Origin of the sequence: Streptococcus oralis, from assembly GCF_001579175.1 — a bacterium.
In the GTDB taxonomy this organism is placed as follows: domain Bacteria; phylum Bacillota; class Bacilli; order Lactobacillales; family Streptococcaceae; genus Streptococcus; species Streptococcus oralis_O.
Genome location: NZ_KQ970759.1, coordinates 802,336 through 860,006 on the forward strand (window position 1 = coordinate 802,336; position 57,671 = coordinate 860,006).

General features: G+C 39.6%; 51 protein-coding genes, 2 tRNA genes, 1 pseudogene and 1 riboswitch (1 of these 55 running past the window's edge). Of the genes and pseudogenes, 8 read left to right on the forward strand and 46 right to left on the reverse strand.

The window, feature by feature from the left end; all coding sequences use genetic code 11:
• Positions 1–185: 185 nt before the first annotated feature.
• The 27 genes and pseudogenes from SORDD24_RS04015 to SORDD24_RS04145 form a co-directional block, all read right to left on the reverse strand.
• Positions 186–2,617: pseudogene (locus tag SORDD24_RS04015) on the reverse strand (ATP-dependent Clp protease ATP-binding subunit).
• 1 nt (position 2,618) lies between these two features.
• Positions 2,619–3,077, reverse strand: coding sequence for a CtsR family transcriptional regulator (locus SORDD24_RS04020; protein ID WP_061407682.1), 459 nt, complete (start codon positions 3,075–3,077; stop codon positions 2,619–2,621).
• Between the two features lie 171 nt (positions 3,078–3,248).
• Positions 3,249–3,752 (reverse strand): Spy0128 family protein, encoded by a 504-nt coding sequence (locus SORDD24_RS04025; RefSeq protein WP_330997361.1) that lies wholly within the window; start codon positions 3,750–3,752, stop codon positions 3,249–3,251.
• A 26-nt stretch (positions 3,753–3,778) separates the two neighbouring features.
• Positions 3,779–4,507 carry an ABC transporter ATP-binding protein gene (locus SORDD24_RS04030; protein WP_061407688.1) on the reverse strand — a complete coding sequence of 243 codons (729 nt, stop codon included), beginning with the start codon at positions 4,505–4,507 and terminating at the stop codon, positions 3,779–3,781.
• On the reverse strand, positions 4,507–5,514 hold the full coding sequence (locus SORDD24_RS04035; protein WP_061407691.1) for an ABC transporter substrate-binding protein: 1,008 nt from the start codon (positions 5,512–5,514) through the stop codon (positions 4,507–4,509). Before SORDD24_RS04035 ends, SORDD24_RS04030 begins: the two co-directional genes overlap by 1 nt.
• Positions 5,515–5,552: 38 nt before the next feature.
• The gene (locus SORDD24_RS04040) at positions 5,553–6,311 is read right to left on the reverse strand and encodes an ABC transporter permease (protein ID WP_196757266.1); all 759 of its coding nucleotides are present in this window, start codon (positions 6,309–6,311) and stop codon (positions 5,553–5,555) included.
• Positions 6,274–6,564, reverse strand: coding sequence for a thiamine-binding protein (locus tag SORDD24_RS04045; protein ID WP_000647675.1), 291 nt, complete (start codon positions 6,562–6,564; stop codon positions 6,274–6,276). The genes SORDD24_RS04040 and SORDD24_RS04045 overlap by 38 nt, the downstream gene beginning before the upstream one ends.
• A 70-nt stretch (positions 6,565–6,634) precedes the next feature.
• Positions 6,635–6,737: riboswitch (TPP riboswitch) on the reverse strand.
• 103 nt (positions 6,738–6,840) lie between these two features.
• Entirely contained in the window at positions 6,841–9,474 is a 2,634-nt protein-coding gene (polA, locus tag SORDD24_RS04050; protein WP_061407694.1) for a DNA polymerase I, read from the reverse strand.
• A gap of 128 nt (positions 9,475–9,602) precedes the next feature.
• Positions 9,603–11,912, reverse strand: coding sequence for an SIALI-17 repeat-containing surface protein (locus SORDD24_RS04055; protein ID WP_061407697.1), 2,310 nt, complete (start codon positions 11,910–11,912; stop codon positions 9,603–9,605).
• A 115-nt stretch (positions 11,913–12,027) separates the two neighbouring features.
• Complete coding sequence (locus SORDD24_RS04060) at positions 12,028–13,149, reverse strand: CHAP domain-containing protein (protein ID WP_061407700.1); 1,122 nt, start codon at positions 13,147–13,149, stop codon at positions 12,028–12,030.
• Positions 13,150–13,238: 89 nt separating this feature from the next.
• Positions 13,239–13,511, reverse strand: a complete 273-nt coding sequence (locus SORDD24_RS04065; protein WP_001278164.1) for a Veg family protein — start codon at positions 13,509–13,511, stop codon at positions 13,239–13,241.
• Between the two features lies 1 nt (position 13,512).
• Positions 13,513–14,865, reverse strand: a complete 1,353-nt coding sequence (gene dnaB / locus SORDD24_RS04070) for a replicative DNA helicase (RefSeq protein ID WP_061407705.1) — start codon at positions 14,863–14,865, stop codon at positions 13,513–13,515.
• Between the two features lie 43 nt (positions 14,866–14,908).
• The gene (rplI, locus tag SORDD24_RS04075) at positions 14,909–15,361 is read right to left on the reverse strand and encodes a 50S ribosomal protein L9 (protein ID WP_000864211.1); all 453 of its coding nucleotides are present in this window, start codon (positions 15,359–15,361) and stop codon (positions 14,909–14,911) included.
• On the reverse strand, positions 15,358–17,331 hold the full coding sequence (locus SORDD24_RS04080; RefSeq protein ID WP_061407708.1) for a DHH family phosphoesterase: 1,974 nt from the start codon (positions 17,329–17,331) through the stop codon (positions 15,358–15,360). Before SORDD24_RS04080 ends, rplI begins: the two co-directional genes overlap by 4 nt.
• Before the next feature lie 175 nt (positions 17,332–17,506).
• A complete protein-coding gene (locus tag SORDD24_RS04085; protein ID WP_255261433.1) occupies positions 17,507–18,487 on the reverse strand; it encodes a nitronate monooxygenase in 981 nt (326 codons plus the stop codon).
• A gap of 64 nt (positions 18,488–18,551) precedes the next feature.
• Entirely contained in the window at positions 18,552–19,469 is a 918-nt protein-coding gene (locus SORDD24_RS04090) for an MBL fold metallo-hydrolase (protein ID WP_061407711.1), read from the reverse strand.
• Positions 19,470–19,472: 3 nt separating this feature from the next.
• Positions 19,473–20,585: an acyl-CoA dehydrogenase family protein gene (locus SORDD24_RS04095; RefSeq protein WP_061407714.1), complete on the reverse strand. Its 1,113-nt coding sequence runs from the start codon at positions 20,583–20,585 to the stop codon at positions 19,473–19,475.
• A 15-nt stretch (positions 20,586–20,600) separates the two neighbouring features.
• Positions 20,601–21,509 carry a LysR family transcriptional regulator gene (locus SORDD24_RS04100; protein WP_196757267.1) on the reverse strand — a complete coding sequence of 303 codons (909 nt, stop codon included), beginning with the start codon at positions 21,507–21,509 and terminating at the stop codon, positions 20,601–20,603.
• Between the two features lie 194 nt (positions 21,510–21,703).
• Positions 21,704–22,354, reverse strand: coding sequence for a 3-oxoacid CoA-transferase subunit B (locus SORDD24_RS04105; protein WP_000644729.1), 651 nt, complete (start codon positions 22,352–22,354; stop codon positions 21,704–21,706).
• A 1-nt stretch (position 22,355) separates the two neighbouring features.
• Positions 22,356–23,078, reverse strand: coding sequence for a CoA transferase subunit A (locus SORDD24_RS04110; RefSeq protein ID WP_061407717.1), 723 nt, complete (start codon positions 23,076–23,078; stop codon positions 22,356–22,358).
• Between the two features lie 15 nt (positions 23,079–23,093).
• Positions 23,094–23,873, reverse strand: a complete 780-nt coding sequence (locus SORDD24_RS04115; RefSeq protein WP_061407720.1) for an enoyl-CoA hydratase-related protein — start codon at positions 23,871–23,873, stop codon at positions 23,094–23,096.
• A 321-nt stretch (positions 23,874–24,194) separates the two neighbouring features.
• Positions 24,195–25,373 (reverse strand): acetyl-CoA C-acetyltransferase, encoded by a 1,179-nt coding sequence (locus SORDD24_RS04120; RefSeq protein ID WP_061407723.1) that lies wholly within the window; start codon positions 25,371–25,373, stop codon positions 24,195–24,197.
• Between the two features lie 18 nt (positions 25,374–25,391).
• The gene (locus SORDD24_RS04125) at positions 25,392–26,240 is read right to left on the reverse strand and encodes a 3-hydroxybutyryl-CoA dehydrogenase (protein ID WP_025168421.1); all 849 of its coding nucleotides are present in this window, start codon (positions 26,238–26,240) and stop codon (positions 25,392–25,394) included.
• Positions 26,241–26,320: 80 nt separating this feature from the next.
• Positions 26,321–27,529: an acyl-CoA dehydrogenase FadE gene (locus tag SORDD24_RS04130; protein ID WP_000201480.1), complete on the reverse strand. Its 1,209-nt coding sequence runs from the start codon at positions 27,527–27,529 to the stop codon at positions 26,321–26,323.
• Positions 27,530–27,774: 245 nt separating this feature from the next.
• Positions 27,775–28,323: a ribosome hibernation-promoting factor, HPF/YfiA family gene (hpf, locus tag SORDD24_RS04135; RefSeq protein ID WP_000599111.1), complete on the reverse strand. Its 549-nt coding sequence runs from the start codon at positions 28,321–28,323 to the stop codon at positions 27,775–27,777.
• 79 nt (positions 28,324–28,402) lie between these two features.
• Positions 28,403–29,065 (reverse strand): ComF family protein, encoded by a 663-nt coding sequence (locus SORDD24_RS04140; RefSeq protein WP_061407726.1) that lies wholly within the window; start codon positions 29,063–29,065, stop codon positions 28,403–28,405.
• Positions 29,062–30,360, reverse strand: coding sequence for an ATP-dependent helicase ComFA (locus SORDD24_RS04145; protein ID WP_061407729.1), 1,299 nt, complete (start codon positions 30,358–30,360; stop codon positions 29,062–29,064). Before SORDD24_RS04145 ends, SORDD24_RS04140 begins: the two co-directional genes overlap by 4 nt.
• A gap of 56 nt (positions 30,361–30,416) precedes the next feature.
• Between SORDD24_RS04145 and SORDD24_RS04150 the strand changes: the two genes are divergently transcribed.
• The 3 genes from SORDD24_RS04150 (at position 30,417) to cysK (ending at position 32,534) form a co-directional block, all read left to right on the forward strand.
• A complete protein-coding gene (locus SORDD24_RS04150; RefSeq protein ID WP_061407732.1) occupies positions 30,417–31,052 on the forward strand; it encodes a YigZ family protein in 636 nt (211 codons plus the stop codon).
• Between the two features lie 15 nt (positions 31,053–31,067).
• Positions 31,068–31,511: a PH domain-containing protein gene (locus tag SORDD24_RS04155; RefSeq protein ID WP_000863911.1), complete on the forward strand. Its 444-nt coding sequence runs from the start codon at positions 31,068–31,070 to the stop codon at positions 31,509–31,511.
• Between the two features lie 96 nt (positions 31,512–31,607).
• On the forward strand, positions 31,608–32,534 hold the full coding sequence (cysK, locus tag SORDD24_RS04160) for a cysteine synthase A (protein ID WP_061407735.1): 927 nt from the start codon (positions 31,608–31,610) through the stop codon (positions 32,532–32,534).
• An 88-nt stretch (positions 32,535–32,622) separates the two neighbouring features.
• Here cysK and tsf read toward each other — a convergent pair whose 3' ends face one another.
• From tsf to yfmF, 12 genes are all read right to left on the reverse strand, one after another.
• Positions 32,623–33,663, reverse strand: coding sequence for a translation elongation factor Ts (tsf, locus tag SORDD24_RS04165; protein WP_061407738.1), 1,041 nt, complete (start codon positions 33,661–33,663; stop codon positions 32,623–32,625).
• A 79-nt stretch (positions 33,664–33,742) separates the two neighbouring features.
• Positions 33,743–34,522, reverse strand: a complete 780-nt coding sequence (rpsB, locus tag SORDD24_RS04170; protein ID WP_000268475.1) for a 30S ribosomal protein S2 — start codon at positions 34,520–34,522, stop codon at positions 33,743–33,745.
• A gap of 222 nt (positions 34,523–34,744) precedes the next feature.
• On the reverse strand, positions 34,745–35,956 hold the full coding sequence (gene pcsB / locus SORDD24_RS04175; protein WP_061407739.1) for a peptidoglycan hydrolase PcsB: 1,212 nt from the start codon (positions 35,954–35,956) through the stop codon (positions 34,745–34,747).
• Positions 35,957–36,049: 93 nt separating this feature from the next.
• The gene (gene mreD / locus SORDD24_RS04180) at positions 36,050–36,544 is read right to left on the reverse strand and encodes a rod shape-determining protein MreD (RefSeq protein WP_061407742.1); all 495 of its coding nucleotides are present in this window, start codon (positions 36,542–36,544) and stop codon (positions 36,050–36,052) included.
• Positions 36,545–36,546: 2 nt separating this feature from the next.
• The gene (mreC, locus tag SORDD24_RS04185; RefSeq protein WP_061407746.1) at positions 36,547–37,362 is read right to left on the reverse strand and encodes a rod shape-determining protein MreC; all 816 of its coding nucleotides are present in this window, start codon (positions 37,360–37,362) and stop codon (positions 36,547–36,549) included.
• A gap of 59 nt (positions 37,363–37,421) precedes the next feature.
• On the reverse strand, positions 37,422–38,216 hold the full coding sequence (locus tag SORDD24_RS04190) for an energy-coupling factor transporter transmembrane component T family protein (RefSeq protein WP_061407749.1): 795 nt from the start codon (positions 38,214–38,216) through the stop codon (positions 37,422–37,424).
• Positions 38,209–39,048 carry an energy-coupling factor transporter ATPase gene (locus SORDD24_RS04195; RefSeq protein WP_061407751.1) on the reverse strand — a complete coding sequence of 280 codons (840 nt, stop codon included), beginning with the start codon at positions 39,046–39,048 and terminating at the stop codon, positions 38,209–38,211. Before SORDD24_RS04195 ends, SORDD24_RS04190 begins: the two co-directional genes overlap by 8 nt.
• On the reverse strand, positions 39,033–39,860 hold the full coding sequence (locus SORDD24_RS04200) for an energy-coupling factor ABC transporter ATP-binding protein (RefSeq protein WP_061407753.1): 828 nt from the start codon (positions 39,858–39,860) through the stop codon (positions 39,033–39,035). Before SORDD24_RS04200 ends, SORDD24_RS04195 begins: the two co-directional genes overlap by 16 nt.
• Entirely contained in the window at positions 39,857–40,402 is a 546-nt protein-coding gene (gene pgsA, locus SORDD24_RS04205; RefSeq protein ID WP_049536489.1) for a CDP-diacylglycerol--glycerol-3-phosphate 3-phosphatidyltransferase, read from the reverse strand. The genes SORDD24_RS04200 and pgsA overlap by 4 nt, the downstream gene beginning before the upstream one ends.
• Positions 40,403–40,412: 10 nt before the next feature.
• Entirely contained in the window at positions 40,413–41,234 is an 822-nt protein-coding gene (gene rodZ, locus SORDD24_RS04210) for a cytoskeleton protein RodZ (protein ID WP_061407757.1), read from the reverse strand.
• A 35-nt stretch (positions 41,235–41,269) separates the two neighbouring features.
• On the reverse strand, positions 41,270–42,553 hold the full coding sequence (yfmH, locus tag SORDD24_RS04215; RefSeq protein ID WP_061407760.1) for an EF-P 5-aminopentanol modification-associated protein YfmH: 1,284 nt from the start codon (positions 42,551–42,553) through the stop codon (positions 41,270–41,272).
• Complete coding sequence (gene yfmF / locus SORDD24_RS04220; protein ID WP_061407763.1) at positions 42,550–43,800, reverse strand: EF-P 5-aminopentanol modification-associated protein YfmF; 1,251 nt, start codon at positions 43,798–43,800, stop codon at positions 42,550–42,552. Before yfmF ends, yfmH begins: the two co-directional genes overlap by 4 nt.
• 158 nt (positions 43,801–43,958) lie before the next feature.
• Here yfmF and yaaA point away from each other — a divergent pair, with 158 nt between their 5' ends.
• Both yaaA and recF read left to right on the forward strand, forming a co-directional pair.
• Positions 43,959–44,327, forward strand: coding sequence for a S4 domain-containing protein YaaA (gene yaaA / locus SORDD24_RS04225; RefSeq protein ID WP_000455886.1), 369 nt, complete (start codon positions 43,959–43,961; stop codon positions 44,325–44,327).
• Between the two features lie 2 nt (positions 44,328–44,329).
• Positions 44,330–45,421 carry a DNA replication/repair protein RecF gene (recF, locus tag SORDD24_RS04230; RefSeq protein WP_061407766.1) on the forward strand — a complete coding sequence of 364 codons (1,092 nt, stop codon included), beginning with the start codon at positions 44,330–44,332 and terminating at the stop codon, positions 45,419–45,421.
• A gap of 58 nt (positions 45,422–45,479) precedes the next feature.
• On the opposite strand, the gene guaB is transcribed toward recF, so the two are convergent.
• Both guaB and trpS read right to left on the reverse strand, forming a co-directional pair.
• Positions 45,480–46,958 carry an IMP dehydrogenase gene (gene guaB, locus SORDD24_RS04235; RefSeq protein WP_061407768.1) on the reverse strand — a complete coding sequence of 493 codons (1,479 nt, stop codon included), beginning with the start codon at positions 46,956–46,958 and terminating at the stop codon, positions 45,480–45,482.
• Positions 46,959–47,111: 153 nt separating this feature from the next.
• A complete protein-coding gene (trpS, locus tag SORDD24_RS04240; protein ID WP_000165461.1) occupies positions 47,112–48,137 on the reverse strand; it encodes a tryptophan--tRNA ligase in 1,026 nt (341 codons plus the stop codon).
• Positions 48,138–48,332: 195 nt separating this feature from the next.
• Between trpS and SORDD24_RS04245 the strand changes: the two genes are divergently transcribed.
• On the forward strand, positions 48,333–49,955 hold the full coding sequence (locus tag SORDD24_RS04245; RefSeq protein ID WP_061407771.1) for an ATP-binding cassette domain-containing protein: 1,623 nt from the start codon (positions 48,333–48,335) through the stop codon (positions 49,953–49,955).
• 61 nt (positions 49,956–50,016) lie between these two features.
• Entirely contained in the window at positions 50,017–52,569 is a 2,553-nt protein-coding gene (locus SORDD24_RS04250) for a YfhO family protein (RefSeq protein WP_061407773.1), read from the forward strand.
• A 21-nt stretch (positions 52,570–52,590) separates the two neighbouring features.
• Here the strand turns inward: SORDD24_RS04250 and SORDD24_RS04255 are convergent, their stop codons facing one another.
• Positions 52,591–55,245, reverse strand: coding sequence for a YhgE/Pip domain-containing protein (locus tag SORDD24_RS04255; protein ID WP_061407775.1), 2,655 nt, complete (start codon positions 55,243–55,245; stop codon positions 52,591–52,593).
• A gap of 128 nt (positions 55,246–55,373) precedes the next feature.
• Between SORDD24_RS04255 and SORDD24_RS04260 the strand changes: the two genes are divergently transcribed.
• A complete protein-coding gene (locus SORDD24_RS04260; protein ID WP_061407778.1) occupies positions 55,374–55,916 on the forward strand; it encodes a TetR/AcrR family transcriptional regulator in 543 nt (180 codons plus the stop codon).
• Between the two features lie 37 nt (positions 55,917–55,953).
• Here the strand turns inward: SORDD24_RS04260 and SORDD24_RS04265 are convergent.
• From SORDD24_RS04265 to comD, 4 genes are all read right to left on the reverse strand, one after another.
• Positions 55,954–56,027: transfer RNA gene (locus SORDD24_RS04265), tRNA-Asn, on the reverse strand.
• A gap of 5 nt (positions 56,028–56,032) precedes the next feature.
• A tRNA-Glu gene (locus SORDD24_RS04270) sits at positions 56,033–56,104 on the reverse strand.
• Between the two features lie 51 nt (positions 56,105–56,155).
• Positions 56,156–56,908, reverse strand: coding sequence for a competence system response regulator transcription factor ComE (comE, locus tag SORDD24_RS04275; protein ID WP_000866077.1), 753 nt, complete (start codon positions 56,906–56,908; stop codon positions 56,156–56,158).
• Positions 56,905–57,671: the 3' portion of a competence system sensor histidine kinase ComD gene (gene comD / locus SORDD24_RS04280; protein WP_061407781.1), read on the reverse strand. 571 nt of this gene lie beyond the right edge of the window; only the last 767 of its 1,338 coding nucleotides appear in the window; its start codon lies beyond the right edge, outside the window — the gene reads right to left on this strand; it ends in the stop codon at positions 56,905–56,907. Before comD ends, comE begins: the two co-directional genes overlap by 4 nt.

Genomic DNA, 57,671 nt, shown 5'->3' on the forward strand with positions numbered 1-57,671 from the left:
GGGGCAAAGGTCCCAAATACCACTGCTGTTTTCTTTTTCATACATACTTACATTTTTATAATTTTATATATTTTGTTTTTCTATGTTTTTATTATATCTTATATTTTTGTTTTGTCAAGGGTTTTTTATTATTTTTTATAAAAAAGTAGCAAAAAAGAATCAGGATTGCTCCTGATTCTCCATTTTTAAGCAATATCAAATTTTAATTGACCTGCTTTGACACCAATCTTGAGAGTCTTGCCTGCCACTAATTCTCCCTTAAGAAGAAGTTCTGCCAACTTGTCTTCCACTTCTGTTTGCAGGGTTCTGCGAAGTGGGCGGGCTCCCATTTCTGGATTGTAACCGTGACTAGCTAGTAACTTCAACGCTGAAGCTTGCAGTTTCAAGTCGATACCCTTCTCTGCCAGGCTAGCAATCAATGGTTTAACCATGATCTTGACAATTTCCTGCATGTGGTCGCTATCCAAACTGTGGAAGACCACCTTTTCATCAATACGGTTGATAAACTCTGGTCGATAAGCTTTTTTCAACTCTTCGAAGATGCGTTTTTCCATATTCTCCTGGTCAAAACGAATGTCCTTGGCCCCAAAACCAACTGTCTTGTCATCACGAAGGGCTGTCGCACCAAGGTTTGACGTCATGATGATGATGGTATTTGAAAAGTCCACCTTGCGCCCCTTGCTGTCTGTCAAGACACCGTCGTCCAAGACTTGCAAGAGAACATTAAAGATGTCTGGGTGGGCCTTCTCTACCTCGTCAAAGAGAAGCACTGAGTATGGTTTATTGCGGACCTTCTCAGTCAACTCCCCCCTTCTTCGTAGCCCACATAGCCCGGAGGAGCTCCATTGAGACGGCTGGCTGCGAATTTCTCCATATACTCACTCATATCAAAGCGGATAAGGGCTGATTCGTCATCAAAGAGAACTTCTGCCAATGCCTTGGCCAATTCGGTCTTCCCGACACCCGTCGGTCCTAGGAACATAAAGGAACCAATCGGACGCTTGTGGCTGCGAATTCCTGACTGGTTGCGGCGAATGGCACGGCTAATACTTGAAACAGCTTGATCTTGACCGATGACACGTTTATGCAGTTCTGCTTCGAGGTTCAGGTACTTCTTAGCATCTGTTTGCGTCAGCTTTTGGACTGGGATACCTGACAAGCGGCTCAAGGTGGTCAAAATATCAGATTCTGTCACTAAGTCTTTATAGACAGGGACTTCCTGCTCTTTTGCGATTAACTGGGCAGCTTGTTTCCACTTGCCATCCATCAAGGCCTTGTCAGCTGGACTCAAGTCGGATTCGTCTGCTTTCATCTGCTTGGATTTGTTTTGCACTGTTGCTGCCGCTTCATCCAAGAGATCGATAGCAGAGTCTGGCAAGTGACGACTGGTCAAGTAACGATGTGCCATCTTAACAGCTGTTTCGACAGCTTCATCTGTGATTTTCACACGATGGTGTTTCTCATAGGTAGCCTTCAAACCTTGCAAAATAGTCATGCTGTCAGCTAGACTTGGCTCTTCTATCGTCACTTTGGCAAAACGACGAGAAAGGGCAGCATCTTTTTCGATGTGTTTTTGATATTCTTCCTGAGTGGTGGCCCCAACCGTTCTCAAAGTTCCACGTGCCAAGGCTGGCTTCAAGATATTGGCCGCATCCAGAGTCGAATCAATACCGCTACCAGAACCCATGATGGTGTGGAGTTCATCGATAAAGAGGATCACTTTGCCATCTTCCTCGATATCCTTGATGATATTATTCATACGCTCTTCAAAATCTCCACGGAAACGTGTCCCCGCAACAACATTCATCAAATCAAGCTCTAGAACACGCATCTTTGCCATTTCCGCAGGTACATCCCCACTAGCAATACGCTGGGCAAGACCAAAGGCTAGAGCTGTTTTCCCAACACCCGCATCTCCAACCAAGACCGGATTGTTCTTGGTCTTTCGACTCAAAATCTGAATCATACGTGAGATTTCCTTGTCACGACCGATAACCGGCTCTAACTTGCCAGAGCGCGCTTGCTCCGTCAGATCATGTGTGTAGTCCTCTAGACCGCCACTTGGATTCTGAGGCATGCCCATCATATTGGCCATGGAATTTTGCTTGTCTGCTACCGTGCGATGGCGTTGACGCAAAGCCTTAAGGTCTTCTCTTGTCCAACCTGCACGTTCCTCTAAATTGCGACGAAGAGCAGCAATTCTGACCTGATCTTTCTGGTCTTCATAAGAAAAGCCTGCTCTCTCCAAGATGCGAGTTGCCAAGGCATTGCCATCATGCAAAATCGCATAGAGGACATGCTCTGTACCTAGCACCTTTGCATGGACCACGGAGGCCACATACTCTGCTTCTGCAAAGAGAACCTCCAAACGATGGGAAAAGGGCAATTCCGTAAAGGTTTCGTCTTGGCTATAGTCCGTTTCAGTCAGTTCCAAAGCAACCTCTTCTAAACGATCCATTTCATAAGGATAATCATTTAGAGTCGCACCTGCCACACTGTAACTGTGATTGGACATGGCAATCAATAAATGCCAAGACTCTAGATATCGGGCTCCAAAATGGCCGGCAACCATGTAGGCACTTTCGATACATTCATTCAATGCTTTTGAATAGTTCATCTTACTTCTCTTTTCTATCTACCTCTTGTAATAGCTGTCGGAGCATATTGGCACGGACAGCTGAGGATTCTTCCCCTAGGACACGATCTGTTGCTACAGAAGTCAGCAAGGTCATTTCCTGCTTGGTCATCAAGTCCTGCTCTACCAAAAGCTGGAGAATATCCTCATAAATCTCCTGACTAACTCGCTCACCAATCGAGTAAAGCAAATCGCGGAGCATCTCATGATGATTGGAAAACTCAATCCGTCCGATGCGAATGTAGCCTCCGCCACCACGCTTGCTCTCAACCAAGTAACCTCTGCTTTCAGTAAAACGGGTCTTGATGACATAGTTGATCTGACTAGGTACAACCTGAAAGGTATCCGCCAACTGACTCCGCTGCAATTCCACGATACCAGACTGGTCTAAAATCGCCTTGATATAGGCTTCGATATGATCTGATGTATTTTTAAATCTCATAGTAAATCAAACTCCTTCTTTGAACCTTGACTATCTTTGACTATTATACCGAAATTTTTGATTTTTTTAAAGGAAAAGGGAACGAGTTGCGAAGATTATTATAAACTATCCAAAACAAAAAGATGGGACCGTAAAACGGTCACCATCATTTTGCTTTATTCAAAGTTAAGATTAGTCAACTTTTTTAGCACGGTATACAAGTCCTGCCAAAGCTGCAAGAACTAGACCAAGAATAGTAGAGAATGCTGTAAAGTCTGCTCCACCAGTGTTTGGCAAATCTTTCTTAGGTTGTTCACCCTTAGGACCTTCCTTAGGTTCTTCTTTTTTCGGTTCAGTATACGTGTTAGTGAAGGTTGGGTTGTTACCTGTAACTGTTGTTACAAGTTGGCCTGTACCGTTGTCAACCACTTCAACTGTCACTTCATGTTTAGCAGTATCGTATGTCACATTTTCTTCCTTACTATCTACTTCAGTAATAGTGTAAGTGTGCTTACCTGCTGTTGCGAAATCAATTGCTGTGAAAGTAACCGTACCATCTGCAGCGTTTTTAACTGTTTCGATTACTTTGCCATCTTGTTTAAGTTCAAACTCAAACTGACCTGCTTCAAGAGGTTTACCATTCAAGACTTTCTTAGCTTTGAAACAATTAAATCCAAGCAGGGTTCTTGCTTGGATTTAATATATAATATTGTTCTAAGGATCTAAGTATTTAATCCCAATTCTGCTAATATTTGTCGTTTGTAGGCAATTTTTTGGACGTCCTTGTCCTCGTTTTCAGACCAATCTAGTTTAATTTCTGAAACAATCTGCCCAGGGCGATTTTTCAAGATATAGATGCGGTCGCTAAGATTGAGGGCCTCTTCAATACTATGCGTGATAATCAAGGTTGTTAGCTGCAACTGCTTATGAATCTCCAGATACCAAGCGTGGAGTTCCATCTTGGTCATCTCATCCAAAGCGCTAAAAGCCTCGTCAAGAAGAAAGAGCTTGTGGCCAAAAAGATAGGTCCGGAGCAAGGCTACACGCTGACGCATCCCTCCACTGAGTTCGTGAGGATACTTGTCCCGTACAGCTGTCAACTGGAAGGTCGCAAGGATATCATCCGCTCGGGCAACGGCTTCCGCCTTATCCACCTTTTGAATCAAGAGGGGCAGAATGATATTGCCAAGCACCGTCTTGTGCTCCAAGAGGAGATCCTTTTGCAACATATAACTCACGCGCCCCTTGGGATTTTCCTCGCCATCAAGGACAATTCGCCCAGACTGGACTTCTAAAATCCCAGCAATCAGATTAAAGAGGGTGGTCTTTCCAACACCACTTGGACCTAGGATAGAAACCACTTCACCCGAAGTCACCTGCAGGTTGATGTCCTCTAAAATCTTTTCATCGCCATAGGCATAGCTTACGTGTTCTAGTCTAATTTCTGTCATTATTTTACAAATTCATTAGTGAAGCCTTTGTCTGTCAAGTCTTCTTTAAGGATACCATTTTCTTTGTCCCATTTGTAGAAGGCATTCCAGCGAGCAGCATCAAATTGTCCCCATTTTTCCTTGTCACTTGCGTATTCTTTTGACAAGTATTTTTGCGATTCGATGACAAAGTCACGTTTTTCCTTGAGTTCAGGTGCATTCTTGATGAGAATATCCGCAGCTTCTTCTGGATGTTCCATAGCATATTGGTAGCCTTTTTTGATGGCTTGGATGACTTTACGAGCTTCTTCCTTGTTGTCTTTGAGATAGTCGTTGTTTGCGATAATAACTGGTGAGTAGTAGTCAAATTCCTTGACATAGTCTTTCAAGTACATGAAGTTGGCGTCTACACCTTGAGATTTGGCAAGGATACCGTCCCACCCATAGTAGATCCAAGCAGTGTCAAAGACGCCATTGGCAATTGGTGTGATGGAGTTTGAGTCGTTGTTTGGTACTTTTTCGACCTTTTCGAAGTCTCCACCTTGAGATTCCACCAAGGTTTTCAACATAGCAAGTTCAGTCGGGTCATTCCAAGTTCCGTATTTCTTCCCAACCAAGTCTTTTGGACTGTTCACATTGTCAGATTTACGTGAGATGATTCCTGATGTATTGTGCTCAACGATAGCAGCAACGGCAGTAATCCCTGCTCCTTTTTCCAATTTCTTAGCCATGTAGTCTTGGAAATAGATAGCAAATGGCGCCTTGCCATTGATCACCAAGTCAGACGAACTTTCTTCTGGTGGCAATTTCAAATCAACATCCACTCCAGCTTCTTTGAAATAACCTTTTTCCTTGGCAACATATAGCCCTGTGTGGTTAGTATTTGGCGTCCAGTCTAGGATAAAGTCAATCTTCTTGAGTTCTGCTTCTTTATTGTCCTTAGAAGCAGTCCCTTGACCACAAGCCACCAGCACGACAGCTACAAGAGCTGTCACAAGCGTTAAAAACACTTTCCATGTTTTCTTCATTTTCATTTCCTCTTTTCTTTTTCTCAAACGTTCTTGTCCTATGAACGTTTCCATTTAATCACATATTTTTCGCTAATATCAACCAATTTCATACCCAAAAGGCTGATAATCGACACCAGAATAATAATGGCAAACATGGTATCATACTGAAACAGTTTTTTAGACTGAATCATATAAACACCAAGTCCTTCAAAACCTCCCAACCACTCAGACACCACAGTTGTGATAAAGGCGTAGGAGACACTGACTCTCAGACCTGCATAAAAGTAGGGCAGGCTGACAGGGATTTTAAAATGCCACAGGATTTGCCAGGGCTTGGCTCGCATCAGACTAAACAAGGTCAGCATATCCTTGTCACAATGCCTAAATCCATCCAAAATACTAACGATGATAGGGAAGGTTGTCGTCAGGATAATCAAGACAATCTTGGGCAAAATTCCATAGCCTAGCCACAAGACCAGGATAGGGGCTATGGCAATGGTCGGAATGGTCTGAACAACCACCATCATAGGGTAGATAAGATCATTGAGCCAAGTCAGACTGTCCATAAGCACAGCCATGATACAGGCAATCAAGACTCCTAAGACTAGTCCGAGTATAGCCACTCTCAAGGTCGCCCAGCTATGGTGCCAGAGAAATTCTCTATCACGAACAAATGACTGAAGAATTTCAAAAGGGGTTGGCAGGATAAACTTGGGTAAAAGTTTGAATATTCCTGCTAACTGCCAGATTGACAAGACTCCTAGAAAACCCAATAGACTAATGTGTCGTCTCAGTATACTTTTCAAGTTTCTCATCAATGCTTAAAATCTCTCCTACATTTATTTTGACATTGGCAAAGACATTATCTGCTTCCTGCCCTGCCACTTCAAGCGCTTCTTTGAGAATGCGCATAAGCTCATCAAACTCCCCTTCCAAGACCGTTTCAAAGGGTGTCACCACCATGGTCACGGACTGAGCTTGCAGATAAGCAATCACCTGATCGATAATAGCAATTCGATCAATCCCCTGTGATAGGGGCAAGACTTGCAAGGCAATGCTTGCTTTCATAAAAACCTCCTTTTCTCAGGTTTCCTTTTAACAAAAAGAAAACCCCTTCCATATATGGAAAAGGTGCAGAATTCGGCTAAGTATCGTTCCCTACGCTGGCATTACCCAGATCAGGTGCGGTCGAAGTTTAACACTTCCTCTCAGACTGTACACAGACTCCCATATCTTATATGGACATATAGTAACGCAAATACTAGGAAAAGTCAAGGAAACTGCTTACAGAAAACTATGAAAAAGAGTTTGAAGGCAAATGCTTCAAACTCTTTCATAACTTTCTTATTTAGCCTCGTACCAGGTTGCCCCTTCATTTTCATCTGCAATAAGGGGAACACTGAGTTGGATGGCTTCTTCCATGGTTTGTTTCACTAGAGCTTTAACGGCTGCTAGTTCTGATTTCGGAACCTCAAGGACGATTTCATCATGCACTTGCAAGAGCATCTTGGTCTGATAACCACCCTCAACTAGAGCTTTGTCTAGTTGAATCATAGCAATTTTGAGAATATCCGCCGCCGATCCCTGGATAGGGGAGTTAATAGCAGTTCGCTCTGCAAAACCACGAATGTTAAAGTTGCGCGAATTGATATCTGGCAACTCGCGACGACGCTTGAAGAGGGTCTCTACATAGCCCTTATCACGCGCCTCACGAACGACTTCATCCATGTAATTTTTGATACCAGGGAAGCGTTCAAAATAAGTGTCGATGTATGCTTTAGCCTCTTTACGGCTGATACCTAGGTTATTGGATAAACCAAAGTCTGAAATTCCGTAAACAACTCCAAAGTTGACAGCCTTAGCATTGCGACGGTCATTTGGCGTCACATCCTCAGGACGTTCTATTCCAAAAACACGCATGGCCGTCGAGGTATGGATATCAACTCCCTCTTGGAAGGCCTTGATTAAGTGCTCATCCTTAGAGATATGCGCCAAAACGCGCAACTCAATCTGTGAATAGTCAGAGCTGAGAAGGACACTATCCTCCCACTCTGGCACGAAAGCCTTACGAATAAGGCGACCTTGTTCCAAGCGAACAGGAATATTTTGCAAGTTTGGATCGACACTAGACAGACGCCCTGTCTGAGTCAAATCCTGCACATAGCGCGTGTGAATCTTGCCATCATCTAAAATCCAATCCTGCAAGCCAACCACGTAAGTCGATTGAATCTTAGCAATCTGACGATAGTCTAGAATTTTCTTAACAATTGGCGCAATAGGAGCCAGACGCTCTAGCACATCCACGGCTGTCGAGTAACCTGTCTTGGTTTTCTTGGTGTATTCTAGAGGAAGGCCGAGCTTTTCAAAGAGAAGCACGCCCAACTGCTTGGGTGAGTTGATATTAAACTCCTCACCAGCTAGCTCATAAATCTCCTGAGTTAGCTTTTCAATGACAAGTTCATTTTCAGCCTGCATCTCAAGCAGGGTCTCTTTCTTGACTGTAATTCCAGCGATTTCCATCTTGGCAAGGACGAAAGCCAGAGGTTGCTCCATGTCATAGAGGAGATCTAACTGTCCATGTTCAGCTAATTTTTCAAGTAAAACAGGCTCGGTTTCAACCAATACCGCAACCTTGCGAGCTAAATGCTCCAAGAATTTCTCTCTCTCAGGGATAGCTTTCTTGACCCCCTTGCCGTAGAAGGTCTCATCGTCGACTATGTAAGTCTGACCATAAAGACTCGCGATTGTTGAAATTTCATTGTTCTCGACAGTAGAGAGAAGGTACTTTGCCAAGCGACTGTCAAAAGCAGGGGCCTGCAGGTTCAAGTCCAAGCGATTTAAAAGAACCTTCGCTTTCTTAAAGTCATACACTTTCAGAGGTGTTTTTTCTAGAAATTCCTTGAGAATCTGCTCCTGCAAGAGATCAAGTTTATCTGTAGCGTAAAGTTTATCCCCACAAGACCATGCAAAACCAACCAAATCATCTGTATGGTAATTCTCACCAAAAAGCTCAAAGTGGAAGATAGATTCTGCGCTCAGCATGTCTTGACTGACGTGGTCAACAATAGTGAAATCCAAACTTTCAGGCGCATCCGTCGACGAAATATTTAAAGCTTGCTTGAGCTGTTTGAAGCCCATCTCATCATAGAATTTTCCGAGATTTTCCACATTTGGACCACTATAGAGCAAATCATTAAGGCCAATTTCAATCGGTGCCTTGGTATCGATAGTTGCCAGTGTTTTAGACAAAAAGGCTTGTTCCTTGTCATTGATGAGATTTTCCTTCATCTTAGAGGCCTTCATCCCATCGATATGTTCATAAATACCCTCTAGAGATCCGTGTTCTAGCAAGAGCTTGATGCCCGTCTTTTCACCAATTTTTGTGACACCAGGGATATTATCAGACTTATCCCCCATCAGGGCCTTGAGATCTATAAACTGAGCTGGTGTGAGGCCCATCTTTTCCATAAGGTAAGCTGGTGTAAAGGCCTCAAACTCAGCCACACCTTTCTTGGAAATCTCGACCACCGTACGCTCATCGGTCAACTGGATCAAGTCCTTGTCTCCGCTAACGATTGTCACATCGAAGGAATCTTTCTCAGCCAAACGACCAAGAGTCCCGATGATATCATCCGCTTCATAATGTGGCAACTCATAATGGCGAATTCCAAGATGGTCTAGCAACTCACGAATGAAGGGAAATTGCTCACGAAACTCATCTGGAGTTTTAGCACGCCCCCCCTTGTAGTCTGCATACATCTCTGTTCGGAAAGTTGTCTTACCTGCATCAAAAGCTACCAAAACATGGCTGGGTTCAACTCGCTCCAAGACATGATTCAACATGAGTTGAAAACCGTAGATCGCATTAGTATGAAGACCATTAGCATTTTTAAATCGATCCAGCTGCTGGTAAAGAGCGAAAAAAGCTCGAAAGGCAACAGAAGATCCATCAATTAATAATAATTTTTTCTTGTCCATACACCCATTATAAAGGAAAGCGAGGAAAAATACCATCGGAAAGAGCTGAAAAACTTGGACTTGTCCCTATTTCTCCATAAAAAGAAAAGGATCCTACGAATCCTTTTCTTGTATCGATGTTAGGCAATTTATTTGTTCAATCTTCTCTTTGCAAATGGTAGCAAACCAAGAAGGAGACCGATAAATCCGAGCGATGCGACTGCTGAGGTGTCTTGGCTTCCAGTATTTGGAAGGAGCTGCTCATCCGTTGCTGCAGGAGCTTTGTAGGTACGATCTTGTTTCGTACCGAGAGTAGAATTTGTAGCCAAAGGAACCGCACTGCCAGTATATTCTGGAACTTCGTTTACTGCTGGTTCAATCTTTTCAGCGTAGGCTGGAATATTGGCTACTGCTGGAGCACCGCTTTCTGCATAAACTGGAACATTCGCTACTGCTGGAGCACCGCTTTCTGCATAGACTTGGAGTTCATTTACTGCAGCTTCTACCGCGTTTACACCTTGCTTGTATTCTGGCAATTCTGTAGTCGCAGCTTCAACTGCATTCACTCCACCTTTAAAGTCTTCAATTTCAAGAACAGCTGACATGACACTACTTAGAGTCTTAATGGCATCTTCATAGTCTGCCAATGCTTGTTGCAATTCATTTACTTGATCATTTTCAACACCATTCATTTTTGAAATAGAGATTTGTTCTTTAATTTTAATAACTTTTTTCTCTAATTTCAAAAGTTCTTGTTTCTTGGTATTTGTTTCTGGACGCTTAGCCTCCTCTGCCTTCCTAGCTTCCTCTGCTTTCTTAGCTTCTTCAGCCTTCCTAGCTTCCTCTGCCTTCCTAGCTTCCTCTGCTTTCTTAGCTTCTTCTGCTTTCTTAGCTTCTTCTGCTTTCTTAGCTTCTTCTGCCTTCTTAGCTTCTTCTGCTTTCTTAGCTTCTTCCTCTTTCTTAGCTTCCTCGGCTGCTTCCTTGTCCGCTGCAGCGAGTGTAGCTTGGTCTTGGCTAGAAAGTTGTGATTGAGTCTTCGCTTCAGCTGGGGTTACCTGATCGCTTTCCTCTACCAAGAAGTCAGCTAACAAGTCTGACGCTTCGATATCGCCATCTTCAACGGCTTTCAAGATAGCGTCCTTGCCAATCACTTCTTTAGCTGCCTTAATCGCAGCTTCTTTGTCAGTAATAGAGGCGTCCTTGTTGATGTCTTCGATTGTTGATTGTTCGATACCCTCAAGGGTTGCCAACAATTCGCTGTGGGCTTTGGCTTCTGCCGCCTTCTTAGCTTCTTCCTCTTTCTTGGTTTCCTCGGCAGCTTCCTTGTCCGCTGCAGCGAGTGTAGCTTGGTCTTGGCTAGAAAGTTGAGAATGAGTCTTCGCTTCAGCTGGGATTACCTGATCGCTTTCCTCTGCCAAGAAGTCAGCTAACAAGTCTGACGCTTCGATATCGCCTTCTTCAATGGCTTTCAAGATGGCGTCCTTGCCAATCACTTCTTTAGCTGCCTTAATCGCAACTTCTTTGTCAGTAATAGAGGCGTCCTTGTTGATGTCTTCGATTGTCTCGTGTTCAATTTTGTCTAAGGTAGCAAGTAAATCTGAACGAGTTTTGGCTGCGTCAACTTGAGCCTCTTTATCAGCTTCATCTAACTTAGCTTGGTCTTCATCTGTGAATTCTGATACAGGTTCTGCAACAGTCTTGTGCTCGGTCATGTCTGCAGGCCAATCAACAATCACATCCCCGACCTCCAGCTCCTCATCTGCGATAGCCTTCAAAAGATCTTCTTTACCAATCTCTTCTTTGGCTTCTTTGATAGCCGTTTCTTTATTGGTGATTGAAGCGTCTTTTTTAATATCTTCAATTACAGCATTTTCAAGAGATTCTAGGGCTTGAACCAGAGCATCCGTCGCTTGAGAAACTTGTTCTTTGGCATCTTTTTCAGCTTGGTCTAGTAGGGTTTTCTCCTCAGTAGATAATTTTTTATTAGTTTGAACTTCAGGATCTGTTACCACAGTCTTATCTTCTGCACCTTCTGGCAATTCAGCGATGATATTATCTAAGCTGAGCTCTCCAGACTCAAGAGTATCTGAAATATACATCTTACCAATATATTCCTTCACAGCTTCAGCTGCATCCTCTTTGTCCTCAATCGCTTCCTTATCCTCAATATCACTAATAGCCTGTTCCTCAAGTTCATCCAAAGCCTGCATCAACTCTTCTTTGGTCATCTTAGCTGGATTTGCCGCACCAGGATTAGCTGGACTAGCGTTTTCTGATCCCTTTTCAGTTTGAGCACCGCTCTCCCCTTCTGTTCCAGCTTGTGGTTGTGCAGGAGCAACCGCCTGCTCTTCTGCTTTCCCTTCATCTGCCTTGACTACTGAAGGCTGTGAAACGAAAACACCAGCTCCCAAAACAGCTGCACTTGCTAAACTTCTTAAAATTACTTTTTTCTTGTCCATTAGACAATGCCCCTTTATAGTTTTTAATGTTGTTATGTTATACTATTCAAAGAACGTCAACTAATTCGATATCCATTTTAAAATTTTATCAACAAGAAGAAAGCTTGTATAATGTTTAAGAAACACTTCCTATTCTTACCCCATCACTGTCTAGTTTGTAGCCATCAATAATCGTATTAACAGCTAAGGCTCCCGAAGCATCGACATAGTAATGTTTACCCGAGACTTGGAACCATTGACTAGCTTTCATCCGACCAGATTCCTCTAAGTAATACCAAGTTCCCTTGTCTTTAAGCCAGCCCGTCTGCATCTCACCCGAAGCCTTTAGATAATACCAGTGAGAGTCATCCTTAATCCAGCCAGTTGACATGGCCCCACTTTCTTTTAAATGATACCAATTGCCATTAACTTTTTTCCATCCTGTCGCTAGCTTACCATTCTCTCGGTAATACCAACTCCCTCCTTCTTTTTTCCAGCCTTTCACTGTATTGATTAACTCTGCATACTGCACATATCTTCTAGCACCACTGTAGGATAGATAGCCGAGCCATTTATGCCCATCTTTTTCAAGGATCTGATCGTAATGCACACTTTCCCCAGAGTAGTAATAATCAATGACTTGTCCTTCGTTTGATGGTTGATTCCTAATTGGTATTTTTCTTGTGAAGATCATGGTCCCACTTGACGAAAATTCTAACCCGCGAGCTCCATCGCTAACTCCACGACTTGAGGACAAATCCCTGAAATGAATAAACCCTGTCATGGTGTTAGCTTTAACTATTCGACGGTTATACCTCTCTCGAACTCCATAGTTATACTCTTCAATCTCAATTGTATCCCCTGATACATTTGATACCCAGGCCACGTGCCCATAATAACCTTCTGTCGACCAGGCAATAGCCCCAACTTCTGGCTTAGTATCCACACGATAACCTTCACGACGAGCACGATGCCCCCATTCATTCGCATTTCCATAGGCAGGAGGAATCTCAAAACCATTTACACTACTCAAACGAAAGGCCGCAAAAGACGTACACTGGCGAGAATACATCCGCCACTGATCGATTTCAACACTGCCATTTTTGTAGTGAAGTGGATAGTCATCTCCACGCGCTACACTGTCAGCCTGAACCGATTCCCCACCAAACAAAAAAGTGCTTGTAACTAGCAATGTAGACAGCACTACACCAAATTGAGTAGATCTACTCTTCTTGACTCCCGATATTAAAAACGTCATTCATTCTCCTTTACAAAGTTTTCTACGAGGTATCCCTCCTTTATACTATTCGGGAGAAAAAGAAAAAAGTGAGCAAAGCTCACTTCGTTTTATTCTTGGTCTAGATAATGAATCAAATTCTTCTCTGTTAAGATATCTGAATAAGTGAAGGATTCCACATAGACATTGGCTTGTTTGTCTCCCTCAACATCCCCAAATTCAACGATAAATAAAGATGGATAAACCTCAATTAGCTTACCCAATCTATTTTTTTGGCGCTTACGGCCATTCTCCAAAGTCATTTCAACGACTTGTCCCTCATGTGCCTTGATTTCTTCTTTGATTTTTTTCATCTTGGCTACATCTGTAAATGCATCTGACATCTTATGCCTCCCTCTTTGAGATACTTGAAAATTTATTGTATTCTTTTTGGAAAATCAATTCCACCGTTCCACGAGCCCCACTACGGTTTTTCTCGATAATAACCTCAACCTTGTTATTTGGAATTCCTTCCTCTTCTTCACCCGCACGATCGTAATAGTCGTCACGGTATAGAAAGGCTACGATATCCGCATCCTGCTCGATAGAACCCGATTCACGAATATCAGACAAGACTGGTCTCTTATCCTGACGCTGTTCCACTCCACGAGATAACTGACTAAGAGCAATGACTGGAACTTTTAGCTCCTTAGCTAGAATTTTCAACTGACGAGAAATTTCAGAGACTTCTTGTTGACGGTTCTCACGACCAGTACCTGTGATAAGCTGTAGGTAGTCGATCAAAATCAAGCCTAGATTGCCTGTTTCTTGAGCCAATTTGCGTGAGCGCGAACGAATTTCCGTAATTCGAATCCCTGGCGTATCATCGATATAGATACTCGCGTTGGCTAGGTTCCCTTGAGCAATGGTATACTTTTGCCATTCCTCATCAGTCAATTGACCCGTTCGGATAGAATGGGACTCCACCAAGCCTTCTGCCGCCAACATACGGTCTACTAGACTTTCCGCACCCATTTCCAGTGAAAAGATAGCAACCGTCTTATCCAACTTGGTACCGATGTTCTGAGCAATATTTAAGGCAAAGGCTGTCTTACCAACCGCTGGACGCGCCGCTAGGATAATCAGCTCCTCCTCGTGGAGACCTGTCGTCATATGGTCCAAATCACGATAGCCTGTAGCAATACCTGTGATATCCGTTGTTTGTTGTGACCGAACTTCTAGGTTCCCAAAGTTGATATTCAGAATATCTCGAATATTCTTGAAACCACTACGATTGGCGTTTTCACTGACATCAATGAGTCCCTTTTCTGCTTGAGCGATGATTTCATCTGCAGGCTTAGAAGCCTCATAAGCTTGGTTGACAGACTCTGTCAATTTGAAAATCAAGCGACGAAGTATAGCCTTTTCGGCAACAATTTTAGCATAATACTCCGCATTAGCTGAAGTTGGTACTGAGTTGACAATTTCAACAAGATAGGACAAGCCACCAATATTTTGCAGATCGCCTTGGCTATCCAAAATTGTCCGAACTGTTGTCGCATCAATCGCTTCTCCACGATCCGACAAGTCTACCATCGCTTGGAAAATCAACCGATGAGCATACTTAAAGAAGTCGCGAGAATCAATGTATTCTCGGACAAAAACGAGCTTACTCTCATCTATAAAAATAGCCCCCAGAACAGATTGTTCTGCTAAAATATCCTGAGGTTGAACTCGCAGTTCCTCTACTTCTGCCATCCGACTTTCCTTCCTTTTACAATCTTGTCAAGAAGTTGTAAACTTAACCTTCTTTTACACGAAGATTGATGACACTTGTAACATCTTGATAGATCTTCACTGGTACATCAATCAAACCTACTGCTCGAATTGGTGCTTGCACTTGAATATTGCGTTTGTCAATCTTGATACCAAATTGCTTTTGCAATTCTTCTGCAATTTTCTTGTTAGTGATGGAACCAAATGTACGGCCATCTGGTCCAACCTTTTCAACAAACTCTACAACTGTTTCTTCTGCTTCAAGCTTAGCCTTGATGGCTTTTGCTTCAGCAATCATCTCTGCATGAGCTTTTTCTTCAGATTTTTGTTTTCCCCGCAACTCACCCACTGCTTGAGCAGTCGCTTCCTTGGCCAAATTCTTTTTAATCAGGAAGTTTTGAGCGTAGCCAGTTGGCACTTCCTTGATTTCGCCTTTTTTCCCTTTTCCTTTGACATCTGCTAAAAAGATTACTTTCATTCTTCTTTCTCCTTTTCCTTTTGTTCATCCAAGACAAGTTGAGTCAATTTTTCTCCTGCTTCTGACAGACTCATATTCTCGATTTGCGCAGCAGCTAGATTAAAGTGACCACCGCCACCCAACTCTTCCATAATGCGTTGCACATTGATTTTACTGCGACTTCGAGCCGAGATTGAGATAAATCCTTGTGTATTTTTTGCTAGAACGAAGCTGGCTTCAATACCAGACATAGCTAACATAGCATCGGCAGCCTTACTGATAACAACTGTGTCATAAGCGGTTGAGTCCTTAGCTTGGGCAATCAAGATATCTGAACCTAGCTTATGACCTTGTAAAATGAGTTCATTTACCTCACGGTATTCTTCAAAATCTGTCGCAGCAATCTCCTGAATCGCGATGCTGTCGCTTCCACGTGTTCGAAGGTAGCTAGCCACATCAAAAGTTCGACTCGTTACTCGAGACGTAAAGTTTTTGGTATCCAGCATCATACCAGCCATCAAAACACTGGCCTGCATACGACTTAAACGATTTTTCTTAGAATTTTGGAACTGAATCAATTCTGTGACCAACTCACTCGCACTACTTGCTCCACTTTCGATATAGGTGATGACAGCATTCTCTGGGAAATCCTGATCACGTCGATGATGGTCAATGACAATGGTTTGCGTGAATAAATCATAAAAACCTTTGGACAAGGTCAAAGCTGTCTTCGAATGATCTACTAGAATCAACAAAGAGCGCTTTGTAACTAGCCTCATCGCATCAGACAGAGGCAAGAGCTTGGTGACACCTTCTTTTTCCAAGAAGTTGATAGCCCGCTCGATATCTGGCGACATTTGATCTGCATCGTAGACTGCGTAACTGTCTTCTGTAATATTGCTCGCAAACAACTGCATACCAACCGCTGAGCCCAAAGCATCCATATCTAGATTCTTGTGACCGACTACAAAGACTTGATCTACACTTCGAATTTTATCTGAAATAGCTGTCATCATGGCTCTGGTACGTGTTCTTGTTCTCTTAACAGAGGCTGCGGAACCACCACCAAAATAGATTGGGTTCTTGGTTTCATCATTTTCCTTGACAACCACCTGATCACCACCACGAACCTCGGCTAGGTTCAAGTTTAGAAGAGCAACTTTTCCTATCTCATCATGATTTCCATCACCATAAGAAAATCCCATACTTAAAGTCAAGGGCAATTGTCTCTGTTTCGACTCTTCGCGGAAAACATCAATGACAGAGAACTTATCATTCATCAATTCCTCAAGCACGGTATAATCAGTAAATAGATAAAATCGATCCATCCCCACGCGCCGAGAAAACATGGCATACTTCTCCGTAAACTCCGATACAAAGTTGGCCACAAAACTATTGATATGACTGATATCCGAGTCAGAAGTCGCATCTTCTAAATCATCGTAGTTATCGACCGAGATGACTCCAATCACTGGTCGACTCGTTACCAACTCGACAGTTGCTTCGTATTCCCCTGAAACGTCAAAGAAATACAGGACACCCGAAGCCTTGTCCATATGAACGGCATAGCGTGTTTCCCCCAAGGTGGCGTAAGAACCAGGGTTCCCCACCGAAGCTTTGATGATGGTTTGAATCAATTCGACATCAATTTCGCCTTCTTCAGTAGTCAAAATCAACTCAGCATAAGGATTCAACCACTCCACTTCGCCACTGGATAAATCTAACTTCAGAACACCAACCGGCATTTGTTCGAGCAGCGTGTTTAAGCTATCTTCAGCTTGATGATTTACGTATTGGATTTGTTCAATTTCGCTCTTTTCATACTGTTTTTTTTGCCAGATAAATAAAAGCAGATAAAGAAGTACAAATAAAAACAAGACACTGATTGTTACAACATTATTTTGTGAAAAAATAATCAGCATTGTTAAGATTCCGAAAGTTGCAAGCCCTAGTAGAATCGCAGAATTCGGAGTTAAATTATTTTTTTTCATTCTAAACCTCTTGCGCATTATTATATCACAAATGCCCTTAAAAAGCGACCTTTAAAGAGAAAGCACTGCTTTTATTATAGCAAGATGCTCTTAAAGAAACCATACATAAAAAAGGAGAGCAAATGCCTCGCTCTCCTTTTTCCACATCAGTGCAGAATCTTCCGCCTAGATTACATTATTCACCTAATTCTAGTCGAATGTCTTGTAGGCGCTCTTGCGCCTGTTTCACAATTGATTCTAAAATAGCCTTACATGGTTTGATGTCTTTCACCAAACCCGCAATTTGTCCGCTCATCATTGAACCATGAACTGTATCACCTTCATAGACAGCCTTAGATAGGGAACCGATCGTAATTTCTTCCAGTTCCTCTCGATTTGTACCTTTCTGCTCTAATTCAATGTAATGATCCGTCATCTCATTGCGAATACAACGAACTGGCGCTCCCGCGATGCGACCTGTAACTGCAGTCGCTGTATCACTTGCCGCCAAAATAGCTTCTTTATAGGCTGGAGAAATTGGACATTCTTCTGAAGCAAGAAAAACTGTTCCCATTTGAACACCTTGTGCACCTAGGGCAATCGCAGCAGCAAGTCCACGACCATCTGCCACACCTCCTGCAGCAATGACTGGAATCGTTACCGCATCAACGATTTGTGGGATAAGAGCCATTGTATTGGTCTCTCCAATATGGCCACCAGCTTCTGAACCTTCAGCGATTACAGCATCAACTCCCAATTCTTGCATCTTTTGAGCATGCTTGACACTGGCAATAACTGGAATAACCTTGATTCCTGCTTCTTTCAAGTAAGGCATGATATGCTTAGGAGTTCCTGCACCTGTAGTTACCACTGGAACCTTTTCTTCGATGATAACAGTCACAATATCCTTGATATTTTTCATCATCAACATGATGTTGACACCAAAAGGCTTATCTGTCAACTTTCTCAGTTCACGAATTTCTTCTCGCAACTGTTCTCCGGTCATACCACCCGAAGCGATAATTCCCAGACCTCCAGCCTCAGAAACAGCTGCTGCTAGTTGATAGTGCGAGATTTGAGCCATAGCCCCTTGGAAAATTGGATATTGAATCTGTAAAAGTTTTGTAATTGACATATGAGTCCTCCTTTTATTTTCTGTTGATTCTTGTTGGCAAATGGATGCATAGTGCACCAATATCCCCGTCAACAAGAAAATGTTACATTTGTCTCCTCATATTCTGCTATCCTAAAAAATCTGGCTTACGATCCTGCTGATCTGTAAAAGGAATAAGTGGGGGGCGAGAACGTAGAACATAATCTACAAATTCCTTCCCATCCTTGTCAAACTCTACCACCGCGAAAAATTGATCATGGTAAAAGAAAAACTTATAATGATTCTCAAAAGCCTGACGCAACCACTTCTCTTTGGCTAAAATTGATTTCATAGGATAATCATCAACTGCTGGAACCCAGAGAGGATTTCGATGAACATGTGATAACATCAAGTCCCCCATATGGATCATCGTATCTTTCCCCTGTTTGAGCAAGATAATACTGTGGCCATTGCTGTGACCACTTGTGTGAATCATTTGGATTTCTGGAATGACATTGATATACTCTGAGAAAGTCGTCACCTGATCTTGAATCGGTTCCCAATTTTCTCTTAAATAAGTTCCCCGCGTTCGATTATTAGGGTTTCTCATCTCATACCATTCGACATCATTCACAATAATCTTGGCGTTTGGATACTTGGAAACCAGCTTCCCTTGATCATTCACATACGTCAAGCCACCAGAATGATCATGGTGCATATGTGTCATCAGAACGACGTCAATGTCTTCAGGCGATAGTTCTAAAAGAGCTAAACTTTCTTCTACCCGACTTTCAGACAAGATTCCTAAGTTGCACCTTTGTTTATCGGATAATTTTGCTGTATCAAAACTTGCATCTATCAAGTAATTTTTACCCTTGTACTGGATCAAAATAGGATCCGTCAATTCCGCCATCATATTAGCATCATTTGTTGGGTAGTAACGAGACCACACAACTTTCGGAACCGGACCAAAAAGAGTCCCTGCATCCGTCAATTTATCGGCTCCACGTAGCCATGTCAGTTTCATATCATGAAATTGATATTCCTGTAAGGTGAGTTCTGCCATGCTTTACTCCTTTATCCATTGGGCTGCTATTCTTTTACGAATCGAATCCCCAGATTTTCCATAGATTTCAATCGTTTTGGCATCCTTTAGATAACGGTCTATGGGGATGTCATCCAGAGTTTGAAGAGGTCCAATTAATCTAATAATTTCCTCAGAAATCTCAATTGCTACTTTTGTCGTATAAAGTTTTATCTGAGATACGAAGAGAGAATCCGCCTTCATCCTGTCCTTGTAGGAAGCAAAGTAAGATTCAGCCGCACACAGCTTAGTATACAAGTCTGCAAATTGATTCTGATAGACTGTCGCATCGATTAATCGTTTCCCAAATCCTCTTTTGACCTTTACAAAAGCCAGACCTTTTTCAAAAGCTCCCTCAGAGATACCAATAGAGATTGCGCTTAATCCTAGCTGTAATTTTTTGATAATATCATTTAACTGGGATTCCCCATTTAAGGTCAATCCAAGCAGACTATCTTCTGGCAATTTGACCTGGTCAAAAGTTACCGAATTCACAGGTAAACCCTGTAAACCAGGTTTTGCTATATCATCTCCAAAAGAAACCCCCGGTCGAGTCGTATCAACAATGAAAAATCCATATCCATCTTCTCCGTTAGTTTCCTCAACCTTGGCTAAGATTAACAAAATATCTGTATAGCGGCAATTTGATACAATTGACTTCTTCCCAGTTAAAGACCAACCCGCCTCTGTTTTCCTTGCGGTTGTTGCAATAACCTCCAAGCTTTCCATCAATTTTCCTTCGGAAAATCCCAATCCAGCTAAGATTTCTCCCCTTACTAATGGTTCTACATAACGCGATTTTTGTTCCTGACTCCCATATCGTAAAATAGGATAGATACCATAACATGCCTGAGTTAGTAGAACAGCAGAAAAAGCAGGAAAATCTTTTGAAATCAAGCGAATAAAGGTCAAAAACTCGGTTCTCAAAACAGAATCTTGACTATCTAAAAGCAAGGAAAAGATATCAAATTGCTCAATAAACTGATAAAGCAATTCTCTAGGGAACTGTTGTTCATCCTCACGAGACTTGAAATAGTCCCGAATCAACACTTTCACGTCTGCCTTCAATTCTCGCGCCAGCACGTCATTATAGGTCATCGCATTCACCTCATCTTAGTTGTCAGAAAACGGTTGGTAATAATCTTTCAACAATTCTTCATACACATAAGACTCTACTTCATTGTAGGAGTTTTTATAGGGTCTACAAAACCAGATATTAAATGGAATCGGATCCTTGAATCTAATCGCCTTAAAACGACTCTTATCCACAAAATATTCAACCGGCCTTGGCAAAAGGGCAATCAAATCTGTCTGATGAGTTGATTCAACTAGGAAGTCCCAAGTAGAGGAAAGATAAGCAAATTTAGCCTCAATTCGTTGTGAACGAAGTTTTTCTGTCACTAAATCATAAGTCGTAAATGTTTTGTTGAAGGTTGCCAATTCATAACCAGCAATATCAGACCATTCCAACAAGCTTTTCTGAGCCAGCGGATGATCCTTATCCATATAAGCAACGTATTCATCCAATTGAATGATATGTTGTTCATATTTTTTAGCATCCAGGCTCGTAGGCTCTATCAGAATAGAGAGATTCAAATCTCCATCAACCATTTTTTGACGAATTTCCTTCCCTCCACCTTCCGTAACCTGGATATGGATATGAGGATTATTTTTCAAAAAATGAGGCAAAGCACTAGCAAAATAAACTCGTAAAATCAAGGACGGAATACCAAGATTAATGGTGCCTTTTTGCTTTTGAGCTTCTATATGGATCATGGAAAGCATTTCTTCATGTCGATTCACAATCTCGGTCGCATAACGATAAATTTTGCGTCCCGCCTCTGTTAAACTTTCTAATCTTCCATTCTTGCGATTGAATAATTGAACCCCTTCAGCTGCTTCAAAATTTGTCACGAATTGACTCAAGGCTGATTGACTAATGTGAATCTTCTTTGCAGCAATGGAAAGGTTGCATCCGCATTCTATGATATTGATGAAATAGTTCATTTGGATAATATCCACTTACCCATCACCTAGCTTTCCTTCACTATTTTAGTAGGTCAATTAGACAACTATTCTAGTGTTTGATAGTTGTCTACTGACTTTTTATCGAAATAACATTTCGAATACTTCATTTTAACGTTGTATGTAAAGCGCTTACAATATTATCTAGTTTATATCATAACACACTAAGTAGAAAATAGCTCTTTTTTTGCTTAAATCGGCATTGTTTTTAGGTCTTCTGAGACAATGACTTCCCCAGCTGTTTTTTCAAGAACTTCTTCTAACGTCACACCAGGAGCCAGCTCTTTCAACAGGAATTTACCATCTTTGAATCCAAAAACAGCTAATTCTGTGATGACAAGATCCAATACTCCTTTAGCTGATAGAGGTAATGTGCACTCTTTCAAGAGTTTAGATTCACCACCTGTAGTATGTTGGATCGCTGCAATTACACGTTTAGCACCTACCAATAAGTCCATTGCACCACCCATACCAGGAGCAAATTTCCCTGGGATAATCCAGTTCGCAATACTACCATCTTGGCTGACTTCTAGTGCTCCCAGAACGGTTGCATCCACGTGTCCACCACGAATAATGGCAAAGGAAGTTTGTAGATCAAACAAGGCTGCTCCGGGCAACAATGTGATAGGAGCTCCACCTGAGTTCGCTAAATTGGCATTATAGTTGTCCTTGGTTGGTGTTTCTCCAAATCGAAGGGCGCCATTTTCTGCCTGCAAAATAACATTTACACCTTCAGGGATATAATCAGCAGAGGCGTTTGGAATCCCAAATCCAAGATTGACCACATCTCCATCTTTAAATTCAAGCGCTACACGTCTTGCGATAATTTCTTTTGCTTTCATCTTATTTCACCCCCGCCAGTTTGTTTGTCTCTGTCCACAAGTCTCCCATCATCTGATGATGTTCTTCTGGTGTCAATCCTTGAACGACATAGTCAACTAGGATACCAGGGATGTAAATATCATTTGGATCAATTTCTCCGGCTTCAACCAACTCGTTTGTCTCAACAATGACTGTGTCAGCCGCTAGAGCGAGTTGAAGAGAGATGTTTTTAGTAGTCCCATCTAGATAAAGGTTGCCATACTTATCCGCCTTAGTAGCTTTAATCAAGGCAACATCGATTTTCAATGGATCATAAATCAAATATTCTTTTCCATTTCGAGTCACTTTTTCGTGCTCATTTTCAAGAATTGTTCCTACACCTGTTGGCGTTAAGACTGCTCCAAGACCCGCACCCGCAGCATGCAAGCGTTCTACGACAGTTCCCATTGGAGTGAACTCCACTTTCATGGCTCCTGAGAAATAATCATGCTGAGCAGCAGCAGATGTCCCTACATGGGCTGCAATGTATTTTGTAACCTGATGGTTTTCACAAAGACGACCAACTCCAACTTCCTTACCGGGTTGAGAGGTTACAACAGACACCAAGGTCAAATCTTGCTGGTTTTGACGAACCAGTTCCTCAATTAACTCAAGTGGTTCTCCTACTCCGAGAAATCCAGAAATACCAACTTTATCTCCTGAATGAATCAAGGAAATAGCTTCAGACAATGTTACAACTTTCATAACCTATCTCCTCTCTTATTTACGTTGAAAGACAGCTTTGCGTTTTTCAACAAAAGCGCGCATTCCTTCTACCTTATCTTCTGTTGAGAAGAGTAGAGCTTCCGCTTCTGTTTCCAAACGAATAGCATTTTTCAGAGGGAGTTCTGAGCCAACTTGGATAATATGTTTAGCTTTTTCAACTGCTAGCGGTGCATTTTTCATAATCGCCGCTGCTAGCTCTTCTGCCGCAGGCAATAGTTCTTCTGCTGCTACCAACTTGTTAAGAATTCCAAGATTATATGCTTCTTGTCCTTTAACCATTCTAGCAGTGAAGATTAATTCCTTTGTTTTACTAGTACCAATCAAACGAGACATTCTTTGAGTACCTGCAAAACCAGGAATGATTCCCAAGCCGACTTCAGGGAAGCCAACCATTGTCTTGTCATAGCCGATTCGGATATCAGTTGAAAGAGCTAATTCTAAACCGCCTCCCAAAGCATAACCATTCAATACTGAAATAGTTGGCTGAGTCAATTCAGATAAGCGGGTAAAGGTGTCGTTCGCATAGGTCATGTATTCATGAGCCTGAATTGGAGACATTTGGTCCATCTCTTTAATGTCTGCTCCCGCGACAAATGCTTTCTCTCCTTGACCGGTCACAATGACAACACGAATGTCCTCGCTTGCTTCAATTTGGTCTAAAGCGAGATTCAAATCCTTTAAGACTTCTGAACTTAAAGCGTTCAAAGCCGATGGACGGTTAATTGTTAGATAGCCAAGACCATTCTTAACCTCTAATAAAACAGTTTTACTCATTGTTCTGCTCCTACTTGATTTATTTTGAGTACAGAGTACAGCGTCAACAAATACCAACACAAAATGTAAGAGCTTACATTTTCATCATAAACCTTTTTTTCCCATCCGTCTACTTAATCTTTATTTATAGACCTATAAGTCCAGCTTATAGGATATGGTCGTCCAATCCATCCTTAAAGTCTTAGAAAAAAATAAAAATACCTTATCAAGCCCTTTTAGAGAAAGACACTTGATAAGGTATGTAACGATGAGATCGGATCAAAATCTCATTTTGTAATCGTAATATTGAAAAAGAGGAAATGACATTCAGTTTTCTAATAACTAACGTTCAACGATGAGGGCTGTTCCCATCCCTCCTCCGATACAGAGAGTAGCTAAACCAGTTTTAGCATCACGTTTCATCATCTCATGTACCAGAGTCACTAGGATACGGCAACCTGAAGCCCCAATTGGGTGACCAAGAGCAATCGCGCCACCATTGACATTGACAATATCTGTGTTAAAGCCAAGTGTTTTTCCGACCGCACAAGCCTGAGCAGCAAAGGCTTCATTTGACTCGATCAAGTCAAGATCATCAACTGTCAAATTACCTTTTTCAAGAGCTTTACGGGTCGCATAAATCGGTCCACATCCCATAATCTTAGGATCCAAACCTGCACTTGCATACGAACGAATGCGCGCAATGACTGGAAGTCCTAATTCTTCAGCTTTTTCAGCACTCATGACCAAGACAGCCGCCGCCCCGTCATTGATACCTGAGGCATTTCCCGCCGTAACAGAACCGTCTTTTTTGAAAACAGGACGCAGCTTAGACAGACTCTCCAAGCTAGCATCTTTTCTAGGAAATTCATCTGTATCAAAGACGATAGGATCGCCTTTACGTTGAGGAATGACCACCGGAACAATCTCTTCCTTAAAGCGTCCAGATTCTATAGCTGCCACTGCTCGTTTTTGTGATTCCAAAGCAAGCGCATCTTGATCAGCCCGGCTAATACCATATTCTTCTGCCACATTCTCAGCTGTAATCCCCATATGGTATTCGTTAAAGGCATCAGACAAACCATCCTTAATCATGGTATCTACCACTTTCGAATCTCCCATACGGCCACCCCAACGGAAGCTTGGCAAAACATATGGAGCCTGGCTCATGTTTTCTGCACCACCAGCCACAACAATATCTGCATCTCCGCACTGAATCGCTTGAGCAGCTAACTGCACTGCCTTCAAACCGGAACCACAAACCTTATTAATGGTAAAGGCTGGTGTATATTCAGGAAGCCCAGCATGAATACTCATTTGGCGAGCCACGTTTTGGCCTAAACCTGCTCCCAGGACATTCCCCATAATCACTTCATCTACCTGCTCTGGTTTAATATTCGCTTTTTCCAAAGCACTCTTAATTACCAAAGATCCCAAATCAACAGCAGAAACATTCTTCAAGCTCCCGCCAAAGGAACCTAAAGGTGTTCGCACTGCCGAAACAATAACTACGTCTTTCATGACTACCTCCATCAGTGTCTAGTAAGTAAAGAAGCCTTCTTTTGTCTTCCGTCCCAATTTTCCTGCTTCGACCATTTTCTTAAGAAGAGGGGCAGGACGGTATTTTTGATCACCAAACCCTTGGTTTAGGACGCCCATAATAGCCAAACAAACATCCAATCCAATCAAGTCTGCAAGAGCCAAAGGTCCAATAGGATGATTTGCACCAAGTTTCATCGCTTCATCGATTTCCCCGGCACTAGCCACTCCTTCACCTAGAATGTAAATGGCTTCATTGATCATAGGAATCAAAATTCTGTTCACAACAAAACCATAAGAATCTTTAACATCAACTGGTGTTTTACCAATTTTCACTGTCAGTTCACGAACCGCCTGAACCACTTCTTCTGAAGTCTGCAAGGCCTTAATAACCTCTACAAGTTTCATGATTGGGGCAGGATTAAAGAAGTGCATTCCAATCACGCGCTCCTGATGTTTAGTAGCAGCAGCTATATCCGTGATTGACAAAGAGGATGTGTTTGATGCTAAGATAGTTTTAGGATCTGTCAATTCATCCAATTGTTTGAAAATATTCAACTTAATCTCACGATTCTCAGTTGCAGCTTCAATCACCAATTGGACTTGTTTCGCATCTTCATATGAAACAGATGGAAGCAAATTGGCCAATACCTGATCCTTCTCATCCGCAGACATCCGTCCTTTTTCAACTGAACGTTCCAATTGTTTTGTGATATTATTCAAGCCTCTTTGAACAAATTCTTCTTTAATATCGTTTAAGTAAACTGTAAAACCAGCCTGAGCAAATACTTGAGCAATTCCGCTTCCCATTTGACCAGAACCAATAATCATCACCTTAGATATCATTATTTTCTCCTTCTTATTTTACAAAAATCCAGTGCATGAAGCAAGGACGATTGAACAAAAATCCTTCAATCGCCCTTCTGACATTAAACAAAGGCACCTAGTCCAGTAATCTCACGACCAACAATCAAGGCATTCACTTCGTGTGAACCTTCATAGGTATAGATTGATTCAGCATCTGCAAAGAAACGAGCAACATCTGTCTCAAGTGTAATACCATTACCTCCGCAAGTTTCACGAGCAAGGGCAACTGTTTCGCGCATCACCAAGGAATTGTGCATCTTAGCAAGAGCAGAGTTAAGCATCAATTCATTACCTTTCTCTTGCATTTCAGCAATACGAGTTGAATAAGCAATAACTGCTACAGCATTTGCTTGCATACGAGCCAATTTTTCTTGAACAATTTGGAATTTGGCAATTGGACGTTTGAACTGTTCACGATCTTTAGCATATTTAAGAGCTGCTACATAAGATCCACAAGTCACTCCCATAGCAATGTGAGCAACGTCCGCACGAGTGAAGGTCAAGATACGGGCTACATCACCAAAACCATTGATATTTACCAAACGATCTGAATCTGGAACCTCTACATTCTTCATAGTAATATGGCCATTGCGGACACAACGAAGAGCAATCTTATGTGGGATTGGTTCTGCATGATATCCAGGAGCTCCTTTACGAACGATAAAGCATTTCACCTTGCCATCCGCAACATCACGAGCAAATACAGGAACGACATCCGCAGTATCCGAACCACCAATCCAGCGTTTTTCACCATTTAGAATCCACTTGTCTCCAACACGTTCTGCAGTAGTTGCAAGTCCTCCAGCAATATCAGAACCTGAAAGAGGTTCAGTCAAAGCGAAGCAACCTTGCCAATCAAATGCAGCTAATTTTGGAAGAAATTCTTTTTGTTGACGCTCATCACCACCCAAGAGAATTGTGTTGTAGCAAAGTCCGCCATGAACGGTATAGAATGTTGCCATAGAAGCATCGAAGCGAGCAAGTTCAAGATACAAGAAAGCAATATAAAGTTCAGATGGTTTCCAGCTACCTTCACGTCCCTCAAACAATTTTGGATTGTTCATAATTTGAGCGCCCTTAGCCACAGCATAGAATTCTTCAAAAGGAAAATCAGGTTTTTCCCAGTATTCATTAATAACCGGACGGAGATGTTTCTCAATCAAACGGCGAGTTTCTTGTAAAACCTCTGCTTCTCCCAAAGTTAGACCATCCGCATAGTGAAAAAGGTCCTCAGGATATAGTTCGCGTAAAATTTCTTCTTTTGTTGCCATAGTCATGACTCCTTTATTTGTTATAAGAGCGCTTACATTTTTGTATTCGCTATTTGTTGACAACCCCATTCTATCCCTTAGGGTATTATTTTGTCTACTTAATAAATATAAACACCCCTATAAGTTCAGATTATAGGGTCCGATTCTGACTGTTTAATCAAGGATTTCCTCGTTTTTCTACTTACTTAGGCACAAGAAAAAGTGGTTTACAAATCAGTAAACCACTCTTATTAGTTATTTCAATTTTATGATTCTTTTACTTCGAGCAAACCAACTTCACCATCTTCACGACGATACAAAACATTTGTTGTTTGATCTTCTACGTCTACATAGATAAAGAAATCATGTCCCAACAAATCCATTTGAAGAAGCGCTTCTTCTAAATCCATTGGTTTTAAATCAATTTGTTTTGAACGAACTACTTTTGGTTGCACAACATTTGCATCTTCAACTAGGGCATCTGTAAAGAGTTGGCTTGTCGCAACTTTATTTTTATTTTTACGTTCGATTTTTGTTTTATTTTTACGAATCTGACGTTCAATTTTATCAGTTACAAGATCGATAGAGCCATACATATCTTGAGAAATATCTTCTGCACGGAGAGTAATAGATCCAAGTGGAATCGTTACTTCAACTTTTGCTGTTTTTTCACGATAAACTTTCAAATTCACACGTGCATCCAACTCTTGCTCAGGTTGAAAATACTTTTCGATCTTTTCGAGTTTAGAAACTACATAATCACGAATCGCTTCTGTTACTTCTAGGTTTTCACCACGGATACTATATTTAATCATATAAGTACCTTCTTTCTAAACATTTTTGTTTTTCTAACTATATTATAGCGCTTTCATTTTCATTTTGCAACTTTTTCCCTCATCTTACAAGGGAAAAAGTTTTAACATCCAAAGCTCCTGCTTCTTCAAAAAGACGCTTCACACGATTGACAGTCGCACCTGTTGTATAGATGTCATCAATAAGCAAAATTTTCTTAGGAATAGGGGCTTCAGTTTTTATAAAAAATGGAATTTCGGTAGCTAATCGTTCCGAGCGATTCTTAGAAGAACTAGCCGTCTCTTCTCTTTTCCCTAGTAAATCTTGAAAAGAAAAACCTGCTGCCTCAACTAAACCTTCAACCTGGTTAAATCCCCTCTCAAGCAATCTTTCAGGACTTAGGGGAATGACAACAAATTGATAGTCTCCATACTTTTTCAATTCATTAGCTAAAACAGGAGCAAAAACCTTTCTAAGTAGAAAATCCCCATCAAACTTATATCGACTAAATAAGTCTTTCATAGCTTGATTATAGGTGAAGATTGCATTATGATCGACTCGAATCTCTTCTTTACACCAAAATTTACAATCTTGACACATGGTTGACAGACCTGCTTTCATACAGTTCGGGCAATAGTCCTCACCAATTTTCTCAAAAGTAGACTCACAATCTGAACAAAGATAGTTGTTCTTATTCTTAAACAGCAAGAGGTGACTAAATGTGAAGTCACTCTTTATTGTCTGTCCACATAATAAACAGTTCATAAACCTGCCTCCTTGTTCATCTGCTTAATTTCCTTGATTGCTTTTTTGATGGCAACATTTAATCCATCATGAAAGAAGAGCAATTCACCAGTCGGTCTATCCATACTGCGCCCAACTCGCCCTCCAATCTGAATCAAACTAGACTTGGTAAAGAGACGATGATTAGCTTCTACAACGAAAACATCCACACAAGGGAAGGTGACCCCACGCTCCAAAATTGTCGTACTAATAAGGATTGTCAACTCTCCATCTCGAAAAGCTTGTACCTGCTCTAATCGATTTTCTGTGATAGAGGACACAAAGCCGATGTTTTCATTTGGAAACTGTTCCTGCAAGAGTTCTTTTAGTTTCTCGCCTTTCTTAATCTCAGATGCAAAGATTAACAACGGATAACTTGTTCTTCTCTGCTTCTTAATGTAGGACTTTAACTTTGGAGACAACTGACTCTTTTCTATATAGCGATTAAAATCTGATAACCAAACTGGCTTTGGAATAATCAATGGATTTCCATGAAATCGTCTTGGCAAGCTCAATCGTTTTAATTCCTCAGTGCTAACCTTCTTATCTAACTCATCTGTAGAAGTCGCTGTAAGAAATATCCTTAACCCCTCCTCCTTTACACATTGGTTTACAGCATAGTAAAGAACAGAGTTGTCAACATAAGGAAAGGCATCTACTTCATCCACTATCAGCAAATCAAAAGCATGATAAAATTTTAACAGCTGATGAGTCGTTGCAACAACTAGTGGTGTTCGAAAATAGGGTTCTGACTCACCATGAAGTAGTGCTATCTCACAAGCAAAGTCATTCTGCAGTCGTTTATACAGCTCCAAACACACATCAATTCGAGGGCTGGCTAAACAAACTGCACCACCTTCATTAATCACTTTAGCCACAACTTGATAAATCATCTCTGTCTTACCAGCACCTGTTACAGCATGAACTAAAATCGGTTCTTTCTTTTCGACTGCTTGGAGCAGTCCCTCTGACACTTTTTCTTGAAAAGGTGTTAACTGACCACGCCATTTGAGGACGTCTTGCTTAGGAAAATCCTCCTGCGGAAAATAGTATAAAGCTTGATCACTCCTGACCCTCTTCATCAATAAACACTCCCTACAATAGTAAGCACCTACAGGTAAATGCCATTCTTCTAGAATACTACTATTACAACGTTGACAAAACAGTTTCCCTTTCTCTTTTCTCATTGCCGGCAGTTTCTCAGCCATCTGACGTTCTTCTTTCGTTAATTCTTTCTCAGTAAACAAGCGACCGAGATAGTTTGGATTTACTTTCATACTTCTTTATTCGTAAAAATATAGCGCTTTAGGTAATTTTTTAGTACAATTAAATCATGGAATTTAGAACAATTAAAGAGGACGGGCAAGTCCAAGAAGAAATCAAAAAATCCCGCTTTATCTGTCACGCCAAGCGTGTCTATAGTGAAGAAGAAGCTCGTGACTTTATCACTGCCATCAAAAAAGAACACTACAAAGCCACCCATAACTGCTCTGCTTTTATTGTAGGGGAACGCAGTGAAATCAAGCGTACGAATGATGATGGTGAGCCTAGTGGTACTGCTGGAGTCCCTATGCTTGGCGTCTTAGAAAATCATAATCTTACCAATGTCTGTGTAGTAGTTACTCGTTACTTTGGTGGAATTAAGTTAGGCGCTGGCGGTTTGATTCGCGCTTACGCAGGAAGTGTAGCCTTGGCTGTCAAAGAAATAGGCATTATTGAAATCAAAGAGCAAGCTGGCATAGCCATTCAGATGTCTTACGCTCAGTATCAAGAATATAGCAATTTTCTTAGAGAACATAAACTCACGGAAATCGAGACAAACTTTACAGATCAAATCGATACCATAATTTATGTTGATAAGGAAGAGAAAGAAAATATTAAGTCTGCTCTTGTAGAGTTTTTTAATGGAAAGGTTACTTTAACAGATCAAGGTTTACGAGAAGTTGAAGTTCCTGTAAACTTAGTGTAAATAAAGGAGAAATACATGGCATTTGGGAAATTTATTCAAGGACTTGCTGGTAACTTCAGTGAGCAAAACAAAGAAGTTCTTATCAAAGAATATGGTCAATACCTACTAGAGAATGAAGAAATTCAAAGTGGATATAAGCTCATTCGTGACGCAATCATCTTTACAAATATTCGTATCATTTTTACAGATAAGCAAGGCGCTACTGGTCGCAAGATGTCTGTTAAGTCACTCTTTTTGATGAACATTGTCAACGTTGAAATGGAAACTGCAGGAGCAGGTATAGACGATAGTGAGATTACGATCACTTATTTAGAGAATGTCTTTCTAAAAGCACATAATGAGCATTTTAGTTACCACAAATTTGAATTTCCTAAGAAAACGGATATTCTTCCCCTTTACACCTATTTACTAGAACTTGCTTATCACAATCGCTTGAAAATTAATGGCTTAGACCTTTGATATAAAAAAATCCTATCGCTTTGATAGGATTTCTATATTTTACAAATAGCCTAGAGCACGCTATACTAGAATCATCTTATACAAAGAGGTATATCTATGACTATCTACAATAATATTACTGAACTAATCGGACAAACACCAATTGTTAAACTTAACAACATTGTTCCAGAGGGTGCTGCAGACGTCTATGTTAAACTAGAGGCCTTTAACCCAGGATCTTCAGTCAAAGATCGTATTGCCCTTAGCATGATTGAAAAAGCGGAACAAGATGGTATTCTAAAACCGGGTGCTACTATTGTTGAAGCAACGAGTGGAAACACTGGTATCGGTCTTTCATGGGTAGGTGCTGCTAAAGGATATAAAGTTGTTATCGTCATGCCTGAAACGATGAGTGTGGAACGACGTAAGATTATCCAAGCCTATGGTGCTGAACTTGTCCTCACTCCTGGTAGCGAAGGTATGAAAGGTGCGATTGCCAAAGCCCAAGAAATCGCAGCTGAGCGCGATGGTTTCCTTCCTCTACAATTTAACAATCCAGCTAATCCTGAAGTACACGAAAGAACAACAGGAGCTGAAATACTAGCTGCTTTCGGTTCTGATGGACTAGATGCCTTTGTGGGTGGTGTTGGTACTGGTGGAACGATTTCAGGTGTTTCTCATGCACTTAAAGCAGCGAATTCTAATATTCAAGTTTTTGCAGTTGAAGCTGATGAATCTGCTATTCTGTCTGGCGAAAAACCAGGACCTCACAAAATTCAAGGTATCTCAGCTGGATTTATTCCTGAAACACTTGATACAGAAGCCTATGACGGTATCGTCCGTGTAACATCAGATGATGCTCTTGCACTTGGCCGTGAGATCGGCGGAAAAGAAGGCTTCCTTGTTGGGATTTCTTCTGCTGCAGCGATCTACGGAGCAATTGAAGTTGCTAAGAAATTAGGTGCAGGTAAGAAAGTCCTTGCTTTAGCACCAGATAACGGCGAACGTTATCTGTCTACAGCACTCTATGAATTTGAAGTGTAGTCTCCTAAATGCACTTAGCCCTTTTAAAGGGCTTTTTGTTTACTCACTCTAAAATAAAAAAAGGAAGCAAATTGCTTCCTTTTCATTATTAGTTATTTAAGGCTGCTGCCATTGTAGCTGCAACTTCTGCTTCGAAGTCATTTGCAGCTTTCTCAATACCTTCACCAACTTCAAAGCGAGCGAACTCAACTACTGAAGCGTTAACTGATTCAAGGTATGCTTCAACTGTCTTGCTGTCGTCCATGATGTAGACTTGTGCAAGAAGTGTGTATGCTTGGTCAACCTTAGTGTTGTCAAGCATGAAGCGATCCATTTTACCTGGGATGATTTTGTCCCAGATTTTTTCTGGTTTGCCTTCTGCAGCCAACTCAGCTTTGATATCAGCTTCAGCTTGAGCAATCACTTCATCAGTCAATTGCGCTTTTGATCCATACTTCAAGTGTGGAAGAGCTGGTTTACCAACCATTGCACGGCTTTCGTTATCTTGGTCGATGACGTGGTTCAATTGTGCCAACTCATCTTTAACGAATTGCTCATCCAATTCTTTGTAAGAAAGAACTGTTGGTTTCATCGCAGCAATGTGCATTGAGATTTGTTTAGCAAGCGCTTCGTCTCCACCTTCAATAACAGAGATAACACCGATACGGCCACCGTTGTGTTGGTAAGCTCCAAAGTGTTGTGCATCTGTTTTTTCAAGCAAAGCAAAACGACGGAATGAGATTTTTTCTCCGATAGTTGCTGTTGCAGACACATACGCTGCTTCAAGAGTTTCACCTGAAGGCATTGTCAAAGCAAGAGCTTCTTCATTGTTAGCTGGTTTTCCTTCAGCAATTACTTTAGCTGTAGCATTTACCAAGTCAACGAATTGAGCGTTTTTCGCAACGAAGTCAGTTTCAGCGTTTACTTCAACTACTGCTGCAACGTTACCGTTAACATAAACACCAGTCAAACCTTCTGCAGCAACGCGGTCAGCTTTCTTAGCTGCTTTCGCCATACCTTTTTCACGAAGCAATTCAATCGCTCTTTCGATATCACCGTCTGTTTCTACAAGCGCTTTTTTAGCGTCCATAACACCGGCACCAGATTTTTCACGCAACTCTTTTACAAGTTTAGCTGTAATTTCTGCCATTTTGATTCTCCTATATTTTTTAAAAAATAGGAGAGCTGGGCTAGGCCCCGCCCTCCTAGGTAATTACTATTTATATGAATTAAGCGTTGTCGCCTTCTACAACTTCAACGATTTCTTCGATTGAATCTGCTTGAGCTTCTGAAGCTGCAAATTCTGCTTCAACTGCTGCTGCATCTTCACCTTGACGTCCTTCGATGATAGCGTCAGCCAATTTAGCTGTGATCAATTTAACTGCGCGGATAGCGTCATCGTTAGCTGGGATGATTACATCGATATCGTCTGGATCAGTGTTTGTGTCAACCATGGCTACAACTGGGATACCTAGTTTTTTAGCTTCTTTAACAGCGATTTGCTCTTTATGTGGGTCAACTACGTACATTACATCTGGGATACGAGGCATGTCTTCGATACCACCCAAGAATTTTTCAAGACGTGCACGTTGTTTGTTAAGAAGGGCAACTTCTTTCTTAGGAAGAACGTCGAAGATTCCTTCTTCTTCCATACGTTTGATTTCTTTCAAACGAGCAATACGTTTTTGGATAGTTCCCCAGTTAGTAAGAGTTCCACCCAACCAACGGTGGTTGATGTAGTATTGACCTGAACGTTCTGCTTCTTCTTTAACAGCGTCAGCAGCTTGTTTTTTAGTACCAACAAACAATACAACTGCATCGTTAGCTGCCGCATCACGCATAAAGTCGTATGCTTGGTCAGCGTATTTTACAGTTTGTTGCAAGTCGATAACGTGGATTCCGTTACGCTCAGTGAAGATGTACTTAGCCATCTTAGGGTTCCAGCGACGAGTTTGGTGACCAAAGTGTACACCAGCCTCAAGAAGTTGTTTCATTGAAATTACTGCCATGAGTATTTCTCCTTTTCGTTTTTTCCTCTCCTCGACTTCAACTTGCAAAACGACCCGAGGGCAACAGTTTCACAATTCATCAAGAATGAATATTATCGTTTACACGACAAGTTTCATTCTACCACATTTTATCAATATTTTCAAGTGTTTTTGCTAGTTTTTGGTCTAACTAAAAACTAAAAAAAGAAAAGAGACTCAAATCGAGCCTCTTTATTTGGTTCATTAGTTTGGATAGATGTATGTTACGTAACCTTCAGAAGTTGTAGTTGGGTTGAACCATCCACGTTTGTTTCCGATTGTACGATCTCCACCGTAGTTTGATTCTGATACTTGGATACGAGATGATGATGAAACTGCTGTAACAACCGCTACGTGTCCATAACCACCATCATTCCAACATGCAATCGCACCAACTTGTGGTGTTGATCCTGTACGGAATCCTGCTGCAGCTGCACTTGTTGCCCACTGAGCTCCGTTACCCCAGTAGTCTCCAGCCCAAGGTGCCAATGTCTTAGCTCCCCAAGTACATTCACCAGTTGGGTAACTAGATGCATTTGAGCTATATGTTGGACGTTGTCTAGCAGGAGTTGGAGCAGGTGCTGGAGTGTAGCTTGAATCTTCATCATCAGATGTTGATGTTGATGTCGCTTGTACTTGAGCAGAGAAGCTTGTATTTCCTGAAGCAACTACTGATTGTTGTTGGCTTGCTTGACGAGCTTTGTAAGCTGCTTCTGCTTCAGCCGCTGCTTTCGCTTCTGCTTCTGCAGTTGCTTTTTGTTCTAGCAAAGTAGCTTTTTCGCCTTCTGCAGTTGCTTTCTCAGCAGCAAGATTCAACTCAGCAACTTTCAACTCAGCTTGCTTTGTTGTCAATGTTTGTGCATCGTCAGCAAGAGTTTGTTGGTTGGCAATTACGGTATTGATAGCTTCGTTATTCGCAACTTGTTTTTCAGCAATTGATTTTTTATCAGCCTTTTGTTGTTCCAACATTTTGTTGTTAGCAGATACAATCTCGCTCATAGCTGCAACACGTGAAATAGCTTCAGTAATTGATTTTGAGTTTACAATTGTGTTGATGTAGCTAGTTGCAGCACCATTTGTTTGTGCGCTACGTGCTTGTTTTTCCAATGAGTCATTACGAGCAACAATGTTCTTAGAAAGCTCTGTAATTTCTCCTTCAAGTTTCTTAGACTCAGCTTGAAGAGTTTCATTTTCAGCTTGCAAGCTTGCTTGTTGTGTTTGAATAGCTGTAACTTGCGTTTGGATTTCATCTACTTCTTTTTGAGCTTCTTTTTGTTTAGCTGACAAGTCACTAATTTTACTATCTTGAGCAGCAATTTTTTCATCAGTTGTTTCAGCATGAACAGTTGTTAATACCGCCGTTTGTGAAACCAATACTGTACTTAACAAAAGTGACGCTAAGATTTTTTTCTTCATATTATGTAGATACTCCTTCTATTTAAGACATTACTAGTATACCAAAAAAAGACATAATAAATATTACGCCTTTGTTACATTTATATTTCTTTCTCATAGATAACATTTTTCAAAAATGTATTGGAAAATCACCATCCATAAGAAGTTCAGAATCATTGATGGGACAAGGCTATAGACAATGAAAACTGGCATAGAATCTACCGTCAATCCCATAGCAAGAGCCAGAAGATAACTCCCCATATCAAACAGAAAACTAATTACAATAATGGTCAACATCCTTGTCCAACGATTCGTCAGAATCACGCTGTTAAACTTGTGGAGCGAAGCACCAATCACGATAAACAAAAGCGTGGCAATTCCAATCAAGTGGAAAAAATAAATATCGTAAACCAAACCCACTATACAACAATAGGCTAGATAAAGATACTCTGACACCTCGATTGTCTCAAATAAGAGAAACAAGAAAAGAAAATGACTGGCCAAATGAAAGTGGGGGAAGAAGGATCCCACCAATTGACCAATATGCGCATCAATTAGAATGACAACAGGGAGTAAAAAGAAAATACCAACTTGTTTAAACAGTCTCATTGCTAATTCCCCACTAACTCTACCACATGAAGATCTTTGGTGTCAGCACTCAACTTTACTGTTACCTCTCGCGTTAGATAATCACTGCTGTGCGATGTGGCAACAACCTCGCCAACAGGAATATCCTTAACATTAAAGTTTCCGAGCCCCCCTGTCGTCACCTTATCTCCCGCGCTAATGTCGCTATTACTATTTAATTGACTAATTTTAAGCAGTTCGGTTTCCTTGTCATAACCAACGATGATTCCATAAATTTCAGTAGAACCATGCAGGATTTTAACGGAAATTTTGTCGGAATTTTCAGTGTTTGTCAATAAGTTGACCGTTGTTGAATGCTCCTCTACTTTTGAAACACTACCAATCAAGCCACCGTTTGCAATGGCCAACATGTTTTCAGAAACTCCTTTTGAACTTCCCACATCAATTGTCAACTCTTGCTTCCAAGACACTGGAGCTCGCATAATCACATCTGCTGCTAAGGTTTTTGTAGCCTGTAATTTTGACTTCATCTCTAGAAGCTGACGTAGTTGTTCATTCTCAGATTTTAAACGTTCTGATTGATTAGAATCCACCTCTAATTGATAGAGTTGTTTTTTTAGACTTTCGTTTTCATTGTAAGTCTGCGTCAAATGACCCAAATCCGATTTGAAAGCATCAAACCACTGAAATGGTTTTTGAACAATTCTATCCACTAAGGAAATGCCATCTCCTAGTTTTGTCACAATAGCACTTGAATAGGTTGTCACTAATAGTACAGAAACTGCCAGAACTGTGACAAAAACGATGATTAGATATTTTGATTTTTTAAAACGGTTCATATTCCTACCTTTTTACTAAAGATCTACTACTGTGATTTTTTATCAATCTTAAAAATCCACTAAGATTTTAAGAAAAATAAGAGACATCCCAGCACCAGAATCACAAGAATCGCCAATGTATCCTTTTGACACCATCTCAACTGTCTATACTGGCTTCTACCCTTTCCTCCCTGATAACCACGCGCTTCCATGGCTATTGCCAATGAATCTGCACGCTTTAAGCTCGTCGCAAAAAGAGGAATTAAAATCGGAATCATAGCCTTTACTTTTTGAACGATACTACCTTCGCCAAAGTCAACTCCACGAGCCTTCTGAGCATTCATAATTCTCGTCGTGTCATCCATCAAGGTTGGAACAAAACGCAAACTCATTGATAACATGAGGCCAATTTCATGAACGGGAACTTTCACGCGTTTCAGAGGCGCTAAGAGAGATTCAACTGCAGCTGCCAGACTCAAAGGCATGGTCGTTAACGTTAGCAAAGTTGAAAAGAAAATAATCAACACAAAACGACAGAAAATAATCCCAGCTTGTTGCAAAGCATAATCCGTTATTCTTATAAAAGAAAACTCAAATAAGACATTTCCACTTGAAATGAAAAAGAGTTGAAATAGAGTCGTAAAAGCAATCAAGAAAAACATGGATTTTAATCCCTGGACAAAAAATGATAGGGAAACGCCCGACAAAGCGATAAATATACCTGTTGCTACAAAAAGAATGAGATTGGCGAGGGGATTATTGGCCCAAAATACAATCAAAATCAACAGGATCATAGCGAACAATTTACTACGGGGATCCAAGCGATGAATGATGGAATCTCCTGGTATATAACGCCCTAAAATCATACTATCCATTTAGCGACTCCTTAAACTCCTCTATCTTGATTGGCAGTTTTTTAAAAGCTACACCTCTATCTGCCAAACGTTTACAAAAGGCTGTGATTTTAGGCACACCTAACTGTACTTTTTCCATAGAGACTACATCTTGGAAAACATCACTTGGTTTGCCACTTTTGACCAAACTCCCCTTTTCCATAACATAGACCTGATCAGCATACGTAGCTACATCATCCATCAAATGCGTTACCAGGACGATTGTCATTCCAGAAAGATGAAGTTTTTTAAACAGGGTCATCAATTCTTTTCTGCCCAGAGGATCTAGCCCTGCTGTTGGCTCATCCAAAACCAAGACAGTAGGCTCCATGGCTAGTATCCCTGCAATGGCCACACGTCTCATCTGACCACCCGAAAGTTCAAATGGACTCCTCTCAAAGAGTGACTCATCAATGCCCACCAAGGCTAACTTTTCACGCGCAATTTCCTGTGCTTCTTCCTCAGAAACTCCAAAATTTTGTGGTCCAAACGCAACATCTTTCAAAACAGTTTCTTCGAAAATCTGATTTTCAGCAAATTGAAACACTAGACCGACTTGCTTTCGAATCTGTCGAATTTCTTTATTTGTTGATGTAGGAGTAATGACGGTTTCGAAAACTCGAACAGAACCCTTACTTGGAAGCAATAGGCCATTTAAAAGCTGTAAGATCGTCGATTTCCCACTACCTGTATGTCCTATCAAAGCTGTATAGGAGCCGTCCTCAATCGTCAAGGAAACATCAGTCAAGGCTGATGAAGATAGGGGAGTCCCCTCTTGATAGGTAAAGCTCACATTTTCTAGAGTAATTCCCATAACTTGTCCTCTAGCTCTCCTTCTGTCAAATAGCCATCCTGCAACTGATAGCCTGTCTCTCTCAAAGATTCTCTCAATTGATTAGTAAAGGGATCATCTAAGCCTATCTGGTCAAGGTCATCCCGAGAAAAAAGTTCTCTTGGGCTACTGGTTGACTCCACTTGGCCTTTTTTCATGACCAGGACACGGTCACTCATCGCAACTTCTTCCAAGTCATGCGTAATGGAGACAACTGTCATCTGATAGTCTTTTCGAATCTCTTGAACTGTCTGAATCAGTTCTCTGCGCCCCTCGGGATCCAACATACTTGTAGCCTCGTCCAGAATCAAAATAGCAGGTCTCAAGGCAACAACTCCTGCAATGGCCACCCGTTGTTTTTGTCCACCCGATAAGCGGGCTGGTTCTCTCTTCTTAAAGTCTAGCATACCTACTAACTCCAAAGATTCAGCCACTCTCTTCTTCATTTCTTCACGAGGAAGTCCCTGATTTTCTAGACCAAAGGCAACATCATCTTCAACAGTCGCCCCCACAAATTGGTTATCTGGATTTTGAAAAACCATACCAATTTGACGGCGTAAATCCCAAACATTCTCAGAGGACAGCAATTGCCCATCTATCCAGATTTTCCCAGACTCTGCTTCAAGCAATCCATCAATCAAACGGATAGTTGTCGATTTCCCACTCCCGTTATGACCTACAATCGAAAGCCATTCTCCCCGTTTCACGTGAAACGAGACGTTATTAACGTCATAATGATCCTGGTCTTCCTTATAACGAAAAGACAGATCTTTTACTTCAATAATCAATTTCATTTCGAACCAAATGTCCCTTTGAATAGATGAGCGCTACCCTTGAAATAATCATAACCAGAGTAGATAGTGAAAAACAAAGCGATATAAAGCAACAGTTGCCCAATTAAATTCCAATGTAAGAGCAAAAAGATAATGGCAAACATTTGACTAAAGGTCTTGATTTTCCCAGGCATCGCTGCCGCCAGAACCGTTCCTCCCGTCTCAACGAGCAACAGACGAAGGCCTGTCACAGCGAGTTCACGACAGATGATAATAGCAACAACCCAAGCTGGAGCCATACCCAACTCAATCAACATGATAAAAGCTGACATAACCAACAACTTATCCGCCATTGGATCTGCAAACTTTCCAAAGTTGCTAACCACATTCCATTTACGAGCAAGGTAACCATCAAGATAATCTGTCACACTAGCAACTGCAAAGATAATCGCTGCCAACAGGTGACTGCCTTGTGAATGATCCAAAGTCAAAATAAGAATAAAGAGAGGTATAAAGAGAATTCTACCAATTGTTAATACATTAGGGATTTGTTCTTTTTTCATTGGTTTTTCCTTAATCTGTAGTGAATGTAAGTGTTACAGTTCCAGTCTGAGTTGTCAGCTTCGAGGTATCGATTGTTTGATTGTCCACAGTTAAAGTAACTCCCTTCACTACACCCAAAGTAATCGTCACAGGTTCTTTCGTCGAAACTGTTGTTTTTGCGTTTTTATTGTCTGATGACAAGGTCACACCACCTTCAAGGTCACTCCCTGAAACACTAATCCAGCTAGTTTCATCTGAAACTGTTAGCTGAACCGCAGCTGTTTCCTTACTCGTTTTATAGAGAGCTTCAATGCGGTTTCCTTCGCCTGACACCGTAATAGTTGATTCCGTAGTAGAAGATGAGCTAGACGTCTGACTACTAGAAGATGAACTAGTTGAGGTTGTGGAACTAGTTGAGCTAACAACACTATAATTTGCAGAAGAAAGACTTGGCTGAGTTTGGATGTAGTTCCAGACATAGTAAGTCACAAAAATTAAAATCGACAAAGCAAATAGAACGAAATAAAACAAGGGGAGATAAGACGTTTTTTTCTTATTTGATCGTCTGCGACCAGACAAGTCTTCTTCATCAACATCGACCTCTTCATAAGTAATCATACTACCCGAATCATAGGCATCCAAGACAATTCTCTCATCCAACTCTACTGCCCAGGCATATTTTCTTAAAAAAGAACGAGCATAGAAGGTACTAGGAAGTTGATCAAAATCATCTGCCTCCATAGCTTCTAGAAAGTTCAACTGAATTTCAGTTTTTTCCTGTAATTCTTCCAGACTCAATCCCTGGTTAATTCTAGCTAAACGTAGAACCTCGCCAATTGTTTTTTTTCTCATACGTACCATTCCTTCTTTCTAGTATTAGTCATCTTTTAAGCTGGAAAGATTGTAAAATCAACTAGATCACCATTATCAATCAAACGATGTCCAGCTTCTAGAACATCCTCCAAAGTAATTTCCTGTAAAATTTTCGGAAAATCAAAAATTGTTTCTCCGCGATCCATCGGATCGTATTGAGTTGCAATAAATTCCAAAGAGTTCATGCTACTGAAAAACTCCCCAAACATCTCACTCTTAACAAGATCTAAATGTTCCTCGGTAATATCCGCATCATTACTAAACTGACGAATCGCTTTCCGAAACTGGTGCGACAAAGAGACAGGTTCTTTAGTATCCATCGTCAATATTACAAAATGAAAGCGACTATTTACCTCAACCTCTAGTGACAATGAAGCATCTAACTTCCCTGTCTCGTATAATCTTTGAAAACGATCCGAGGTCCAGCCAAACATCATCGTAAATAGCAATTTCAATAAAATGTTGTAACGATAAGACTCCTCTTCCGTTATTTGACCAGTTCCTCTAATAGCAACAGCAAGTTTTGGTAACGAAACTTCCATCCGAAGACTATCTGTTTGCTTTACAGCTTGCAAAGGTAGTTGCTCTTTTAAAACTGTAAACTGCTCTAAAATCTTATTTCCCTTTTTCGAAAAGTATTCCTCAATGAGCTCCACATCAATATTTCCAACTAAAAACAGAGAAATGTTGACAGGATTGTAAAAGTCTGTAAAGTTTTCTTTTAAATTTGAAACTTGAATCTCAGAAATTGATTTTTCACTCCCTACGATATCTGTTGCTAAAGGAGTACCAGGATAAAGATTGGCCAATGTTGCAAAAAACAAACGCGAATCTGGATCATCTTGATACATTTCTCGTTCTTGCTGGATAATATCTTGTTCCCTCAAAACAGACTCTTCTGTAAAATGAGCATCTCCAACTAACTCATCAAACAAATCTAAATTATCTAATAAATGGTCAATTGTTGAAAAAAGATAGCTAGTCTTGGTAAAGCTTGTAAAGGCATTGCTGTCTGCGCCTAATCGAGTAAAAGCAGCCATTATATCCTTAGAGTTTTCTCGTTCAAACAATTTATGTTCAAGAAAATGGGCAATTCCTGCTGGATGATGACGTAAACCTTTTTCCAAACTGGTATAAGTTGCATCTACAGAGCCAAATTGAACCGTTACAACCCCGTAAACCTCATTGAAATCTTGCTTAGGGAGTAAAGAAACTGTCAATCCATTTGACAATTGTGCTTTGTACACTCTTTCCTTTACAGCAGAATAGTATTTCTCTTCAAAAGTAACCCTTGTCATTCTACTCCTTCCATAAAGTAAATCGCTTGTAATTTCAAACTGTTGGCAGCTTTACATACAGCTTCTTTATCGACACTCTCTAACTTTTCCAACAACTGGTCAATGTCAAAAGTCGCTTTTCCAAATAGTGCAGCTAAATAGACTCTTTCAACCAGAGTATGTTGACTATCTTGAGTAATCAATAAAGATCTTCGAATCATCTCCTTGGTTTGATTAAGCTCAAAATCTGTAAAGTTGCCCTTTTTCAAATCCATCAACTGATGATTCATCATTTTTCTAGCTTGATTCCGATTTCCTCTATCGATACCTGCATACATTCTTAACAAGCCACTAAACAGATCCAACTGACTAGAGACCGTATAGGCTATCCCAGCATTCTCACGAACGTTTGTAAAGAGTTTCGAATGTGCAAATTCCCCCAACAAACCATTCATAACAAGCATAGGCAGATGCTGATCATCATCATATTTTACTGGAGAATGATAACCCATTTCCAAAATAGATTGTCCAACATTTCTCTGAACCATTCCTTCTTGTAAAACATTCGAATAAGACTGATTGTACTGGATGGCAACATCGCTCTTTCTAGCTGTAAAGGGCAATGACTTCAGCGATTCTGTAATTTCTACTTCATTAAAATCACCTAAGAAAAAGAAATCAATCCGATCATTTTTCAGAGCATCTTGAAAGCAAGTGTAGCTACTTTCCGGAGACTCATTTGAAATGCTATTTCGTAAATCACTGTATCTCAATTGAAGACGCTCATCATGGAAGAACAAGCTGTCTAACTCCTTATGAGCAAAATAAAATGAATCATCCATATCAGTAGCTAAGCTAGCCAATAACTGTTTTCTTTCAATTTCAAATAAGGCTGGCTCAAAAGCACCATCTTGAGCTAAGGGAGCAAATAAAGTCTGTTTCACCAATTCCAAAATTCGAGAAGTCAAGACATTCTTTTTACTTAAAAAATCATCTCGTACATAGGTAAAGGTTAAGTCAAGAATATGTGCCTGTCCTCTACGATAAGCACTCGTAGAAATATCTGCTCCGTACAAACTTGCTAAATATCTACGAAAAGCTTGGGAAGTTGGGTAAGCTTTATTGGCAGTCTCCAACATACTCGCACTTAACATGCGTCCTGTTACTGTCTCAAGAGATAAGGGAGTAGTAAAACGAACAGTGATTTTATTTGTTTTAAACTTTTTGGATTGAACAAAATGTGCTGAAATTCCAGGCACTAACTCCATACCTTACCTCCTTACATATAGAGTTCTATTATATCACGAAAAGGAAAATATTTCTTATTCTCTTTACCGCTTTTAAAATAAAAATCGTTTTCATTTTCAGTGATTTCGCTCACTTAATTCTAAGAAATATGGTATAATACCTTAGATTGAGGTGAATTATGGAATACAAATTATTTGAAGAATTTATTACGCTCCAAGCCCTCCTAAAAGAGCTTGGAATTATACAAAGCGGTGGTGCTATTAAATCCTTTTTGATGGAACATCAAGTTTACTTTAATGGTGAATTAGAAACTAGACGTGGGAAAAAAATTCGTGTTGGAGATGCGATTGACATCCCTGATTTAAAGATTGACATCACCTTGACACAACCAAGTTTAAAAGAGCAAGAAGAATACCAAGCAGATAAGATTGAAAAAGAGCGGATTGCTAAACTTGTCAAAGAGATGAACAAGGGTGTAAAGAAAGAAAAACAAAAAACTGCTTTATCACCTAAAACCAAACAAGCTCCACGTTTTCCAGGAAGATAATCATGTGGCTCCAACATTTAACAATAAAAACCTTTCGAAACTACAAAGAGACGAAAATTGATTTCAATCCAAAATTAAACGTCTTTTTAGGTCAAAATGCACAAGGAAAGACCAACATTCTAGAAGCAATCTATTTCTTGGCCTTAACACGTAGCCATCGGACTCGGACAGATAAAAATCTCATTCATTTTGATGAAGAACAACTCCATCTTTCTGGCTTGATTCAGAAAAAAACAGGCTCTATCCCTCTAGAAATTGATTTAACACCAAAAGGGCGTGTGACTAAAGTCAATCACTTAAAGCAAGCTCGCCTCTCAGACTACATCGGACATATGAATGTGGTTCTCTTCGCACCTGAAGATCTCCAGTTAATTAAAGGAGCGCCCTCCGTTCGTCGAAAGTTTATAGACATCGAACTGGGACAAATTAAACCAATCTACTTGTCAGACTTGTCAAACTATAACCATATACTCAAGCAAAGAAACACTTACCTAAAATCCAGTCAAAAGATTGACGAAACATTTCTGTCGGTCTTAGATGATCAATTAGTAGAGTATGGTTGTCGCGTCATAAAACATCGGATAAAATTCATCAAAGACTTAGAGAAATTTGGTGAAAAAAAACACTTAGAAATTTCAAATCAGTCAGAAGAGTTGTCAATATCTTATCAATCAACTGTCAACTTCACTAATGAAGAAGTCTTAATGGATTCTTTTAAATTGGCTTTAGAAAAAAGTAGATCAAGAGATTTATTTAAAAAGAATACTGGTGTTGGCCCTCATCGAGATGACATTGCTTTCTATATCAACGGTATGGATGCTAGTTTTGGAAGTCAAGGGCAACATCGTAGTCTTGTGCTTTCTATCAAACTAGCAGAGATTGAACTAATGGAAAGCATTACTAACGAGTCTCCAATACTCTTGCTTGACGATGTTATGAGCGAACTTGACAACACACGACAACTAAAATTACTAGAAACTATTTCACAATCTATCCAGACCTTCATCACAACAACAAGTTTAGATCACTTACAAAACTTGCCAGAAAATCTTAGCATTTTCAACATCCAAAACGGTAAAATATCTGTAAATTAAAATTGACACCTTTGTAAACAAAAAGAACTCCTGAAATTCAGGAGTTCTTTTTTGTTTCTTACATAGAGTAGTTTGGTGCCTCATTAGTGATTTGTACATCATGAGGATGGCTTTCTTTCAAACCAGCTCCAGACATTTCAATAAATTGAGCATTGTCATGCAATTCTTTAAGGTTGGCTGCACCACAGTAACCCATACCAGAGCGAATACCACCAATCATTTGAAAGACAATATCAGCTGCTGCACCTTTATAGGCAACACGACCTTCAATTCCTTCTGGAACGAGTTTGTTTGCTTCATTGATAGAACCTTGGAAGTAACGATCACTTGAACCTTTCTTCATTGCAGCGATTGATCCCATACCACGGTAAGTCTTAAACTTACGTCCTTGGAAAATTTCAGTTTCACCTGGTGCTTCATCTGTTCCAGCAAACATTGAACCAAGCATAACTGCATTTCCACCTGCAGCAAGGGCTTTTACAATATCTCCAGAATACTTGATTCCACCATCAGCAATAATCGTTTTTCCATATTCGCGCGCAACTGCTGCCGCATCATAAATTGCTGTCACTTGTGGGACACCTACACCTGCAATCACACGAGTAGTACAGATAGAACCTGGTCCAATCCCGACTTTGACAACATCCACACCCGCATCATAAAGAGCACGCGCACCTTCTGCAGTTGCAATATTACCAGCAATCAAAGTGCGATCTGGGAAGTGAGCACGAATTTCAGCAATTTTACGTAAAACCCCAGCAGAGTGACCATGTGCAGTATCAATAACAATTGCATCAGCTCCTGCTTCAAAGAGAGCCTCTGCACGTTCAAATGTATCTGAAGTGACACCCACCGCACCAGCAACTAGTAGACGACCAAATTCATCTTTGGCAGCATTTGGGAACTCAATAACTTTTTCAATATCCTTAATAGTAATCAAGCCAGAAAGACGGCCTTCTTCGTCAACCAAAGGAAGTTTTTCAATACGGTGTTCTTGAAGAATATGTTCAGCTGTTGCAAGATCTGTACCCACAGGAGCAGTGACAAGATTTTCACTAGTCATATGGTTTGAGATTGGTTGATTGTAATCCGAAATAAAGCGAAGATCTCGGTTTGTTAGAATACCAACCAATTTACGATTTTCAAGTGTTTCTACAACTGGAACACCACTGATACGGTAACGTCCCATCAGTTCGTCTGCCTCAGCAATGGTATGTTCTGGAGTCAAGAAGAATGGATCAATAATAACACCATTTTCAGAACGTTTTACCTTGCGAACTTCGTCTGCTTGTTGCGCAATAGACATATTTTTATGGATTACTCCGAGACCACCTGCACGAGCAATGGCAATGGCCATTTGGCTTTCTGTGACTGTGTCCATTGCGGCTGTAATAATTGGGATATTTAAAGTCAGATTATCTGCCAATTTTGTTGTTAAATCTGCATCATTCGGCAACACATGACTCTCAGCTGGAATGAGCAATACATCATCAAAGGTAAAACCTTTTTTCAAAAATTTAGTGTCCCAATTAGACATTCGAAGTTTCCTCTTTTCTTTCTTTTTGAGCTTGACTCTTTTTGTATTGTATCTATCATACCATTCTATGAAAATTTGTCAAATGATACAAGGACAAATAAAAAAACTATCTTTTCCTGTGCGAAAAAAGATAATTTCTTATAATATATAAGCTTATTTAAAATAATGAAGTCCCATTGCTTCCTTAACCTCAGATAGAGTTTGTCCAGCAACCTCGCGAGCTTTTTCGCTTCCTTTTTGAAGCATATTATACACTTCTCCCATATCCTGAGCAAATTCGATACGGCGCTCACGAATAGGACCAAGTTCGCGTTCAAGTATTTCGAGTAGATAGCGTTTCGTCTTCACATCACCAAGACCACCACGTTGATAGTGTTCTTTCATCTCTGCAATTTCTTTAGCATCTTCAGGACGACCAAAAACATCTAGATAATGGAAAACCATGTTTCCTTCAATCTTACCTGGATCCTCAACACGAATATGATCCGGGTCTGTATACATACTCATGACTTTTTTACGCAAAGTATCAGCATCATCAGCTAGATAAATACCATTATTGAGGGATTTAGACATTTTGGCATTTCCATCTAGACCAGGTAGACGACCTGCTCTTTCATTTTCTGGGTAAATACCTTCTGGTTCCACCAAAACATCACAGTTATAAGCATGATTAAAGGAACGAACAATCTCACGAGTTTGTTCAATCATTGGTTTTTGGTCTGTTCCTACAGGAACATAATTAGCCTTAAAGGCTGTGATATCTGCTGCCTGAGCGATTGGATAAACCAAAAAACCTGTCGGAATACTTTCCCCAAATCCTTTTTGAGCAATCTCTGTTTTTACTGTCGGATTACGCTCCAAACGAGCTAGTGACACCAAATTCATATAGTACATAGACAGCTCAGCCAACTCTGGAATCTGACTTTGAATGAAGATAGTTGATTTACTTGGATCCAATCCAACTGCTAGGTAATCCAAGGCAACATTCCCAATAGACTCTACAATGGTTTGAGGATCTTTGGCGTGATCTGTCAATGCTTGTTGGTCCGCCAAAAAAACAAACATCTCATACTTATCTTCTTCCTGTAGTAACACTCTATTTTTTAGACTACCAACATAATGTCCAATATGCAGTTTACCTGTTGGACGGTCTCCTGTTAAAATAATGGGTTTCGTCATTTTTTTCTCCTTCGAAATGGTCTCTTCAATTATAGCATTTTTTTGTTAAAATAACAGAAAATTATTTAAATCAAAGAGCCGATTCGCTGTAAATATAACTGTAAACTTAGTTGACATAAAATTGACAAAGAAAAATTTGAATATTTCTCTCTTTTCTAGTAGAATAAATGTATTACATATTATAGGAGAAAAACATTGCTTACAGTATCTGATGTTTCACTACGTTTTAGTGATCGCAAACTTTTTGATGATGTCAACATCAAATTTACAGAAGGAAATACATACGGATTAATTGGTGCTAATGGTGCTGGGAAGTCTACATTCTTAAAAATTTTAGCTGGAGATATCGAACCTACAACTGGTCACATTTCTCTTGGTCCAGATGAACGTCTCTCTGTTCTTCGTCAAAATCACTTTGACTATGAAGATGAACGTGCAATTGATGTCGTTATCATGGGAAATGAAAAGCTTTATAGCATTATGAAAGAGAAAGATGCTATTTACATGAAGGAAGATTTTTCTGATGAAGATGGTGTTCGTGCAGCTGAACTCGAAGGTGAGTTTGCTGAACTTGGAGGTTGGGAAGCAGAGAGTGAAGCATCTCAACTGCTTCAAAATCTAAATATTCCAGAAGAATTGCACTACCAAAACATGAGCGAATTGGCCAATGGTGAAAAAGTAAAAGTTCTCCTTGCCAAAGCACTTTTTGGCAAACCAGATGTTCTTCTCTTGGACGAGCCAACCAACGGTTTGGATATCCAATCAATTACATGGCTAGAAGACTTCTTGATTGACTTTGATAACACTGTCATCGTTGTATCCCATGACCGTCACTTCCTCAACAAAGTATGTACTCACATGGCAGACCTTGACTTTGGAAAAATCAAACTCTATGTCGGAAACTATGACTTCTGGAAGGAATCTTCTGAGCTTGCTGCTAAATTGTTAGCAGACCGTAATGCCAAAGCGGAAGAAAAAATTAAGCAATTGCAAGAATTCGTTGCTCGATTCTCTGCCAATGCTTCTAAGTCAAGACAAGCAACGTCTCGTAAAAAAATGCTTGACAAGATTGAACTAGAAGAAATTGTTCCATCCAGTCGTAAATACCCATTTATCAACTTTAAAGCAGAGCGTGAGATTGGTAATGATCTCTTGACAGTAGAAAATCTAACTGTAAAGATTGATGGTGAGACTATTTTAGATAATATCAGCTTTATCTTGCGTCCAGGTGATAAGACGGCTCTTATTGGACAAAATGACATCCAAACTACGGCATTAATTCGTGCAATCATGGGTGACATTGACTATGAAGGAACGGTTAAGTGGGGAGTTACTACCAGTCGCTCTTACTTGCCAAAAGATAACTCTGCTGATTTTGCAGGGAGTGAGTCAATCCTTGACTGGTTGCGTCAATTTGCAAGTAAAGAAGAAGATGACAATACCTTCTTACGTGGTTTCCTTGGTCGTATGCTCTTCTCTGGTGATGAGGTTAACAAGCCTGTAAATGTCTTGTCAGGGGGAGAAAAAGTTCGTGTCATGCTTTCAAAACTTATGCTTTTGAAATCAAATGTCCTTGTACTTGATGATCCAACAAATCACTTGGACTTGGAATCTATTTCAAGCTTAAACGATGGATTGAAAAACTTTAAAGAATCAATCATCTTTGCCAGTCATGACCACGAGTTCATTCAAACTTTGGCAAACCATATCATTGTTTTGTCTAAGAATGGCGTCATCGATCGTATCGATGAAACCTATGATGAATTCCTAGAAAATGCAGAAATACAAGCAAAAGTCAAAGACCTTTGGAAAGACTAAATAAGACTTCAAAACTCAGTTGGGTTAACCAACTGAGTTTTCTATCATTCTACGAGGTAACATGAAATCATTTTTAAAAACATATCGAACCTATTTTATTTCTTTCATCATTCCTGTAGTGATTATGTCTGGAGTATATCTATCTCAAGGGATTTACTGGAATAGCGATACATCCCCACTATTAGGAGATGGTTTCCACCAATACGTTATTTTTGATGTGGCTTTACGGAATATTCTACATGGAAATGGTAGTTTGTTTTACACCTTTACAAGTGGCCTCGGACTGAATTTCTATGCTCTATCTAGTTATTACTTGGGTAGTTTTCTTTCACCCCTGGTTTACTTTTTTAATCTGTCGAATATGCCAGATGCTGTTTATCTAACAACTCTCTTAAAATTTGGATTGATTGGCCTGTCAACCTTCTTTAGTCTAAATAGATTATTTAAAGATATTCCGAAATATTTAAAACTGTCCTTATCTACTTCCTATGCTCTAATGAGCTTTACAGTCAGTCAGTTAGAGATAAAAACCTGGCTAGATGTTTTTATCTTGATTCCTTTAATTATAACTGGTTTACACATGCTTATAACGGAAAAGAAGCGCCTGCTATACTTTACAAGTTTGTCAATATTATTTATTCAAAACTATTATTTTGGATATATGACAGCATTGTTTCTTATTTTCTGGTATCTCTGCCAAATTTCATGGGACTTTAAAAATAGAAAATCATCTTTTCTTGATTTTGTTGTTACCTCATTTTTAGCAGGAATGGCTAGTTTGATTATGACTCTTCCTACATTGTTTGATTTACAAACTCATGGGGAGAAGTTAACTGCCATCACAAAATTAAAGACAGATAGTAGTTGGTATTTGGATATTTTCGCAAAACAATTCATTGGATCTTTTGATACAACTAAGTATGGATCTATACCAATGATTTTTGTTGGATTGCTTCCTTTTATTTTGACCATTCTATTTTTTACAATAAAATCCATAAGGTTTCACGTGAAACTTACTTATGCAATTTTTTTCACTTTTTTAATAACAAGCTTTTACATAGAGGCCCTCGATTTATTTTGGCAGGGGATGCATACCCCAAATATGTTTTTACATCGCTATGCTTGGATTTTTTCTACTCTGTTAATTTATACTGCAGCAGAGGTCTTAAATCGTCTGAAAGTATTGAAGCTCTGGAATTTATTTGTCTCCCTTTTTCTTGTATTAACAGGATTTTTAGCTACTGTATACTTTAAATCACACTATTCTTTTTTAACAGATTTGAATATCCTACTCACCCTTGAATTTCTCCTAGTTTATGCTCTTTTACTCCTTGCAGTTATCAGAAAATTTATCTCTGTAAATCTATTTGCAATTCTTTTATCTTTATTTATAACAGTTGAGATAAGCCTAAATGCTTCAGCTCAAATGGAAGGAATAGCTAAAGAATGGGCCTTTGCTTCTCGTAGTGCCTATAATAGAGATATCACCGCTATGGAATACATTCTAAACCAAATTGACGATCCATTTACACGTACTGAAAAACTGCAAATTCAGACGGGAAATGACAGTATGAAATTTAACTACAATGGAATCTCTCAATTCTCGTCTGTACGAAATCGCTCAGCTAGCACTAGTTTAGATAAACTGGGATTCAAATCCTCTGGAACTAACCTCAATCTTCGTTATACAAATAATAGTATTTTAGCAGACAGTTTATTTGGAATCCAGTACAATATTTCAGAAACTCCCCTTGATAAATATGGATTTCAAGAGATTTATCAAAAGGATCATTTAACCTTATATAAAAATCAACTTTCCCTCCCCATTGCTTTTGCTACTCAATCTATTTACACAGATGTAAACTTTAATAATCACACTCTAGATAATCAGGCTTTATTTATAAACCAGCTTGCTAATCTCAACTTAGATTACTTCTCCCAAATAACATATGATAAAACAGATGATTCTGAAGGTTTAACGAGCATCACAGGTTCTGCGAATGAAGATGCAAAGATTGATTATCAAATTGAGGTTCCTCAAAATAGTCAAGTCTATCTCTCTTTTTCAAATCTTCATTTTACTAATGATAAACAAAAGAAGATTGACATACTTGTCAATGGAGAAAAGAAGACTTTTACAACTGACAATGCTTTTAACTTCTTTAATTTGGGCTATACTGAAGAACAAAAAAATTTCAATATCAGTGTTAGTTTCCCTGGAAATTCTCAGGTGTCATTTGAATCTCCAACCTTCTATCGTTTAGATACTCAGGCTCTTACTGAGGCAATCCAAAAGATTAAAGAACAACCTGTAGAAGTATCCACCTCTAAAAATAAAGTCTTTGCTACATATGAAGTAAAACAAGATACCTCTATTTTCTTCACCATTCCTTATGACAAAGGTTGGTCTGCATACCAAGATGGAAAAAAGCTCGAAATCAAGCAGGCTCAAACTGGTTTTATGAAGGTTGATGTTCCAAAAGGAAAAGGAACCATTATACTTTCCTTTATTCCCAATGGTTTTGTTATTGGAGCAGTCTGCTCAGTAACTGCCCTTCTACTTTTTGGAATCTATAATCGCAGACAAAATTTATCTAAGATAGAAAAAGATTGACCAATTCCTTGGTCAATCTTTTTAATCTTCTTCCATTTTCTTAGGTTGATAAGCTAGCATACCTAAAGCAGTAAAGAAAGCTAGTGTTATAATAAGGAAAATCACTTGGTGATGAATATTTCCTGTCATAGAGATTGTTTGTCGTAAGCCTGATACAGAGTAACTCATTGGTAACCATGGATTGATACCTTTAAAGAAATCATTTGTCAAAGCAAGTGGATAAGTCCCTGCACTTGATGCTAACTGTAATAATAGTAAAATAAGAGAGAAGAATGCTCCTAAACGGCTATTCCAAGTTGTTAAAGCTGTCACCATAGACATAAAAGCTAAACTTGTGATTATAATTAAAATTAAGGTTCTCATCTCATGGTTAGCAGTTAAACCAATCAGATGGACACCGCCATAAACTAAAACACCTGCTAAGACAGCTATAATGCCATTTATTTCAGATCGAGACTTCAACCAAGCCCAACGACTCTCTGGATGACGTCCAGAAGGCAACTTGGCAAAAATCATATTGGTAGATATAGCAGCAACAAAAAGAGCAACTGATATCATATAAGGAGCCATAGCAATCCCATTTACAGGAACTTGGTCGTTATCTGTTTTTGAAAGAACTAGAGGTTCAGATAATGTTTCTGCATTTTCAGATTCTGTTGATGCTGATTTGAGCTGATTATTAGCATTTCCTAATCCTTGTCCTAATGAACCAACTCCTGTCTGTAAATCTTCAAGACCAGAGGTTAAGCTTGTTCCACCTTCTGCTAGTTTTCCAGTACCATCTGAAATCTTCATAGCACCACTTCCTAGTTGAGATGCTGCAGAAAGTAACTGTGTTGATTTATCTGTTAATTGACCAGAGCCAAATTGTAATTTAGCAAGACCTGCTATTAGCTCTGGACTCTTATTATTTAATTGAGTAGAACCAGATGACAAACTTTCTATACCTGATACTAATTCTGGAGCTTTTCCAGCTAACGCATCTACTCCAGCTGTCAAGGTTGATGAATTTTCTGTCAACTTACTTGATCCAGAAACTAATTGATCTAGACTAGTTGTTAAGTTTGCATTCTTTTCACTTAGTTTATTGGCACCTATAGAAATTGTGTCCAGTCCCTTAGTATAGTTTACAACTCCTTTTTCAATTGACTGACTTCCAGGAACTAACTGATTCTCTACAGTAGTTTGTAATTTTGTAAATCCATTTGACAATGATGTCAAGGAGCTAGATGCTACAGGTAAGAGTTGATTTGCTTTCGTCTGTACATCAGATAGATTAGATACTTGTTGTTCTGAATTCTCTATACTTTCTTTTAATCCCCCTACTGTCGTTAAAATTGTTTTTGCTGACTCAATAGTAGAATTAGAATTTTTAGAAATAGCTTCTGTCAGTTCTTTCTTTTGTTCCTCTGTAAGAGATTGATAAGTAGCTGTTGATTGAAGGTTCGCAAGAGTTTTTTCTTGTTCTGTCTGACTTTTGGTCACAATATCCTGTGCAAGAGTTGTTAGATTTGGCAAAACTTCTGACAATGTACTTTTCAGTTGAGTATTATCTGATATTGTAAGAGCTTGTAGTGTTTTATTTAGTTCTCCTAGACTAGTTGCCAATTGAGCTATTTCTTCATTTTGTTGAGATGAGGACTCCAATTGACTTGAAATTTCTTTAATACCAGTATTTAATTGCTCCATTCCATCTCTTAGGGCAGCTGATTGATTGGATAATTGACTTGTTCCATTAGAAAGTTCTTTCACACTACTTGTATAAGCATTTACACCAACTGAAAATTGATTGAGGCCTGTATCCAGTTGTGAAACGCCACCTGTGTAGTACTTTATACCTGTATTTAGTTGATTTACACCTGTCACCAACTCGGGAGTTTTTGACGCTAATTGACCCAGTCCAGTGTCAACTTGTGAGACAGCATTTGTATAACTTTGTAAACCACTATTAAAAGATCCTAAACCAATATGTAATTGCTCTATAGCAGACACATAGCTAGATAAACCTTTTGTAAATTGATCTGCTCCATTTGAAAAAGTTACACTTGAGTTTGCTAGAGTATTAAGATTTGCAGATAATGTTTGACTTCCCGTCACCAACTGATTCGCTCCATTAGCCAGTTGTTCACTTCCATCAGCTGCCTTATTTACTCCTGACTTCAAGTCATTCATTTTTTTAAATAAAGCCTTGATATACGTTTCAGTTACATTAGTAGAAACGGTTTGTTTTAATTGTGTCATTGCAGAATCACTCATCTTGCTTGCAATAAAGCTATGCCCACTTGAAGTCTGATAATCAATCTGCATCTGTTCAGGATGATTTGTTAGGATAGAAGCAGCTTTTTCAGACAAATCACTTGGTAAAGTCACTACCATGTAGTAGTCACCATCTTCTAGGCCTTTTTCCCCTTCCTCTTCATTAACAAAATGAAAATCTAAAACCTTATTTTCTTTCAAATTAGACACCATGTCTTCACCTATTGTCATTGTCTGTCCATTATAAGAAGCTTCCTTATCTTTATTGACAACTGCTACAGGTAACTCTGACAATTGACCATATGGATCCCACATGGATGATAAAAATATAATGTTGTATAAAGCTGGAATGAGAGAAATCCCTATCATTACAATGATAAAGGTCGGTTTTTTAAATATTGCTTTCCATTCTTTAAACATATTTCCTCCTTTTTTAAACATATTGTCTAAAATTTTGATATAATAGATTATACATAAAAAAATCCAAATTACAAGGTAAAAAATATTTTTTTAGACATATAGTCTATTTTTGTGTAAAAGGAGAAATTATGAAAGAAAGTAACAAACGCTTAAAAACAAAACGTATTATCGAAAATGCCATGGTTCAATTATTGACGGACTACCCCTTTGATCAAATTTCTACGGTCAAGTTAGCTGAAAAAGCCGGAATTAGTCGTTCCAGCTTTTACACTCACTACAAGGATAAGTATGATATGATTGAGCACTACCAAAGTAAACTCTTTCATACCTTTGAATATATTTTTCAAAAACATGTTCATCATAAAAGAGATGCTATTTTAGAAGTATTTGAATATCTAGAATCAGAACCACTTCTGGCTGCTCTTCTTTCTGAAAATGGAACCAAAGAAATCCAAAATTTCTTGAGAAATAAACTGCATATTATGCTTAGTACTGATCTTCAGAAACGTTTTATGCAACTACAACTCAATCCAATTGAACTAGAATACAGTAGCATTTATCTAACAAATGCCCTATTCGGAGTTTGCCAGACGTGGATTGCCCACGGAAAAAAAGAAAGTCCGCAAGAAATGACAGACTTCCTTATGAAAATGTTAGGTGATACAAACTAAGAAAAAAAGAACACCACCAGATGTTCTTTTTATCTGACTCCGCCAGTAGGACTCGAACCTACGACATCATGATTAACAGTCATGCGCTACTACCAACTGAGCTATGGCGGATAAAATAGTCCGTACGGGATTCGAACCCGTGTTACCGCCGTGAAAAGGCGGTGTCTTAACCCCTTGACCAACGGACCATCTATCTGTAGCAGATATAACCATTATATCAATTTCTTACTAATTGTCAATCACTTTTTAGATTTTTTCTCTAGAATATCTTTTAGTTTGCGAATTTTCAAACGAGTGATGGGGCAGCGATGATCTTCATAAAAGACAACTTCTAAATTCTTTCGATCAATTTCTCTCACATTTCCCACATTGACAAGGAAAGATTTATGGGAGCAATAAAATCGCTGGGTATGTTTGTCCTTTTCCTGAATATCTGTCATAGTTCCATAGAATTCTTTAGCAAAATTCTTACCAATAATCCGAAGTTTATGAGAAACACCTGTGGTTTCGATATACAATATATCGTGGTAAGGGATTTTTAAATCATTTCCCTTATAATTGTAATCAAAATAGTCTACAACATCTTCGTTTTCAAGCAACATACTCTTAGTGTAAAAAATACTCTGCTCGATACGTTTTTTAAACAATTCATCATTGATGTCTTTATCAACAAAATCTAGGGCTGATACCTGGTATTTGTAGGTTAAGGTAGCAAATTCAGATCGACTGGTAATAAAGACAATAATAGCATAGGGATTGTGATGACGGATAAATTGTGCTACTTCAAAGCCCTTTTTCTCAATTCCATGAATATCGATATCTAAGAAATAAAGCTGGTTTACTTCATCATTTTCGATATATTCCTTAAACTCACGAACTTTTCCTGTTGTCTTGTACGAAATAGGAATATTTGATTCCTCAGAGATTTCATTCAATATTCTCTCAAGTCTCACTTGATGCTCAATAACATCTTCTAAAATTAGTACTTTCATTCAAATTCCCTCTTAAATCTAATAATTTGTCTAAATGTGTTGTCTTCCATCTCTGTTTCTAGAATAATGTTGTCATACTTGTCTAAAATCTCATTGACATTATTAAGTCCTAGACCTCTATTTCTTCCCTTAGTAGAGAAACCTAAGGCAAATAAGTTTTCTGAAGGCGTCATAGTGATTTTACATGAATTCTGGATGACTATAACTGTTTCAAAATCCATTTTAATAACTGCAACTTCCATTTGTTTCAAGTAACTATCCACAGCACCTTCAACAGCATTATTTAAGAGAATGCTCATGATGCGAACAAGATCAAGTAAATCTATTGACAATCTAGTAATAACATCCTTTACTTCCAATGTAAACTCTACATCATTATTTCGTGCATAGACAATGGATTGAGCAATCAAACTACGTAAAGCTGAATCTTCTATGTTGTTCAAATCAAAGTAAGTATATTTCTCTGAACGCAGTTTTTGATTCGCTTTTACTAATACTTCATTGTAAACTCTATCAATTTCTTGTAAATCTTCACTGTCAATTGCCATTTGCATGCTGACAAGCATACCTGCATAATCATGACGAAAACCTCGAATTTCATTATACAAACCTACAATTTCATCTGTATAAGTCTGTAAATACTTTTGTTCAAATTTCTTTTGTTTTAGAGCAATCTCTTTTTCAATTTGAACCTTATAAGAGTTCATTGCAAAGAAGCACAATAATAAACATATAAAAATGATGGCTGCTAAAATACTCCCAA

Excerpts from the sequence above, each read along its gene's own strand:
- SORDD24_RS04020 (WP_061407682.1), bottom strand. The coding sequence starts at position 3,077 with ATGAGATTTAAAAATACATCAGATCATATCGAAGCCTATATCAAGGCG.
- SORDD24_RS04030 (WP_061407688.1), bottom strand. The coding sequence starts at position 4,507 with ATGACAGAAATTAGACTAGAACACGTAAGCTATGCCTATGGCGATGAA.
- SORDD24_RS04035 (WP_061407691.1), bottom strand. The coding sequence starts at position 5,514 with ATGAAGAAAACATGGAAAGTGTTTTTAACGCTTGTGACAGCTCTTGTA.
- SORDD24_RS04040 (WP_196757266.1), bottom strand. The coding sequence starts at position 6,311 with ATGAGAAACTTGAAAAGTATACTGAGACGACACATTAGTCTATTGGGT.
- SORDD24_RS04045 (WP_000647675.1), bottom strand. The coding sequence starts at position 6,564 with ATGAAAGCAAGCATTGCCTTGCAAGTCTTGCCCCTATCACAGGGGATT.
- polA (WP_061407694.1), bottom strand. The coding sequence starts at position 9,474 with ATGGACAAGAAAAAATTATTATTAATTGATGGATCTTCTGTTGCCTTT.
- SORDD24_RS04055 (WP_061407697.1), bottom strand. The coding sequence starts at position 11,912 with ATGGACAAGAAAAAAGTAATTTTAAGAAGTTTAGCAAGTGCAGCTGTT.
- SORDD24_RS04060 (WP_061407700.1), bottom strand. The coding sequence starts at position 13,149 with ATGACGTTTTTAATATCGGGAGTCAAGAAGAGTAGATCTACTCAATTT.
- SORDD24_RS04065 (WP_001278164.1), bottom strand. The coding sequence starts at position 13,511 with ATGTCAGATGCATTTACAGATGTAGCCAAGATGAAAAAAATCAAAGAA.
- dnaB (WP_061407705.1), bottom strand. The coding sequence starts at position 14,865 with ATGGCAGAAGTAGAGGAACTGCGAGTTCAACCTCAGGATATTTTAGCA.
- rplI (WP_000864211.1), bottom strand. The coding sequence starts at position 15,361 with ATGAAAGTAATCTTTTTAGCAGATGTCAAAGGAAAAGGGAAAAAAGGC.
- SORDD24_RS04080 (WP_061407708.1), bottom strand. The coding sequence starts at position 17,331 with ATGAAAAAAAATAATTTAACTCCGAATTCTGCGATTCTACTAGGGCTT.
- SORDD24_RS04090 (WP_061407711.1), bottom strand. The coding sequence starts at position 19,469 with ATGGCAGAACTCACCTTACAGGAATATCAATTTCATGATATGAAACTG.
- SORDD24_RS04095 (WP_061407714.1), bottom strand. The coding sequence starts at position 20,585 with ATGACCTATAATGACGTGCTGGCGCGAGAATTGAAGGCAGACGTGAAA.
- SORDD24_RS04105 (WP_000644729.1), bottom strand. The coding sequence starts at position 22,354 with ATGAAAGCAAAAGAAATTATCGCAAGACGTGTAGCGCTTGAATTTAAA.
- SORDD24_RS04110 (WP_061407717.1), bottom strand. The coding sequence starts at position 23,078 with ATGAAAGTTGTAACATTGTCTGAAGCTATTTCCTTGATTCATTCAGGA.
- SORDD24_RS04115 (WP_061407720.1), bottom strand. The coding sequence starts at position 23,873 with ATGAGTAAAACTGTTTTATTAGAGGTTAAGAATGGTCTTGGCTATCTA.
- SORDD24_RS04120 (WP_061407723.1), bottom strand. The coding sequence starts at position 25,373 with ATGAAAGACGTAGTTATTGTTTCGGCAGTGCGAACACCTTTAGGTTCC.
- SORDD24_RS04130 (WP_000201480.1), bottom strand. The coding sequence starts at position 27,529 with ATGGCAACAAAAGAAGAAATTTTACGCGAACTATATCCTGAGGACCTT.
- hpf (WP_000599111.1), bottom strand. The coding sequence starts at position 28,323 with ATGATTAAATATAGTATCCGTGGTGAAAACCTAGAAGTAACAGAAGCG.
- SORDD24_RS04140 (WP_061407726.1), bottom strand. The coding sequence starts at position 29,065 with ATGAACTGTTTATTATGTGGACAGACAATAAAGAGTGACTTCACATTT.
- SORDD24_RS04145 (WP_061407729.1), bottom strand. The coding sequence starts at position 30,360 with ATGAAAGTAAATCCAAACTATCTCGGTCGCTTGTTTACTGAGAAAGAA.
- SORDD24_RS04150 (WP_061407732.1), top strand. The coding sequence starts at position 30,417 with ATGGAATTTAGAACAATTAAAGAGGACGGGCAAGTCCAAGAAGAAATC.
- SORDD24_RS04155 (WP_000863911.1), top strand. The coding sequence starts at position 31,068 with ATGGCATTTGGGAAATTTATTCAAGGACTTGCTGGTAACTTCAGTGAG.
- cysK (WP_061407735.1), top strand. The coding sequence starts at position 31,608 with ATGACTATCTACAATAATATTACTGAACTAATCGGACAAACACCAATT.
- tsf (WP_061407738.1), bottom strand. The coding sequence starts at position 33,663 with ATGGCAGAAATTACAGCTAAACTTGTAAAAGAGTTGCGTGAAAAATCT.
- rpsB (WP_000268475.1), bottom strand. The coding sequence starts at position 34,522 with ATGGCAGTAATTTCAATGAAACAACTTCTTGAGGCTGGTGTACACTTT.
- pcsB (WP_061407739.1), bottom strand. The coding sequence starts at position 35,956 with ATGAAGAAAAAAATCTTAGCGTCACTTTTGTTAAGTACAGTATTGGTT.
- mreD (WP_061407742.1), bottom strand. The coding sequence starts at position 36,544 with ATGAGACTGTTTAAACAAGTTGGTATTTTCTTTTTACTCCCTGTTGTC.
- mreC (WP_061407746.1), bottom strand. The coding sequence starts at position 37,362 with ATGAACCGTTTTAAAAAATCAAAATATCTAATCATCGTTTTTGTCACA.
- SORDD24_RS04190 (WP_061407749.1), bottom strand. The coding sequence starts at position 38,216 with ATGGATAGTATGATTTTAGGGCGTTATATACCAGGAGATTCCATCATT.
- SORDD24_RS04195 (WP_061407751.1), bottom strand. The coding sequence starts at position 39,048 with ATGGGAATTACTCTAGAAAATGTGAGCTTTACCTATCAAGAGGGGACT.
- SORDD24_RS04200 (WP_061407753.1), bottom strand. The coding sequence starts at position 39,860 with ATGAAATTGATTATTGAAGTAAAAGATCTGTCTTTTCGTTATAAGGAA.
- pgsA (WP_049536489.1), bottom strand. The coding sequence starts at position 40,402 with ATGAAAAAAGAACAAATCCCTAATGTATTAACAATTGGTAGAATTCTC.
- rodZ (WP_061407757.1), bottom strand. The coding sequence starts at position 41,234 with ATGAGAAAAAAAACAATTGGCGAGGTTCTACGTTTAGCTAGAATTAAC.
- yfmH (WP_061407760.1), bottom strand. The coding sequence starts at position 42,553 with ATGACAAGGGTTACTTTTGAAGAGAAATACTATTCTGCTGTAAAGGAA.
- yfmF (WP_061407763.1), bottom strand. The coding sequence starts at position 43,800 with ATGGAGTTAGTGCCTGGAATTTCAGCACATTTTGTTCAATCCAAAAAG.
- yaaA (WP_000455886.1), top strand. The coding sequence starts at position 43,959 with ATGGAATACAAATTATTTGAAGAATTTATTACGCTCCAAGCCCTCCTA.
- recF (WP_061407766.1), top strand. The coding sequence starts at position 44,330 with ATGTGGCTCCAACATTTAACAATAAAAACCTTTCGAAACTACAAAGAG.
- guaB (WP_061407768.1), bottom strand. The coding sequence starts at position 46,958 with ATGTCTAATTGGGACACTAAATTTTTGAAAAAAGGTTTTACCTTTGAT.
- trpS (WP_000165461.1), bottom strand. The coding sequence starts at position 48,137 with ATGACGAAACCCATTATTTTAACAGGAGACCGTCCAACAGGTAAACTG.
- SORDD24_RS04250 (WP_061407773.1), top strand. The coding sequence starts at position 50,017 with ATGAAATCATTTTTAAAAACATATCGAACCTATTTTATTTCTTTCATC.
- SORDD24_RS04255 (WP_061407775.1), bottom strand. The coding sequence starts at position 55,245 with ATGTTTAAAGAATGGAAAGCAATATTTAAAAAACCGACCTTTATCATT.
- SORDD24_RS04260 (WP_061407778.1), top strand. The coding sequence starts at position 55,374 with ATGAAAGAAAGTAACAAACGCTTAAAAACAAAACGTATTATCGAAAAT.
- comE (WP_000866077.1), bottom strand. The coding sequence starts at position 56,908 with ATGAAAGTACTAATTTTAGAAGATGTTATTGAGCATCAAGTGAGACTT.